The organism is Mesorhizobium sp. KR9-304, assembly GCF_040049215.1.
Taxonomy (GTDB): domain Bacteria; phylum Pseudomonadota; class Alphaproteobacteria; order Rhizobiales; family Rhizobiaceae; genus Mesorhizobium_K.
On record NZ_JBDZDN010000001.1, the window covers coordinates 1690482 to 1745562 of the forward strand.

Consider the following 55081-nt stretch of genomic DNA (forward strand, 5'->3'; position numbering starts at 1 on the left):
CTCACCGGCTGGATCGCCTGGTGGATGTGGGGTGTCGCTCACATCTATTTCCTGACGGCCTCAGGAACCGGCTGGCGGTATTGTTGAGCTGGCTATGGATATACGTGACGGGACAGCGCAGCGCCCGCCTGATCACGCAAGGCAACTCCGACAAGACATGAGTGGCCTGCCCGAGTAGGGCGCGCGCCCTTGAGTCTTCATTCGCCGGAACCGGGTGGCTTCCGCTTCAGCGTGCTCGGCTCGGTCGACATGCCCCCCATGAAACTTGCAGCGACGCTTATCCGGCAGTGCCTTGGCCTTGCATGGTTGGGGCCCTTCCGTGTTCTGGCTCCCGCAACGGTTCGGCTTCGAGATACGCCGCGCCCTGGAAGCTGCGGAGTTCGACTTCATCGCCGAGAACGGGCGGCGGTGCCGGCGTCCGCCTGGCTAAGCCGGGAGTATTGCCGCTTGTTCGTCGGACAAATGAAACTACGCTTCGCCTACAACTCCTTGATCCAGATGCGATCAGTCTCAAGATATGCGGAAGCGTACCCGACTGTCTTGGCCGTCAATCGTAGCGAGCCAATGCGTCTGGCGTCGATCGCGAATGTTACCCTTGAGCGTCTCAATCGCACAGGTATCGGCGACCATAGCTGGGATCAGTTCGGCGCCGGCAGGCCAGATCACTAGAGCCAGCTCTCGAACGCGAGCTAGGTCCGCTTCGCCGATCTGAACGATATCCGCAGTTGGCATTGCCATCGGCACTCGTCCTGTCCTTGTCCGGGAATGGTGACGTAGTTGGTAGTCTCGGTCAATTGCTGGCCGGCCTCACGTTTCCGACGCACTGTGGTGGAGACCTGCTTGCCGGAAGCACGCTTCTGTGTTGTGCTGCTGAGGCTCGGGGAGCAGCATGCAGTCAACGGGAGCCAAGCGATTTGAGCGACCGGTCATCATCCGCACTGGCGGAAGCGACCGGACGGTCGTCGATGTCAATTCCGCAGCCGAGATTCTCCTGAAGGCCTTTCCCCGAGAGACGGCAAGGCGAAAGGCTGCCATGGCCGCCTGTCTGCGCGTGATCCGCGGCGAGGCGCATTCGCCTGTCGCCAGACAGGCATTCGTCTCCGCCGCACTGGAAGTCGGAATCCTGGCGGGCGATTGAACCTCTTCGTTTTGCCTCTACTTGGTCCGGATGCGTCGACCAACGCGCGTCGCGATGGGCGGCGCGAATCACGCGAGCCAATCAGGAGGGGGTGCTTTTGCGTAAGTCCGGGAGGCTCGGCTTTCTCTGAAAGAGATTTTCAAAGGTGGCGAGGACAAGGCTCGCAAGACGTTGACCTGCCACTCTCGCCGAAGCTGGTATCGACAAGGACCTCGCCGATAGGGCGCGCGAAAAAGCCCGCCGCCGGGGATGAAACGGCAACGGGCTCTGCAGTAAAGCAACGACGAACACCGTTACGGTGCCACCATATGGTTAACCGTTGGTAAACGGCGTGAAGTGCGTCCTGGTCGGCGATACACTGTCGTCGGGCTTGTCGTCGCCCTCGCTGATCTCGCCGTCGTCGAACGCACCTGAGCACCATCCTACCTGTCCGCGCGACTCGCGCCTATCCGGGGAGGCGAGCCACACGCGAATCGAAACCGAAGCGACCGCTCCAAGTCATGCGCTGTCGACAATCCGCTTGGGCGCTTGAGGCGGGCCGGCGCCATCTTCGTCGAGGAGAACGGAGATGGCCCGGGCGTACGGCTAAGGAAGCGGCGATAAGTGCGTTCGTTTTGGACCGGCGTGGCGACATGGTGGCGACGCGGTACAGAAAGCAAACGGCCGCCCGAAGGCGGCCGGCTTAAATGCTTAATTTCGTTGAGAAATTTGGAGCGGGTGAAGCGATTCGAACGCTCGACCCCAACCTTGGCAAGGTTGTGCTCTACCCCTGAGCTACACCCGCTCGCGCGGCGTCTCAGCCGCAAGCCGCGCCTATATGGCCGAAGAGCCACGCGAATGCAACAGGGAATTCGCCAGCTTTGTACGAGCGCAGTTCGCGGCCTTGAAAGGCCTCGCTCAACGCCTTCAGACTTGTTTCGAAGCGCGATTTGCCTCTAAACGTGCCAGCGACCGATCATCCCAGGACCAGCTTGATGCCCAAGACTCCCGTCGAGCTTTTTGCCTTTCTCGAAAGTCTCGGCATCGAAGTCTCGACGGTTTCGCACCCGCCGCTCTTCACGGTGGCGGATTCGCAGGAACTGCGCGGCGAAATTCCGGGCGGTCACACCAAAAACCTCTTCCTGAAGGACAAGAAGGACAATTTTTTCCTCGTCACGGTCGGCGAGGAGGCCGAAGTCGACCTCAGGCAGATCCATCATCTCATCGGCGCATCGGGCCGCGTCTCGTTCGGCAAGCCGGAGGCGCTGATGGAGCATCTCGGCGTCATTCCGGGCGCGGTCACCGCCTTCGGCCTGATCAACGACGAGAAGTGCGCCGTGAAGTTCGTCCTCGACAGCGCCCTCATGGAACACGCTACCATCAACGCGCATCCGCTGACCAACGAGGCGACCACTTCGATCGCGGCCGGGGATCTGCTGCGTTTTGCACGGGCAACTGGCCACGAGCCCGCCATCTTGAAAGTCTCGGCCTGATCGCCACATGCTGGCCAAGACGGCTTTTCGCGCGAACGATGCTGACGTAGAAGGCGCGGGTAAGCACCGAAAGGGACGATATGAGCGACAAGGATAACCCGTTCGGAGGCGTGGGCGGCCAATATTCCACCAATGTCAGCTACGGATCCGCCGAGCCGGCGCGCACCAACGGCCCGGCCGCCGCGCCGGCGCCCATCAAGGACGTGACGACGGCGAACTTTGCCGCCGAAGTCATCCAGGAATCGCGCAAGCTGCCGGTGCTGGTCGATTTCTGGGCTCCGTGGTGCGGGCCCTGCAAGCAGCTGCAGCCGGCGCTGGAGAAGGTGGTGGCCGCCGCGGCAGGCGCGGTGAAGCTCGTCAAGATGAACATCGACGAGCATCCGGCGATCGCCGGTCAGCTCGGCATCCAGTCCATCCCGGCGGTCATCGCCTTCCGCAACGGCCAGCCGGTCGACGGCTTCATGGGAGCCATCCCCGAAAGCCAGATCCGCGATTTCATCCAGAAGCTCGTCGGCAAGAATGGCGCCCAGCCGCAGATCGCGGAGGCTCTGGCCGCGGCCAAGCAGGCGCGCGAGACGGGCGATCTCCAGGCCGCGGCCGACATCTTCGACGCCGTGCTGCAGGAGCAGCCTGACAATGTCGGGGCGATCGCCGGTCTCGCCGAACTGCTGTTCGAGGCCGGTGACGCCGCCGGCGCGGAAGAAGTGCTCGCCCGTGCGCCGGCCGACAAACAGGACGCCGCGGCGATCGCCTCCGTGAGGACGCGGATCAGGCTCGCCGCCGAGGCCGCCGGCCTCGGCGACCCGACTGTGTTCGAGAAAAGGCTCGCCGAGAACCCCGGGGATCATCAGGCGCGCTTCGACCTTGCTATGATCCAGAACGCGCAGGGCAAGCGACAGGAAGCGGCCGACAATCTTCTGGCCATCGTCAGAGCGGATCGCGGCTGGAACGAGGACGGTGCACGGGCTCAACTGCTGAAGTTCTTCGAAGCCTGGGGTCCGGCCGACGAGGCGACGCTTGCGGCGCGCAGGAAGCTTTCGTCGTTGCTGTTCTCGTAGCCGGGCTTGTTTCCTCGGCCGCTTGCCGGGTGCTTATCCTGCGGAAACAGCGTTCAGGGGTTGCGATCGCGGCGCGGCGCACCAGATTGTCTGAGGGGTGATCGGAGGATCCAGGTGCAGGCTGGAAATTTCAACTATCGGCGCGTGGCGGACCTGCCGTCCGTCATCCCGGTGTTTCCGTTTCCGGCCGCGCTGCTTCTGCCCGGCGGGCGCATGCCGCTCAACGTCTTCGAGCCCCGCTATCTGCAGATGATCGATGCGGCCATGGCCGGCGACCGGCTGATCGGCATGATCCAGCCCGGCTTCGACGGCGCGCTGCGCGACGACGGCGAACCGGAAATCGTCAATGTCGGCTGCATGGGCCGCATCACCTCGCTGACCGAAACCGGCGACGGGCGCTACATGATCGCGCTGCAGGGCGTGTGCCGTTTCCGCGTCGCCGAGGAATTGTCCGTGAAGACGCCGTTCAGGCAGTGCCGCGTGTCGCCTTTCGGCGCGGACCTGGACGAGGACCGTTCCGGTGGGGAGGTGGACCGTCAGGCGCTGCTCAAGGCATTTCGGTCCTATCTCGAAGCGAACGATCTCGACGCCGACTGGAACAATGTCAGCCGCGCCGACAACGCCATGCTGGTCAATGCGCTGTCCATGATGGCGCCCTACGGGCCTGCCGAGAAGCAGGCGCTGCTCGAGGCGCCCGATCTCAGGACGCGGGCGGAGACGCTGATCGCGCTGACGGAGATGGCGCTGGCGCGCGACAACGAGGATTTCGGGTCGAGCCTGCAGTGAGGGCGGCGTGGGGGCAAGTCGATGAGTGACGTTCAACGGGCATCCGGCATCGACGTGAAAATGCTGGAGCTGCTCGCCTGCCCGCTGACCAAGGGACCGCTGGTCTGGGACGCCGGGCGCGCCGAACTCGTCTCGAAGAGCGCCAGGCTCGCCTATCCGGTGCGCGACGGCATACCGGTGATGCTGCCTTCGGAGGCGCGCACTATCGATCCGGATGATGCCGTGTCGCGGCCCGAGACGCGTTAGGTTTCGGCGGACTTCCCGCCGGCCGGGCGGCTCATTGAAAATTCCGTCCCTTCGGCATGACGCCGCTTGCCCTGCGGGACAGCACCCCGGCATTCGCCTCGGCCTCTTCCAGCAAGGCCGAGAGCCAGGGCGTGATATCCTCGATCGTCTCGGCCACGATGTGCACGACATTCGATTCGGACTGCAGCCTGCCGGTCACGCGGACGACTTTCGAGCTCATGATGACAGGCAGCAGCCGTGCGAAATCCCTTTTCCAGACGATGACGTTGGCGACCGCCGCGTCGTCCTCCAGGGTCAGGAAGATCGCATTGCCCTTGCCGGGACGCTGGCGCACAAGCACGAGCCCCGCCACGGTGACGCGGCTCTTGTCCGGCACGCGCGGCAGCCGTTCGTTGGGCGTGACGCCGAGCCTGTCCAGCCGTGCGCGCAGGAAGGAGACCGGGTGCGCCTTGAGCGACAGGCCGAGTGAACGATAATCGTGGATGACATGCTCGCCTGAAGGCATGACCGGCAGCCTCGTCGCAGGCTCGTTGTCCCGCAACCCGATGCCGGGGCGGTTGAACAGCGGCATCGTCTCGGCGGCGGCCTTGCGGTCGAGCGCGCGGACCTGCCAGAGCGCGGCGCGGCGGTCGAGGCCGATGGAGCGGAAGGCGTCGGCCTGGGCGAGCTTTTCGATCTCGTCGACGCCGAGGCCGGAGCGAAGCCAGACGTCGCGCACGGATGCGTAGCCCTCGCCGCGCCGGGCGACGAGCAACTTCATACGAGCCTCCGACAGGCCCTTTATCTGGCGAAAACCCAGGCAGACCGCATGCGCGCTCCGGATGACGCCGCGCATTTCGGCGTGACGGTCGAGGATGCGGGCAGGATCGAACGCAGCATTCTCCAGCGTGCAGTCCCAGCTGGAAAGATTGACGTCGACCTCGCGGATCTCGATGCCGTGGTCGAGGGCGTCGCGCACGAGCTGGGCCGGCGCATAAAACCCCATGGGCTGCGAGTTCAGGATCGCCGCGCAGAAGACATCAGGATAAAAGGTTTTGAACCAGCAGGAGGCATAGACGAGCAGGGCGAAAGAAGCGGCGTGGCTTTCGGGAAAGCCGTATTCGCCGAAACCCTCGATCTGCTTGAAGCAGCGTGTCGCAAACTCTTCGGGATAACCCTTCCCGACCATCCCCCGGATCATCCTGTCGCGGTATTTGTGAATGGTCCCGTTGCGCCTGAAGGTGGCCATGGCGCGGCGAAGCTTGTCGGCCTCGCTTGGTGAAAACCCGCCGATATCGATGGCGATCTTCATCGCCTGTTCCTGAAAGAGCGGCACCCCTAGGGTGCGCTTCAGGATCGCCTCCAGTTCGGGTTTGAAATATTCGACCTTTTCCAATCCCATGCGCCGGCGCAGATAGGGATGAACCATGTCGCCCTGGATCGGGCCCGGCCGGACGATCGCCACCTCGATGACGAGGTCGTAGAATTTTCTCGGTTTCAGCCGCGGCAGCATGGACATCTGCGCGCGCGACTCGATCTGGAAGACGCCGAGCGTGTCGGCGCGGCAGATCATGTCGTAGACCTCCGGCCGCTCCTTGGGCATGGTCGAGAGGTCGACGACGGGCTCGCCTCTCTCGTTGCGGACGTCATAACGATCCTTCAGCAGACCGAAGGCGCGGCGCAGGCACGACAGCATGCCGAGCGCCAGGATGTCGACCTTGAGGATGCCGACCGCATCCAGATCGTCCTTGTCCCATTCGACCATCTTGCGTTCGAGCATCGCCGTCTTGACGATAGGCACGATTTCGTCGAGCCGGTCCTTGGTGATGACGAAGCCGCCGACATGCTGGGACAAATGGCGCGGGAAGCCGAGGATCTCGTTGGCGCGGTTCATCACATGACGCGAACGCGGATCGGCCCGGTCGAGGCCGCCGGCCCGGGCCTCGGTCTCGCCCAGACCCTCCGACGACCAGCCCCAGACCGAGCCCGACAGGGCGCTGCGTATGTCGTCCGACAGGCCCATCGCCTTGGCGACCTCGCGCAGCGCCGAGCGGCCGCGATAGCTGATGACCGCCGCGGCGAGCGCGGTGCGCTTCTGGCTGTATTTCTCGTAGATATAGGCGATGATCCGATCGCGTTTCTCATGCTCGAAATCGACGTCGATGTCGGGAGGCTCGTCGCGCTCGACCGAAACGAAGCGCTCGAACAGGACTTCGGCGTTTTCGGGGTCCACGTCGGTGATGCCGAGGCAGTAGCAGATCACCGAATTGGCGGCGGAGCCGCGCCCCTGGCAGAGAACGCCGATCTCCTTCGAATAGCGGACGATGTCGTGCACGGTGAGGAAGTAGCGTGCGTATTTCTTGAGGGCGACGATGCCGAGTTCGTGGCGCAGAAGCTGCGACACTTTCTCCGGAATGCCGTCGGGATATCTGACGGATGCGCCCTGCCATGCCAGTTTTTCCAGCGCAGTCTGCGGGTCGACGCCCTCCTCGGTCGTCTCCTCCGGATAATTGTGGCTGAGCTCGCTTAACGAGAATTCCAGTTCGCTGGCGAAACGGGCAGTTTCGGCCAGCGCCTGGGGATGGTTCCTGAACAGCCTTGTCATCTCGGCAGGCGGCTTCATGTGCCGTTCGCCATTCGCAGCCAGTTCGAACCCGGCTTCGGACACGGGCATGTTGAGCCGGATCGCGGTGAGCACATCCTGCAGCGGCCGCCGCTCGCAGGCATGGTAGAGCACGTCGTTGACCGCCATCAGTTTCATGCCGGCCGCAACCGCCAGAGCCGCCGCCCGCTCCAGCCTGAACCGGTCGTTGCCTGAATAGGCCGGCGCCGCGGCAAAGCGGATGTTCTTGCCGAAGCGGTCGGCGAGCTTGCGCAGGAGGATGAGCGTCTCGTCGTCGCCGGCCTCCGGATCGGGCAGGGCGGCGAGCGACATGCAGTCACCGAACTCCATGAGGTCGCCGAGGAAAAGAAGCGGCGCGCCCTTCTCGCTCTCCTCGCGCATGTTGGCCTGAGTGAGCATGCGGCAGAGATGCCCCCAGCCCTTGCGGTTCCGCGGATAGGCCAGAACATCCGGCGTACCGTCGCAAAAGACCAGCCGGCAACCGGGATGATAGGGAAGCTTGAACGGTTCGCCGTCCTCGGAGAGCCTTATGTGCTTCGACTGGCTCCAGGCGCGCACCACGCCGGCAACCGTGTTGCGGTCGGCAAGCCCGATGCCGGCATGGCCGAGCAAGGCGGCGGTGACGACCAGTTCCTCCGGCCTCGAGGCGCCGCGCAGGAAGGAGAAATTCGACTGGACGGCGAATTCCACATAGGCGGCGGCGCTCATGCCGAGATGCCCTGCAGGTACCAGCGCGGGCTCACCCCTTCAGCCTCGTAAAGGCCTTCGCGATAAAGCCAGTAACGGTGGCCGTCGGAATCCTCGACACGGAAATAGTCGCGGGTCGGCGCCTCCTTCTCCTCGCGCCACCATTCCGGCGCGATGCGCTCGGGACCTTCGGCGCGCGCCACGCGGTGCATGGCGCGCCGCCAGCGGAAATTGAGTGGCGGCCCTTCCGGAATTTCAGTCACCGGCACCTCGATCGGCTCCGGGCGGGAGAACAGCCTGAGCGGGCGTTCAGGCGCCCGGCGAGAGGGAGAAAAATCGATCTTCCTGCGTGGGATCGCCGGCATCTTCCTTTCCGTCGGCGAGCCGCCGGCCGGGGCAAGGGATGCGGCGCGTTCGGGCAGGTGGCTCTCGGCGAGCAGGGGCTCCAGCACTGCCCCGCGGCCGAGGCGCGCACGCACGCGGTCGGCGAAGAGCGCGATGTCTTCACCGCCGCCGCCGGCTTCGCCGCCGAGATCGGCCTGCGGCGTTTCGACAAGTGCGGTGGCGAAGGCCGAAAGGCGGACGAGATCGAAACCGTAGCCGGGATCGAGCGACGATTGGAGCGCGGCCAGCCGTTCATGAAACAGCCGGCCGATCAAGGCCGGCTCGCGCAGCGGCAGCGAGGCGCCGGCCGAGATGCGCGAGACGGCGCCGTCGACCCGGAAAAGCAGCAGTTCGAGCATGCGGGCGCCTTCGCCGCGCCGTTCGAGGTTGCATTTGAGCCTCGTTGCGAGCAGGAGGATCAGCCGTTCTATGTCCTCGACGAGCCCGATGGGTTCGGCGAGATGGCGTTCGACCGAGAGGGGCGGCACGGGCAGGCGCGGCGAGACGACCTCCTCGATCCCGCCCAGCGCCTGATCGAGCCGCAGAAGCAGCATTGCGCCGAAGCGGCGGGCAAGCGGCGCGCGCGGCCGCTCCGCGACCGATCCGACCGTCCGCAAGCCGACGCTTTCCAGGCTTGCGACCGTGACCGGCTCGAGTCTCAGCGAGGCGAGTGGAAGCCCCCTGAAAAAAGACGGTTCGTCTCCATCCTCGAGAATGGTCCGATCCGTCGAAAAGCGCGCCGCCGCCCAGGCGGCCCCGGGCGTGGAGGCAAGGCCGGCCCTGGCGCCGAAGCCCTGGTGCAGGAAGCGCACGACGATGTCGTGGAGCATCGCCTGCTCGCCGCCGAAGAGATGCGCGCAGCCGGTGATGTCGAGGAAAAGTCCATCGCTCCCGTCAAATGCCACGAGAGGCGTGTAGCGGTCGCACCAGTCGGCGAGCGCCTCGAGCAGCCGGCGGTCGGCCTGCGGGTCCGCCGCGACGATTTCGATCGAGGGATACATGGCGCGCGCGTCCGCAATGCCCATGCCGGGCTTCAGCCGGAGGCGTTCGGCCTCTTCATCCAAGGCGGCAATGCGCTGGGTGTTGTTCTCCTGGCGGCTGACGACCAGCGGCGGCCTGCCTTGCCGGGGAAGGGAACGCCAGGAGCGTCCCAGCCGCTGCCGCAGCAGGCGTTCCGTGCTCAGACGCGGGAACCACAGAGACAGGATTCTCCGCCGCTCTTTCCTGAAAGGCGCGTGCATGGTTGTTCCATTCCAGCGTGAAATGAGTGGGTGGGGAGGCTCGGTTCTTGCTGATCTCGATGCCGAAGCCCGGGGGTCCGATCGAGCGGGCGAGCGGCGTGCCCAGCACATGACGCAGCCCCGCCGGGGCGGACCGCACGATCAGCCTGAACGGAGCGGCGGTCGGTTCGGGCAAGGCCGCCTGGCGCAGCAGGAACAGCGGGTGGCCGGCATCGCGCGCGCGGTGATGCAGCCGTCGCGTTGCCGTCAGGTCGAGGCGTGCGGACCTGCCGCGCGTCTCCAGGAGGATGGCGGCGAAGCCGCTCAGCCCGGCTGCCTGCTCGGCGATCCACAGCACATCCGGGAGCTTGTCGGCCTGCGCGACCAGCAGGCGGGAGGACTCCACGCCATAAAGGAAGCATAGGCCCGGCGGGTAGGGGTAGCCCGCCTCGCGAAAACTTTCGGTCGTACCCGCCCAGAGGACAGGCGCGGGGGTCTTCTCGAGCAGAAGGCTGATCACGGCAAGGGTGAAGGCCGCCGCCGCGCCGGCGTCGCGCGTGCCCGGCGCGTGGATCTCCGTCAGCCCGGCACCTGGCAGGCCTCCGCCCAATGCGGCGTCGAAGCGTCGGGCGCCGGTGGCGAGAAACCCGCCCCCGGGATTCCCATAATGCGTCGCCAGACCGTGATGGCGCAGCAGATCGATATCCGCGGGCATCCCCTCGTCGAGCCGTTCGGCGAGGCGGCCTTCGATCCTGGCGATCTGATGGCGCAGGGACACAACGGTCCCTTGCGCCACGGCAAGCGAGGCCATGGCGGTTGTTCTTTCGAGTTATGTTCCTGTTATGTTCCAATAGATTCCAGAGCCGACCCGAAGAGTCAAGCAGGCGCCGGAGAGAATTTATTCCTCGCAGCGGTTCGGGTGCTTTTCCTTAATTCCCAAATCGCCTCGAAACCCGAAGCCCGAACGGCTATATGCACCGGCAAAGGAAGAAGAATGGCCCGCATCTACCAGACCCGATCATGGCACGACCAGCTGTCGCCCTCGATGGAGGAGATGGAACTCCTGGCCCTCGAGGCCTATGCGCACCTGCCGGAGCAGTTCCGGTCGCTGACCGGCGAGATCATCATCCAGCTGGCGGAATTCCCCACCGACGAGATCATGGACGATCTGTCGCTCGAGACCCCCTTCGACCTGCTCGGACTGTTCGAGGGCCGCGGCATCGCCGAGCGCTGGAACCCGCAGACCGGCGAGGGGCCGAACCGCGTCACGCTCTATCGCCGCGCCATTCTCGACTACTGGGCCGAGAATGACGAGACGCTCGGCTCGATCGTCACCCATGTGCTGATCCACGAGATCGGCCACCATTTCGGGCTGTCGGACGACGACATGGAGAAGATCGAGGAAAACGCGGATCAGTAGTCCGACAGCTTGATGTCCGGATCGTAGTCGACGCCATCGACATCCTTCACCACGGCCTGGCCGCAGCGCATGGCCTTCTTCCTGGCATCGAAGCTGTAGGTCGGCGAACCGTAGAGGTGCCAACCCTTGTTCAGCGCCGCCGTCACTTTGTGGCAGAAGGCGGAATCGTCGGACCCGCTGAGAAATCTGTAAAGCCGCATGGCAATTCTCTCCTAAAGCCGCCCCGATAATCGTCCCGCCCGCGCCAGCAGCCGCTCGGCCTGGGCGAGGTGCAGCCGCTCGATCATCCGGCCGCCGATCGAGATGACGCCTTTTTCCAGATTCTCCGGCAGCGCGAAGGCGGCTTTTATCGCTTCTGCCTCAGTGACCGCATTGGCCGAGGGCGAGAAGGCTTGCAAGGCCGGCTCGATCTGCGCGGGATGGATCAGTGTCTTGCCGTCGAAACCCATGGCGGCGCCTTCGGCGCATTCGCGCGCAAATGCGTCGAGGTCGCGGAAATCGTTGCTGACGCCGTCGAGCACATCCAGCCCACCGGCGCGGGCGGCCAGCACCATCTGCATCAGCCACGGCATGATGTAACGGCGGTCGGGCGCCGCAAGGACACCCGTGTCCTTGATCAGGTCGTTCGTTCCGGCAACGAAACAATCAAGCCGCGCCGCTCTGTCGCGTCCGAATTCCGCCAGCGCGCCAATGTTGAGCATCGCCTTTGGCGTCTCGACCATGATCCAGAGTTTCAGGGTCTCCGGCGCGTCCGTCCCGTCCAGGGCGTCGTCGAAATCGTGGATGTCACGCGGCGTGTCGACCTTGGGCAGCAGGATCGCGTCGGGCGCGCAGGCGATCGCGGCGGCGAGGTCCTCGCGACCCCATTCGCCGGCCGGCGGATTGATCCGGATGACGCATTCCGGCCCTTGCTTCGGCCGTGCCGCGAACCAGGCGCTCAGCCTCTCGCGCGCCGCGACCTTCGCCTCCGGCGCGACGGAGTCCTCGAGGTCGAAAATCACCGCGTCGCAGGCAAGCGACGGCAGCTTGGCGATTGCCTTCTCGTTGGATGCGGGCACGAAAAGCACCGCGCGGCGCGGACGGTAGGTTCTTTCGGGCATCGCGAATTCTCTGGCGTCTGGCCTTCTTGCCCGGCAATGCTGGCCCTTGCAAGGGCAGGGGCCGCGATGTTTCGCCCAGGCTATCAACGGAGCGCACATGGCTACATACGACGCGGTCATCATCGGCGGGGCAATCGTCGGCAGCTCGGTCGCCTATTATCTGCGCGAAGAGGGCTTTTCGGGCTCGATCGCGCTGATCGACCGCGACCCGCAATTCGCGCGTGCCGCAACCACGCTCTCCTGCGCTTCGATCCGCCAGCAGTTTTCCATCCCCGAAAACATCCGCCTGTCGCAGTTCACGCTCGGCCTGTTCCGGCGACTGAAGGAGGAATTCGGTCCCGACGCCGACATAGGCTTCCGCGAAAACGGCTATCTGATCCTGTCGAGCGACGAAGGCCTGCCCGTGCTCAAGGCCAACCATGTGGCGCAACAGGCCGAAGGCGCCGACATCGTCATCGAGGATGCCGAAACGCTCGTCCGCCGCTTTCCCTGGCTGTCGCCCGAAGGGATCGTGGCGGGCGCCTTCGGACGAAGCGGCGAAGGCTGGTTCGACGCGCATGCCTATCTGCAGATCTTCCGCAGGGCGCTCAGGACGAAGAATATCGACTTCGTCAACGCCGCCGTCACCGGCATCGAGCGGGAGGGAAATCGCGTTTCAGCGGTGCTGCTCGACAATGGCGAGCGGCTGGAATCGGGCGCCATCGTCAACGCGGCCGGCCCGAATGCCGGCAAGGTATCGGCGATGGCCGGCATCGCGCTGCCGGTCGAGCCGCGCAAACGCTCCGTCTTCGTCTTCGAGGCGCGCGACAAATTCTCCGACATGCCGCTGATCGTCGATCCGAGCGGCATCTATGTGCGGCCCGAGGGCGCGGTCTACATTACCGGCGGCGCGGAACAGGAGGAGGGCGAGGCGGCGGCCGATCCTGAAGATTTCGAGCCGGACTGGCCGCTTTTCGAAGAGACGATCTGGCCGGTGATCGCGACGCGCGTGCCGGCCTTCGAGGCGATCAAGGCAACCCGCGCCTGGGCCGGCCACTACGACTACAACACGCTCGACCAGAACGCCGTGATCGGCCCGCATTCGGACGTCCAGAACTTCATCTTCGCCAACGGCTTCTCTGGACACGGGCTGCAGCAGGCCCCGGCGGTGGGCCGCGCGATTGCAGAACTGATCGTGCATGGCGGCTACCGTACGATCGACTGCTCGGCCTTCGGCTACGAGCGCATCGCGGCGGGCCGGCCCTACCGCGAACTCAACGTTATCTGACTGTTTGCGCCGGGCTTTGATACGGCCCTTTGATTTGGGGCCGGCTTTGTGTAAAGCGACAGCCAAGGCGAATTGTGCCGGAAGACAGGTTTCGAGCCATGGAAAAATTCACCAAGCTGACGGGCGTCGCCGCGCCCCTGCCGATCGTCAATGTCGACACCGACATGATCATCCCGAAGGACTATCTGAAGACGATCAAGCGCACGGGTCTCAGCGTCGGGCTCTTCGCCGAGATGCGCTTCAACGAGGACGGCTCGGAAAACCCCGACTTCGTGCTCAACAAGCCAGCCTACCGCAAGGCGCAAATTCTTGTCGCCGGCGACAATTTCGGCTGCGGTTCGAGCCGCGAGCACGCGCCGTGGGCGCTGCTCGACTTCGGCGTACGCTGCGTGATTTCGACCAGCTTCGCCGACATCTTCTACAACAACTGCTTCAAGAACGGCATTCTGCCTGTCACGGTCAGCCCGGAGGACCTGGAGAAGCTGATGGACGACGCCTCGCGCGGCGCCAACGCCACCGTCACCGTCGATCTCGAAGCGAAGGAGATCCGCGGGCCGGACGGCGGCGTGATCACGTTCGACCTCGACGAATTCAAGCGTCACTGCCTGCTCAACGGCCTCGACGACATCGGCCTGACCATGGAGAAGGCGCCGGCCATCGCCAGCTACGAGCAGCGCGCGGCAGAAAACCGCCCCTGGGCCTGAACCGACGGACATGACATGCGCAAGCTGATCTCGACCGGCTCGCCCTTCGAGAAGACCGCCGGCTACAGCCGCGCGGTCGTGCAGGGCGACTGGTGTTTCGTCGCCGGCACCACCGGCTACGACTATGCCACCATGACCATGCCCGAGAGCGTGGAGGCGCAGACGAAGAACTGCCTCGCCACCATCGGCACGGCGCTTGCCGAGGGCGGCTTCGCCATGGCCGACGTGGTCCGGGCGCATTATTACATCACCGACCAGGCTTACGCCGACATCGTGTTCCCGATCCTCGGCGAGACATTCGGCGACATCCGCCCGGCCGCGACGATGATCGTCTGCGGACTGAACAAACCCGAGATGAAGATCGAGATCGAGGTCACGGCGCTCCGGCGCGGCGCCTGAACCCGCCGGCATGGCTCACGGCATCCATCACGTCACGCTGATCACCCGCAAGGTTCAGGCCAATGTCGACTTCTATGCCGGCTTTCTCGGCTTGCGGCTCGTCAAGCGCACGGCGGGCTACGAGGACGCCGACCAGCTCCACCTGATCTACGGCGACGCGACCGGCAGTCCCGGAACGCTCGTTACCTTCCTCGTCTGGGAAGACGGCGCGCCAGGCCGTGTCGGTCTCGGGCAAATCAGTGAGCTGTCGCTCGCCATCGACAAGGCAAGCATCGGCTTCTGGCTGACGCGCGCGCTGACAGCAGGCGTCCCGGTCGAAGGACCTGCCGAGGAGTTCGGCGAACCCGTGCTGCGCCTGAAGGACCCCGACGGGATCATCGTGAAACTGGTCGGGACGGAGAGCTTGCGGCCACCCGATCCCTGGACGGCGAAGGGAATCCCGCCGCGGGATGCCATCGGACCTGTCCGCGCCGTGACCATCCTCGCCGAGGACGCTGACCTCACCGCAAGCTTCCTCAAGCGCCATTTCGGTTACCGCGAGACGGCGCGTAACGATGCCACGAAACGACTTACGTCCCCGTCGGGCGATGCGATCGATCTCAGGCAGGCTGCCGGCTTCTGGACCAGCGCGCCCGGCACCGGCACCGTCGATCACGTCGCGTTGCGTGCCGCCGACATCGCGGAGGTCGAGGGGGTCGAGATGGAACTTTCGACATCCAACGCGTCAGCGACCAATGCGCATGACCGCAAATACTTCTATTCGCTCTATGTCCGAGAGCCGGGTGGCGTTCTGATCGAACTGGCGACGGACACGCCCGGCATGACGGTGGACGAACCTGCCGAAAGTCTTGGCGAAAAACTGTTCTTCCCACCGGGATTGTCGGAGCCCGAGACCGGCATTGCTGTCCGGCTGCCGCAGTTCGGCATGCCGGGCGAACCCCGGACGGTGTATCGCGACCTTCCTTTCGTTCATCGCCTCGTCGTTCCTGCGCGTCCCGACGGTTCGACGCTCGTCCTCCTGCACGGCTCCGCGGGCAACGAGACGAGCCTGCTTGCCTTCGGCCGTCGCATCGCACCGGACGCCACGCTGCTCTCGGTCAGGGGACGAAGCGTGGAGGAGGGCGCGCCGCGCTGGTTCCGCCGCTTGCCGGATGGTTTCGACCAGGCCGACATAAGGGCTGAAGGCGAAGCCTTCGCGGCGTTCATCGAGGGCGCGGTTCCCGCTTATGGGCTCGACCTCGAAAGGACGATCTTCGTCGGCCACTCGAACGGCGCGAACTTCATCGCCGCGTTCATGCTGCTTCATCCCGGCGTCGTCCGGCTCGCCGCGCTCCTGCGCCCGGCCCCGGTGCTCGATGCCGCTCCGACGCCGGATCTGCGGGGTGCCGACATCCTGGCCGTGACCGGGGCGCACGACGCTTTCCTCGATGATGGACAGGCGCTGGCGACCCTGCTCGGAAATCTCGGCGCACGCCTCAGGAGCGTTACGGTCGAGGCCGGCCACGATCTGGTCGAGGCGGATGCCGCCGCCTTTTCCGAGTGGCGGGCCCGCGCCGAGCTTTGACCCTTGCGCGCCCCCCGCCGGGCGTTTAGCAAGGCGTCGGTTTCCCGATCTTGCGACATGCAGAGGCGTTTCATGGCATCGAAAAAACTCTTCCTCCTTCCTGGCGACGGCATCGGGCCCGAGGCGATGGCGGAGGTGAAGAAGCTGATCGCCGCCATGAACGAGAAGTTCGGCAGCGGCTTCGTCACCGAGGAAGGTCTGGTCGGCGGCTGCGCCTACGACGCGCATGGCAAGGCGATTTCCGAAGACGACATGGGACGCGCACTGGCCGCTGACGCGGTGCTGTTCGGCGCGGTCGGCGGGCCGAAATGGGACGCGGTTCCCTATGACGTCAGGCCCGAAGCCGGGTTGCTTCGCCTGCGCAAGGATCTGGAACTCTTCGCCAATCTGCGCCCCGCGATTTGCTATCCCGCGCTCGCCGCATCCTCCTCGCTCAAGCAGGAGGTCGTCGAAGGCCTCGATATATTGATCGTGCGCGAGCTTACCGGCGGCGTCTATTTCGGCGAGCCGAAGCAGATCATCGACCTCGGCAACGGCCAGAAGCGCGGCATCGACACGCAGGTTTACGACACGTTCGAGATCGAACGCATATCGGCTGTCGCCTTCGAGCTGGCGCGCACGCGCAAGAACCACGTGACATCGATGGAAAAGCGCAACGTCATGAAGTCGGGCGTCCTGTGGAACGAGGTGGTGACGGCCACGCACAAGGCGAAATACGCCGACGTCAAGCTCGACCACATGCTGGCCGACGCCGGCGGCATGCAGCTGGTGCGCTGGCCCAAGCAGTTCGACGTCATCGTCACCGACAATCTGTTCGGCGACATGCTGTCCGACATCGCCGCCATGCTGACCGGCTCGATCGGTATGCTGCCATCGGCCTCGCTCGGAGCCCCCGATCCGAAGACCGGCAAGCGCAAGGCGCTCTACGAGCCGGTGCACGGCTCGGCGCCCGACATCGCGGGCCAGGGCATCGCCAACCCCATCGCCATGCTGGCGTCGTTCGGCATGTGCCTGCGCTATTCCTTCAACATGATCGAGGAAGCCGACCGGCTCGACGCGGCGATCGCCTCGGTGCTCGATTCCGGGCTGCGCACCAGGGACATCATGTCGGAGGGCATGACGGAAGTCAGCACGATCGCGATGGGCGATGCGGTCATCGCGAAGTTTCTGCTCTGACCGGGATCGGCCCTCCAAATCGATGAGGTCGGGCACGTTTGCCGCCCGTTGATCCGGCGGGCCACGGTCCGCTGGCTCTCCGAAATGTCGCTTTTGCCGCTACGCCGGACGCCACGCATGGGCAATCTCCAGGCATGAACGGCGTTTCCGAACAGACATCCCGGCAGACCGTTGGCGGACGCCCTTCTGTTCCGTCGAGGCCGCTCGTCGCCATCGCCTCGGTGATCGTCTCGATGGCGCTTATAGCAGTCGGCAACGGGCTGATGTTTGCCTACATCCCGGTGCGGCTCGGCGCGGACGGTTTTGCTCCGACCTGGGCCGGCGGGATATTGACCGGACTTTCGGCCGGCGGCATCGCCGGCTGCCTGCTCACCGGCGTTCTGGTGCGCCGGATCGGCCACGCCCGCGCCTACATGGTGCTGTCGGCCGTCATCGTGCTTTCCAATGCCGGCGTCGCGGCCAGCGCCCATCCGGTGCTGTGGATCGCGGCGCGCGCTCTCTACGGCTTCGCCATCTGCGCCATGTTCATCGTGGCGCAGAGCTGGCTGAACGACGCTGTCGGGAATTCGATACGCGGCAGGGTCATGGCGGTATTCTACGTCAGCTACATCGTCGGCATGGGGGCCGGTTCCGCTATAATGGGCGCGCTCGACATCGGCTCGGCGCAGGCGCCGCTTGTCGGCATCTTCTTCACCGCGCTTTCCATGCTGCCGATCGGCATGACCCGGCTGGCGCAGCCGCCGCCGCCGGAAGCCGCTTCAGTGGCGTTGAGACGTGCGTGGCAAATATCGCCGGTCGGCGTCGCCGGCATGCTCGCGGTCGGCGGACTGTCGATGATGATCGCGGGTTTCGCGCCGATTCACGCAACCGCGAAGGGCTTCACCCAGCAGGAGGTGGCGACCCTGATGTTCGCCATGCCGCTCGGCACGCTGCTCTTTCAGATTCCGTTCGGCTGGATTTCCGATCGCACCGACCGCCGCTACGTGCTGATCGCCGCATCCCTGCTCGTGGCGATAGCCGGCGTCGCCGCGGCACGCTTCGACGCGGCGGCCCTGACGGTCATCCTGGTCATCTATGTGGTCTGGAGCGGAGCGTCGGAATCCATCTATTCACTGTCCTCCGCGCACGCCAACGACCGCGCCACCAACAACGATCTCGTGGCGCTCTCCTCTTCGATGCTGTTTGCCTGGTCCGTATCGGGCTTTCTCATTCCCGCCCTCGGTACGGCGCTGACCGCCGCCTACGGCACGCAATCCTTCATCTACGTGGCGATCGTCATCGCCATCGCCTATGCGCTGTTCGTCGTCTGGCGCGTATTCCGGGCGCGGCCCGTTCCGTCCGACGAGACCGGCAGTTTCGCTCCGATGACGGCGCAGGCGCCGCTGCCGGTGGAGCTTGGCTTCGCCGCCGAAGACGGCGAGCGGCGGTGACCGTCAGGCATGGGCCGGAAGGGAGACGCCTTGCTCGGAAAAGCGAGTCGTCTTGAAACTGCAACGCAACTCTGCCTATCTATTGGGTGTCGCCTGATTTGTTTGGCGATTGGTTGTTCCCGTTCTGAAAGGAAAGACACTGAGAACAGCACTGCGGAAGAAGGCGGATATCATGCCTTCGCCGGCCGGGTTAAGCGGAATAGACGCTTCCTCCCGCGCCCTTGAAACTGTCCTTGCCAGTCTGGAAGACTCCAAGGCCGAAAATATTGTCCCAATCGACATTCAGGGTAAATCGAGCCTCGGTGACTACATGGTCGTCGCTTCGGGCCGCTCGCACCGCCATGTCGCCGCCGTCGCCGAACAGCTCCTCAAGGCGCTGAAGGATGCCGGTCTAGGCCAGGCGCGGGTCGAGGGCCTCTCGGGCGCCGACTGGGTGCTGATCGATTCGGGCGATATCATCGTCCATGTCTTCCGCCCCGAAATCCGCGAGTTCTACAACATCGAGAAGATGTGGCAGGCTCCGGACCTCGAGGAAGAGACGATCCACTAACGGACGTTAGCGGCGTCTCGGCCCGATAGCGCGACTCCGAAATCGGAATCTCCGGTAAGGTTCGTGCGCACAGAGAATCGTGGCCGGAGGACGGATGAAGATCTCGGTATTTGCCGTGGGCCGCATGAAGGCCGGCCCCGAGAAAGAGCTTGCCGACCGTTATTTCGAGCGCTTTTCGAAGAGCGGACCGGCTGTCGGGCTTGAGTTCTCGGGCCTCGTCGAAACTCCCGAAAGCCGCGCGCAGGGCCCCGCGGAGCGCAAGCGCGAAGAGGCCGACAGGTTGCGGCAGCACCTGGCCGCGGGTGTGGCGCTCATCCTGCTCGACGAGCGCGGCAAGAGTGTTTCCTCGCAGGATTTCGCCGGCCGGATCGCAGCGCTGCGCGATGGCGGCAGGCGCGCCCTCCTCATTGCGATCGGCGGACCCGACGGGCACGACGCCACGCTCCGCGAAACGGCCGAATTGGTGGTTTCCTTCGGCGCACAGACATGGCCGCATCAGATGGTGCGCATCATGCTTGCCGAGCAACTCTACCGCACCGTGACGATCCTGTCGGGACATCCGTATCACCGCGAATGAACGGCGCACGGGACGCCCGCTTCCGAATTCCGACAAAATGCGGAGTCACGGACTTGCCCAGGCTGACAGCGATGGTTGATGGTTCGTTAAGAAGCCGTCGATAGAGTCGCGGCTTCGGCGCGCGAAACGATGGGACGGATGGCTGCGGCAGCGAGCGGATTTGGAGCGAGATGGCGGCGCGGCATCGCCGCGACCTTCTTGCTCGCCGCCTTGTCATGCAACGCGGCTGCGCAAGAGGCAGCTTCGCTTCAGCCTGGCCCCGAGGAGAAGGTCGGCCAGTCCCTCGCCGAATATGAACGCGTGTCGCGCGAGATCAGCCTGACGGAGGAGCGCAAGGCGTCGCTGGCCGCCGAGATCGCCGAAGTCAAGAAGGACGCGGCCTCGATCACCGCGGCCTTGATCCAATCGGCCAAGACCGAACGCAAGCTCAGCCAGGATATCGAGGACATCACCGACCGCGTCGAAGCGCTGAAGACGCAGGAGGACGGCATCAAGCACGCGCTCGCAGGACGTCGCGAGGTGCTGGCCGAGGTGCTCGGCGCCCTGCAGCGCATGGGACTGAATCCTCCGCCCGCGATCCTGGTGACGCCGGAAGACGCGCTCGCCTCGGTGCGCAGCGCCATCGTGCTCGGCGCGGTCGTGCCCGGCCTGCGCAAGGAGACGGAGGCGCTGATTGCCGGCCTGACCGAGCTGTCGCGGATCGCCGCCTCGATCGCGGACGAGCGCACGCGGCTGACGGCGGTCTTTTCCGAGCAGCTTGCGGAGAAGAAGCGGCTCGAACTGCTCGTCGCCGAGAAGCAGAGCCTGCAGGCCGAGCGCGAGACCGCGCTGAGCGCGGAGCAGAAGCGCTCGGAAGAACTCGCCGGCAAGGCGAAGAACCTGAAGGACCTGGTCGCGGCGCTGGAGACGCAGGCAGCCGAAGCGGAGAAGGCGCGCCTCGCCGAGGCCGAGCGTCAGAAGCGCAACGAAGAACTCGCCGCGATGCCGGTGCCGGAGGCGAATCGGCTCGCCGCCGCGGCGCCGTTCCGGTCTCTCAAAGGCCAGCTTGTGCTACCGGTTGCCGGCAAGTTCGGCCGACGTTTCGGCGAAAAGGACGGTAACGGCGGCGTGATGCAGGGCGACACGGTTGCGACACAATCCGGCTCCATCGTCACAGCGCCGTCTGACGGGAGCGTTCTTTATGCGGGGCCATTCCGTTCTTATGGACAACTCTTGATCCTGAATGCGGGCGACGGCTATCATGTCGTCCTAGCCGGGATGAGCAGAATCAGCGTTATGTCGGGTCAGCCCGTTCTGGCGGGCGAACCGATCGGCGCGATGGGTGAGGCCAGGGTAGCGAGCGCTTCGGCCGAGACCCTTGGAAATATCCTGCCGGAACTCTACGTTGAGTTCCGCAAAGATGGGAAACCCGTCGATCCGGCTCCGTGGTGGGCGGACCGTCACTCTGGAAGGACAGGAAATGGTACGTAAATTGTCGCTTCTGTTCGCGGGCGCCCTGCTGGGCGCTTCGGCCATGAGCCTGGTCTACGGAGCGCCAAGTTCGACGGCCAACGCGGCAGGTTCGGAAACCTACAAGCAACTCGCCATCTTCGGCGACATCTTCGAGCGGGTGAGGGCCCAGTATGTGACGCCCCCCGACGAGAGCTCGCTCGTCGAGAACGCCATCAACGGCATGCTCACCTCGCTCGATCCGCATTCGTCCTACATGAACGCGGATGCCGCCAAGGACATGCGTGTCCAGACCAAGGGCGAGTTCGGCGGCCTGGGCATTGAAGTGACGATGGAGAACGAACTGGTCAAGGTGATCACGCCGATCGACGATACGCCGGCCGCCAAGGCGGGTGTGCGCGCCGGCGACTACATCGCCGAGATCGACGGCGAGGAAGTGCGCGGCCTCACCCTCAACGACGCCGTCGAGAAGATGCGCGGCCTCGTCAACACGCCGATCAAGCTGACCATCCTGCGCGAAGGCGCCGACAAGCCGATCGAGATCACCGTCGTGCGCGACATCATCAAGGTCAAGGCGGTGAAGTATCGCGTCGAGAACGACGTCGGCTACATGAAGATCACCTCCTTCACCGAGAAGACCTATGACGACCTCGAGGAGGCGATCAACAGGATCAAGGAGCAGGTGCCGGCCGACAGGCTGAAGGGCTACGTGCTCGACCTGCGCCTCAACCCGGGCGGCCTGCTCGACCAGGCGGTCAGCGTGTCGGACACGTTCCTCGACCGCGGCGAGATCGTCTCGACTCGCGGGCGCGATCCGAAGGACATCTCGCGCTTCGACTCGCGTCCCGGCGACGACATCGACGGCAAGCCGCTGATCGTGCTCGTCAACGGCGGGTCGGCCAGCGCATCCGAGATCGTCGCGGGAGCCCTGCAGGATCACCGCCGCGCCACGGTCGTCGGCACGACCTCGTTCGGCAAGGGTTCGGTGCAGACGATCATCCCGCTGTCGGAGAACGGCGCGCTCAGGCTTACGACGGCGCTCTATTACACGCCGGCCGGCAAGTCGATCCAGGGCAAGGGCATCACGCCCGACATCAAGGTCGAGCAGCCGTTGCCGGAGGATCTCGCGGGCCGTGACGTGACCCGCGGCGAATCCGACCTCAAGGGCCACATCAAGGGCGTCGAGGAGAGCGAGGAAGGCTCGGGCTCCGCGGCCTATGTGCCGCCGGACCCGAAGGACGACGTCCAGCTTACCTACGCGCTCGACCTCTTGCGCGGCGTGAAGACCGATCCGGCTTTCCCGCCCAATCCGGAAAAGGCCGTGATGAACCAGTAAGGGCGGTCCGTTTCGAACCGTCTGTATTTCGTGTGAATGCGTCGCTGCCGGGATCGCAAGGTTCCGGCAGTTTGATTCTTCCTAGGGACAGTTCTCCAACGGCAGGTCGGCCGCTTGACGCATATCGCCAAGGACATCGAACGCCCGCTCGGCCAGTCCGTCAGGACGCACGAGGCCTCTCGCGGTTTCTTGCCGCCCGCCCGCTCGCTTGCCCTCGGCATCGGCGTCGTTTGCATCGTTGCCGTTTCTGGCACGATTGCGCTGCGTGACAGGCCTTTCCGCAACCCTGCCTTGTCGGTGACCGCAACGCCGGAGGTGGCGGAAGCAAAGCCGGCCGCAGCGCCGGCGCCCGAGGCGGCCCCGGCGACATCCATGCCCCAGGCGGCGGAGAAAAAGGATGGGCCATCGATCATCCGCGTCAACCCCGACAATGCGGCCAAGGGCAATGGCGTCATCATCATCCGCGACCCGTCCGCGGTCGGCCAGAACCTCAGCATCGCGCATCTGCCCGACAGGGCGCTCATCGAGGAAAGCGAAAGCGGCCCGCTGCCGATCCGCGCCGCCGACGGCCGCCGCCCGATGGACGTCTATGCGAGGCCCTGGTCGGGGGCGCGCGGCGCGCGCGTTGCAATCGTCATCGGGGGACTTGCCGTGTCGCAGACCGGCACGCAGGAGGCGATCGAGAAACTGCCCGCGGAGGTGACGCTAGCCTTCGCTTCCCAGGGCAATTCCATCGACCGCTGGATGCAGGCGGCGCGCCGCAAGGGCCACGAGATCCTGATGCAGGCGCCGCTGGAGCCGTTCGACTATCCCAAGGTCGATCCCGGCCGCAACACGCTAACGGTTGCCGCGTCGCCTGAGGAGAACCTCGACAGGCTGCGCTGGACCCTGTCGCGGACGACCAATTATACCGGCGTCATGAACTACATGGGCGCACGCTTCGTGGCCGACGCCAATGCGATGGCGCCCGTCATGGCCGAACTCGGCAGGCGCGGCCTGCTTTATCTCGACGACGGTTCGACGGCGCGGAGCGCGGCGTCCGACCTAGCGTTGAAGGATCGCGTGCCCTTCGCTTCCGGGGACACGATCATCGACGCGGAGCGCGATCGCGGCGCCATATTGAAGAAGCTCGACCAGCTCGAGGCGACGGCCCGCGCGAAGGGTTTCGCGCTCGGCACGGGCTCGGCCTTCGACGCAACGGTCGACGCCGTTACATCCTGGATCGCGGAGGCCAAGAAGCGCGGCGTCGAGATCGTCCCGGTTTCAGCCGTCGCAATCGATCCGGAGAAAGGCTGAACGTGGCGAAGAAGAAGCCAGTCGATCCCGAAACGCTGCCCTACCGGCCCTGCGTCGGCATGATGGTGCTCAACCGTGAAGGCCTCGTCTGGGTGGGGCATCGCATTTCGGAACCCGATGGCGAGATGGCCGGCTCCCGGCAGCTCTGGCAGATGCCGCAGGGCGGTATCGACAAGGGAGAGGACCCGCTGCCGGCGGCGAAGCGCGAGCTCTACGAGGAAACCGGCATGGAAAGCCTCGACCTCGTCGCCGAGGCGCCCGGCTGGATCAACTACGATTTGCCGGCGCATCTCGTCGGCACCGTCTGGAAAGGCAAATACCGCGGTCAGACCCAGAAATGGTTTGTGTTCCGCTTCTTCGGCGATTCCCGCGAGATCCGCGTCAACCCGCCGCCCGGCGGCCACGAGGCTGAATTCGACCGCTGGGACTGGCGCAGGATGGACGACCTGTCCGGCCTTGTCGTGCCGTTCAAGAAGAAGGTCTATGACGAGGTCGTCGCGACTTTCCGGCACCTGGCGGATTGAGCGTCACACCATGCGGTCGGTCGATAACGAGACAATGCCGATGAAAACGGCTCCCGAGGTGCATTCGGCAATCATGGTCATTGTCGATGATCGGCGCATCGCGGCAGCGAAAAGCGACTATGACTGGAAAGTATGCGTGCGAGCGGTCGCGGCCGCCGCGGCGCTGATCCAGGGCGTTCCGGTCGCAGGAACGCCCCGCGAATATTGTGGCGCAGTGCTATCGGGGTTGCAGAAGCTCTTCGACGACTATTACGATGTCGACGGCGAGTACACGTCAGGAAGATCCGATATCGGAACGATCATCAGCCGGATCGAAAGCTTGGAGAAAAGCTTGCCCATCCTCGCAAGTTGAATGATACGCATGCGAGACCTACCGCAAGGCCCAACCCTCGAACAGGCCGGCGCCGTCCTCACCATCGATCTTGGCGCCATCCGCGGAAATTACCGGGCGCTGAGGGACAGGCTCGACTGCGCGACCTGCTCCGCCGTCGTCAAGGCGGACGGCTATGGGCTCGGCGCGGCGGAGGTCGCTTCCGCCCTTCGCACGGAAGGCTGCAAGGTCTTCTTCGTCGCTCATGCGGCCGAGGGAATTTCGCTTCGCCAGACGCTCGGCGGCGGGCCTGAAATCTATGTGCTCAACGGTGTCCATCCCGGCGCCGAGGACGATTGCGCGACAGCCGGGCTGACGGCCGTCGCAAACAGTACGGCGCAGCTTGCCGCCTGGCGGGCCGCCGCGCAGAGGCGAGCGCAGAGACTGTCGGTCGCCGTGCAGGTCGACAGCGGCATGTCGCGGCTTGGCATGGCGCCTGTGGAAATCGAAAACATCGATCGCACCGCTTTCGAGGGCCTCGACCTCAAGCTTGTGATGAGCCATCTGGCCTGCGCCGACGAGCCGGCCAATCCGGCGAACGAAATGCAGCGAGAGGCCTTCGACGCGCTGCGGCGCAAGCTTCCGCCGGCGCCGGCGTCGCTCGTCAATTCCTCTGGCATCTTCCTCGGCGGCGCATTCCATCATGATCTAGCCCGCCCCGGCGCCGCGCTCTATGGCGTGAACCCGACGCCGGGGGAGCGCAATCCGATGCTTCAGGTGGTGCGTCTGGAGGCGAAGGTCATCCAAACCCGGGACCTCGCTGCCGGCATAGGCGTCGGCTACGGATATTCTTTCCGGACCGAAATGCCGCTTCGGGCGGCAACCATCGCGCTCGGCTATGCCGACGGCTGGCCACGCCGCGCGTCCGCCGCGGCCTGGTACGGCGGCAAAAAGCTTCCCTTCGCCGGCCGCGTTTCGATGGACAGCATCGTTCTCGACGTTTCCGCGCTGGCCCCCGACGAATTGCAGCCAGGCGATCTCGTCGAGCTGATCGGAAGCCGCCAGACGGTCGACGACCTGGCCATGCTGTCCGGCACCATCGGCTATGAGATACTGACGGGTCTTGGCCGCCGCTTCCATCGCCGCTACGAAGGCAGTTGACCGCTTCGGGCCGCGGCGCAGGGGAAAATTGAAATGAAGGTGCTGGTGCTTGGGGCGGGGGTGATCGGCGTTACCACGGCCTACTACCTCAACGAGGCCGGCCACGAGGTCACCGTGCTCGACCGCCAGGTCGGCCCGGCCATGGAGACAAGCTTCGCGAACGCGGGCGAGATCTCGCCCGGCTACGCCTCCCCCTGGGCCGGACCGGGAATACCCGTCAAGGCGATCAAGTGGCTGCTGATGCGCCACGGTCCGCTGGCGGTGCGGCCGCGCATGGAAATGGCCATGTGGGTTTGGCTGGCGCGCATGCTGCGCAACTGCACGTCGAGCCGCTACGCCATCAACAAGGCGCGCATGGTGCCGCTCGCGGAATACAGCCGTGACTGCCTGCGTATCCTGCGCGAGCAGACCGGCATCGCCTATGACGAGCGCAGCCGCGGAACGCTGCAACTGTTCCGCACGCAAGCCCAGGTCGACGGCACCGGCGGCGACGTGGAGGTGCTGAAACAATTCGGCGTGCCGTTCGAGCTTCTCGATGCCGCCGGCTGCATCGAAGCCGAGCCGGCGCTGGCGCGCGTGCGCGAAAAGGTCAAGGGCGGGCTGAGGCTTCCCGGCGACGAGACGGGCGACTGCAAGCTGTTCACCGAGCGGCTGGCCGCAATCTGCAAGGAGCGCGGCGTCACATTCCGCTTCGGAGTGGAGACCGGAAAGCTGTGGCGCAACGACCCCGACACCGAAGTGGCGGGGATCGAAGTTGGCGGAAAGATCATCAAGGCCGATGCCTATGTGATGGCACTCGGCAGCTATTCGGCGCGCTGGATGCGCAAGCGCCACGTCCCCATCCCGGTCTATCCGATCAAAGGCTATTCGCTCACCTTTCCCGTCGCTAATGCAGATGCCGCCCCGGTCTCGACGGTGATGGACGAGAGCTACAAGGTTGCGATCACGCGGCTCGGCGACCGCATCCGGGTTGGCGGGACGGCCGAGGTTTCGGGCTATGACCTGACCTTGCACGAATCGCGCCGCGCCACGCTGGAACATTCGGTCGGCGACCTGTTTCCCGATGCCGGTCCGGTCAAGGAGGCGACGTTCTGGTGCGGACTGAGGCCGATGACGCCCGACGGCCCGCCCATCATCGGGCCGACCCGGTACAAAAACCTCTTCGTCAATACCGGTCACGGAACCCTGGGCTGGACCATGGCATGCGGCTCCGGAAAGGTGCTGGCCGACATCATGTCCGGCCGGCCACCCGACATCGATGCCAGCGAACTCGGCATGCAACGCTATCGTTGAGGCCGGGGACCATTTCACGTTCATGTGAAACCTATTGGCGCTTGGCGCGTTATCGATCCGACCCAACACGGAGAAACCACCATGGCCAATCCTGCTCGCGTACCGGATCCAAGGACGGATCCGCTTAATCCCGCGCCCCCGGCCGGGGCCGATCCCTTCACCCCCGGCGCCCGCAACCCCGCGAACTCGTCCGATCCGCGAGTCGTCAATCGCATCGAAACGCGCAGCGGCGGCAGCAGCGTGCTGATCGCGGCGATCGTGCTGGTGCTTGCGGTCATCGCCTATTTCGTCTTCGCGCCGGGTTCCGACAACGCCCCGGTCGAACCGGCGACAACCACAACCGAACCGGCAGCGCCCGCGCCTGACGCAACGGCTCCGGCGCCCGACGCAACGGCTCCGGCGGCCCCCGCCGATCCGGCGACGCCGGCACCTGACGCGACAGCGCCTGCTGCTCCCGCCGATCCGGCAGCCCCCGCGCCCGATGCAGCGGCTCCCGCTCCGGCGGAGCCGGCGCCGGCTCAGTAGGCGACACGCACCTCCCGGAAATGGCCCGCTTCGGCGGGCCATTTTTTTGCGGGCAGGCATGGTCACACAACCGGCATGCCTGGCCGATAGGATTCCGATAGTATGCCCGGGCATTGACAACGGGGACCTCCTCCTCCACCTCATGCCCGAAGCTTTCGAGACCAGAGGCGGCCGGTAATGACCGGGTATTTTTCGTCACCCTTCCCGCGCAGGCGGTCCGTCGGCGTCGACGTCGGCGGCGTCATGGTGGGCGGCGGCTGGCCCGTCGTCGTGCAGTCGATGACCAACACGGATACCGCCGACATCGACATGACGGTGGCTCAGGTCGCGGCCCTGCATCGCGCCGGCTCCGAGATCGTGCGCATCACCGTCGACCGCGACGAGGCCGCGGCGGCTGTTCCCCGCATCAGGGATCGCCTCGACCGGCTCGGCGTCGCGGTGCCGCTCGTGGGTGACTTCCACTATATCGGTCACCGGCTGCTTGCGGACCATCCGGGCTGCGCCGAGGCGCTGGCGAAATACCGCATCAATCCCGGCAATGTCGGCTTCAAGGAGAAGAAGGACCGGCAGTTCGCGGAGATCGTCGAGATGGCGATCCGCCACGGCAAGCCGGTGCGCATCGGCGTCAACTGGGGCTCGCTCGACCAGCAGCTGCTGACCCGGCTGATGGACGAGAACCGGAAGCGGGGTTCGCCGCTGACGGCTGTGCAGGTCATGCACGAGGCGATCGTGCAGTCGGCGCTGCTGTCGGCGGAAGCCGCCGAGCAGATCGGCCTGCCCCGCGACCGCATCATCCTCTCGGCCAAGGTCAGCGGCGTACAGGACCTGGTCGCCGTCTACACCGAACTCGCGCGGCGTTCCGATCACGCGCTGCATCTTGGCCTGACCGAGGCAGGCATGGGGTCGAAGGGCATCGTCGCCTCGTCGGCCGCCATGGGCATCCTGCTCCAGCAGGGCATCGGCGACACGATCCGCGTCTCGCTGACGCCCGAGCCCGGCGGCGACCGCACCCGCGAGGTGCAGGTGGCGCAGGAACTGCTTCAGACCATGGGCTTTCGCCAATTCGTGCCGATCGTCGCGGCCTGCCCCGGTTGCGGCCGCACCACGTCGACCGTGTTCCAGGAACTGGCGCAGAACATCCAGGAAGACATCCGCCGCAACATGCCCGTCTGGCGCGAAAAATATCCGGGCGTCGAGGTGCTTAAGGTCGCCGTGATGGGCTGCATCGTCAACGGACCTGGCGAATCCAAGCATGCCGATATCGGCATCTCGCTGCCTGGCACCGGCGAGACGCCGACCGCCCCCGTCTTCATCGACGGCAGGAAGGCCGCAACGCTGCGCGGTCCGGCAATCGCCGAGGATTTCCAGAAGATGGTCGCCGACTATATCGAGCAGCGTTTCGGGCGCGGCAGGGCGGCTGCGGAGTAGCCATGTCCGGGCTTCGGCAGGCGGCTCTTGCGCTGCTGTGCTCGGCGCTGGTTTGGTCTGCGAGGCCTGGCCCGGCGCTTGCCGATCCGCCGGGCCGTTCGCTGCCGGTCACCCTCGGCCGTATCTGCGCCATCGTCGAGCGCGAAGCCGACAGGAACGCCATCCCGCGCGATTTCTTTGCCCGGCTGATTTTCAAGGAAAGCCGTTTCGATCCCGCCGCCGTCAGCCCGGCGGGAGCCGAGGGCATCGCGCAGTTCATGCCGGGCACGGCTGCGATGCGCGGCCTCGACGACAGTTTCGACATCGACAAGGCGTTGCCGGCTTCGGCGAAATATCTCGGCGAGCTGAAGACCGGCTTCGGCAATCTCGGCCTCGCCGCCGCGGCCTACAATGCGGGGGAGGCGCGGGTGACGCGCTGGCTGGCCTCCGGCGGTTTCCTGCCGATCGAGACCGAGAACTACGTGCTCGACATCATGGGCGAGCCGGCGGACGTTTTCACCGACGCCAACTATGCCGGCACGGTGCAGCCGCTGCATCCCACGCTGAAGTTCGGCGAAGCCTGCCGCAAGCTGCCGGTGACCATGAGCGAGGTCGTCGCCATGTCCACCGTGCAGCTCAAGCCCTGGGGCGTGCAGGTCGCGGGCAACATGCGCCGCGCCGTCGCCATCCGCCAATGGCAGCGCGTCAAGGCGCGCTTCCCGGCGCTGCTTTCCGGGCATGAGCCTGCTGTGAGCCGGGTGCGCCCGGCATCCGGGCCGCGCCGCATCTACGCCGTGCGCATCGGCGCCGAATCACGCAAGGAGGCAGACGGCATCTGCGGCAAGCTGCGCCAGGCCGGCGGGTTCTGCGTGGTGCTGAAGAACAGGTAGACCCTTCCTGCTTGGCAGCGTCATGACAGTGGTGCTATCTTGTATTGACGCCGGAGAAATACGACCATGAACCTGCAGATCAGGGACCCGAGAGCTCATGAGCTCGGCAGACGGCTGGCCGAGAAACGCAAGGTCACCATGACGGATGCGGTGATCGATGCGCTGGAGGCAGAATTGCGCCGGGAAAGCGAAGACACTCCGCTGGCCGAAAGGCTGGCTGGCATCGCGAGGGACCTACGTTCCAAGGCGAAGCCGGGCGGCCGCGACATGAGCAAAGAGGAGATCGATGCCATGTGGGGCCATTCCTGATGTTCGTAGACACCTCGGTCGTGGTCGCGATCCTGTCCGGGTAAGCAGATTCAACTGAGCTTGCGCGGCGGATCGAGACGGCGCCGGGCAATATCACCTCGGCTCTGGTGGTTCTCGAGGCGGTCATGCGGCTTTCGACGAAGCTGGCAATAGCGCCGCTCGAAGTCGAAGCGGCGGTCGCCGCCTTCCTGGCCGAGGCGCGGATCGAGATCGTGCCGATCGGCAGTGCGGCCGCAGGGCTGGCCGTGAAAGCCTTCTCGGACTACGGCAAGGGACGCGGGCATCCCGCCCAGCACAACCTTGCCGATTGCCTGTCCTACGCCTGCGCGAAGGAACACAGCGTGCCGCTTCTCTACAAGGGCGACGACTTCTCCCGCACCGATCTGGGTTGAGGATCTGGGCTGAGACCGGCTACGCCGTCTTCGCCATCCCGGTTTCGCTGAGCCATGCGCCGATCTTGGCGCTCAGCCTGTCGGGCGAGACGGGCTTGGGCAGATAGTCGTCCATGCCGGCCTCGATGCACTTCTTGCTGTCGCCTTTCAGCGCATGCGCGGTGACGCCGATGATCGGCGTGTGGACGCCGCTGCCGGCCTCCGCGGCGCGGATCGCCTCGGTCGCCTCGTAGCCGTTGAGTTCGGGCATCGAAACGTCCATCAGGATCAGCTTCGGCTTGAGCGCGCGGTGCATCTCGACGGCCGTGCGGCCGTTTCCGGCGATACGATAGCTCAAGCCCAGCCCGGAGAGAATCTGGGCGAACACCAACTGGTTCACCTCATTGTCCTCGGCCACCAGGATGTCGAGCGGGACGCCGGCCTTCGCGGGAGCGGCCTCTTCCGCCGGCGGTGCCGCGGTGCGCAGGGCAGTTGGAGCAGGCAGCGCGTCGACCGGCTGGCGGACGAACTCGGCGCGGCCGGCCTGGCTGCGCGCCTTCTGGATCGCGGCAATCACGGTGCCCAGAAGCGCTGCCGAGCGCGCCGGCTTGGTCAGATGCGCGGCGATGCCGTAGTCGATCACCAGGCGAGCGAAATCGACCTGGTCGACCGAGGTCAGGAGAACGACCGGAATCTGCGCCGTCCGGATGTCAGAGCACATCGCCTTGGCGACATCCGCGCCACTCATGCCGGGCATCTGGTAGTCGAGGATGACGCAGTCGACGCCGGCGCCGAGCAGTGCTGCGCGGTCCAGGAAAGCGAGGCCGATCGCGCCGCTCTCGGCGGCTGCGCAGTCGAACCCCCAGCCGCGCAGCTGCTCGAGCAGGATCTCGCGGTTGACCGGATTGTCGTCGATCACCAGAACGCGCGCGCCGGTGACGTCGACCGGAACCGAAGCGTCCGGCGCGGCCGCTTCGTGCGCGGGCATGGGCGCACTGAACCAGAAAATCGAACCGCGGCCGACCTCGCTTTCGATGCCGATTCTGCCGCCCATGAGATCGACGAGCCGCGCGGCGATGGCAAGGCCAAGCCCCGTGCCCTCATGCCGGCGCGTCGAGGAGCCGTCGACCTGGGCAAATTTTTCGAACACATTGGGCAGCTTGTCCGCCGGGATGCCGATGCCCGTATCCTCGACCCGCACCTTGAGCTGGACGAAATTGTCGATGGTCTCGCCGGAGACATCGATCAGCACATGCCCCTTCTCGGTGAACTTGACCGCGTTGCCGAGCATGTTGGTGACGATCTGGCGGAAGCGTCCGACATCGCCGACGACGTAGGCCGGCAGGCGCGGATCGATGCGCACGATGAGTTCGAGGTTCTTCTCGGCCACCCGTGCCGACACCAGCGCCGCGACATCCTCCACCGCCTCGGCGAGCCGGAACGGCTCGGGATCGAGCGCCATCTGCCCGGCATTGATCTTCGAGAAGTCTAGGATGTCGTTGATGATCGTCAGCAGCGCGTTTCCCGACTTGGTGATGACGTCGGTGAAGGTTTTCTGGCGCGGGGTGAGTTCGGTCCTCGCCAGCAGCTCGGCCATGCCGAGCACCCCATTCATGGGAGTGCGGATCTCGTGGCTCATATTGGCGAGGAATTCGGACTTGGCGCGATCCGCCGCCTCGGCCTTGAACAGCGCCTGCGTGGCTTGCGAGAATGCCTGCCTTATCGCTTTCTCCATTGGCCGGAATACCCAGAGTGCGACGCCGACCAGCACGGCCAGAAGCACCGCGCTCGCCAACGCAAGCATTCTGCCGGTTGCCTCGTCGGCGGCGCGGCGTTCTGCCTCGAAGGCATCGTGGGCCCGCGTCAGCATGGGCTGGGCGAACAAATCAACCTGGTTGCGGATCTCGCGATATGTGGATGGGTCGAGTGCCTCGGCACTGGCGAACACGCCGAGATTGCGCAAGATGTCGCGCGCCGACCAGAACAGGTCGCCATTGACCGACGCCGACAGCAGCCGGCGCTCGGCCGCCGGCGACAGGCTCGGCCTGATCGACGCGACGCGATCGTCCAGTTGCTTGATCGCCAGGTTCAGCCGTTCGACATGGCCAAGCGCCGCGCCCGCGAGGTCCTTGCGGGTATCCGCGCGCCAGTTGCTGGTCGCCTGCGCGGCGAAGGCCTCGGCCTGACGCAAATCGCGAGTGAGGTCCGCGAATCCCGAGGCGACGCCGTCGACCTCATGGCGGAACGAATTGGAGCGGCCCATCGCAAAGATGATCGCGCCGCATGTCACTGCCAGGATAATCAGGCCCGACAGGTATCGGACCCGTATAGAACGGATGAAAGGAAGCTGACCGGACAAGCGCATTACCCCAAACATTTGCGCAGGAAGGATTGCCGGTATTATTTTGTATTTGAATTAAAATTTCCCGAATGACCGGGGAATTAGTCTACCGCCGCCGCGCCGCGACGAAGCTGGCCGCCGATTTCAGCGCCGCGGCGCCAGCGCCGTATGGCTGCAGCAGATCATGCGCCTGCGCGACGAGACCGCCGAGCTGCTTGCGCGCCCAATCGACGCCATGCAGCCTGACCAGCGTCGCCTTTCCCGCCGCCTCGTCCTTCCCGGTCGCCTTGCCCATCGTCGTCGTGTCGGAGGTCAGGTCGAGAAGGTCGTCGGCAAGCTGGAAAGCGAGGCCGATTGCCGAGCCGAATTCCGCCAGCCGCTCGCGATCGGCCATCGGCGCGCCGGCGACGATGGCGCCCGCCTCGCAGGCGAAGCGGATGAGCGCGCCGGTCTTCATCGCCTGCAGCGTGATGATGCCGGTCTCGTCCGGCGGCGTGCGTTGCGCCTCAAGGTCGAGCGCCTGGCCGCCAGCCATGCCGCCGATGCCGGAAGCTCGCGCCAGCGCCAGTACAAGTGTCGCGCGCCGGTCGGGCCCAAGCGCCGTCGCTTCGTCGGCGATGATATCGAAGGCGATCGTCAACAGACCGTCGCCGGCAAGGATGGCGGTCGCTTCGTCGTAGGCCCTGTGCACGGTTGGCTGGCCGCGCCTGAGATCGTCGTCGTCCATCGCCGGCAAATCGTCATGGATAAGCGAATAGCAATGCACGCATTCGAGCGCCGCGGCTGCGCGCAGTGCGGCGCTCTCGTCGGCGCCGAACAGTGCCGCACTTTCCAGCAGGAGGAAGGGGCGCAGCCGCTTGCCGCCGTTGAGCACGCCGTGCCGCATCGCCGCGAGCAGCCTTGCGGGGCGCGCTATCTCGCCGGGCTCGATGCGCTCGCCGATCAGCTGGCGCAGCAAATCCTCCACTGCGCGGGCGCGGATATCGAGGACGGTCTCGAATGTGTCAGCCGGGTTCATCAATCGACCGTTTACGGCAAAGCCATTCCGGGTCAAGCGAGGACGGCGACTGCTGCAGTGCCGTTGCGTCCTATTTGACGCACAAAGGTCGCCGCAAGGTCTGGTTCCGCGCACCGGGCTTGCCGGAATCCGATTCCGGCCTCGCGCCGATCGCGCGCGCCCGTGTTGCGTATCGGCCTGCGCAACATTATGCCAACATGACAAGCAGGATGGGTGCGTGAGCGAGGCGGATTCACAAGTCGAAGGGCCGGGCATGGCGTCGAAACGGACGGGTCGATCGCGCATTCCAGCGCGCGCCTGGTCGCGGCCATGGCTGCGGCGAACGATCAAGGTCGCCGCCGTTCTCGTATTCCTCCCGGTTGTGCTCACCATTCTCTACCTGCCGCCCTTCGTGCATCCCATCTCGACCCTGATGATGAAGGACATCGTCACGTTCCAGGGCTACGACCGTCGCTGGGCTCCGATCGGCGACATCGCACCGGTGCTCGTTCACTCGGTGATCATGTCGGAGGACGGCCAGTTCTGCTCGCATCGCGGCATCGACCTCGCCGAGCTCAAGGTGGTGATTGACGACGCAATCGCGGGCGAGCAGACGCGAGGCGCGTCGACCATCACCATGCAGACCGTGAAGAACCTTTATCTCTGGCACCGCCCCTTCGGCACGCTGCGTAAACTCGTCGAGATGCCGCTTGCGGTGTATGCCGATCTGGTCATGCCGAAGAAACGGATCATGGAGATCTACCTCAACATCGCCGAATGGGGCCCGAACATCTATGGCATCGAAGCGGCCGCCCAACATCATTTCGGCCGTTCGGCGAAGAACCTGACGAGACGGCAGGCCGCGCTGCTTGCGGTGACGCTGCCCAACCCGATCGGCCGCAATCCGGCGAAGCCGGGTCCGGGGCTGCGCCGGCTCGCCAGCCTCATCGAGGCGCGCGCCGCGCGGGCCGGCGGCTATGTCGACTGTATCGAATAGCCGCACCGGCGACCGCATCCGCAAAAAAATCGTCCCGGCACTGGTCAAAACGGCGTTGCCCGTGTATGGACACGCCACTTTCTGAAGCTATCGGCCCGCAGCGTGGCCCTTTCGCGAGGGCTGCCGGGGCTTTTTACGGATTACTGGAGCACTTCCATGGCTGTGCCAAAAAGAAAAACCTCGCCGTCCAAGCGCGGCATGCGCCGCTCGGCAGACGCGCTGAAGGCCCCGACCTATGTCGAGGACAAGAACTCCGGCGAAATGCGCCGGCCGCATCACATCGACCTGAAGACCGGCATGTACCGCGGCCGCCAGGTGCTGACGCCGAAGGAAGGCTGAGCCTTCCAAGTCGATCAGAAACGCCGGCGAAAGCCGGGGTCGAATAAACAAAAACCCCCTGGCGTACGGCGCCGGGGGTTTTTGTTTATCAGGTCGATGAGAGGGCCGATCAGCCCTGCGGCTGCGGTTCCATGCCACCTTCGGGTTCCGGGCCCTTCTTGCGCTTGCCCGACGCGCCGGCCTTCGGAACGGCCGAGCCGCGCGACGGCGGCGTATCGTCGCCGAGATCGCGCGACGGCTTCTGGCCGGCGATCAGCTGCTTGATCTCCTCGCCGGAGAGCGTCTCGTATTCGAGCAGCCCCTCGGCGAGCGCGATCCATTCCTTCTTCTTCTTGGTGATGATCGCGCGCGCGGCCGAATAGGCCTCGTCGATCAGCCGGCGCACTTCGGCGTCGATGATCTGCGCGGTCTCTTCCGAGACGTTCTGCGTGCGCGCCACCGAGTGGCCGAGGAACACCTCTTCCTGGTTCTCGCCATAGGCAACGTTGCCGAGCTTGTCGGAGAAACCCCAGCGCGTCACCATCGCGCGTGCGAGCTTCGTCGCCTGATCGATGTCGGACGAGGCGCCGGAGGTGATGTTCTCCTTGCCGAACTTGGTTTCCTCGGCGACGCGGCCACCCATCATGATGGCAAGCCTGGAGACCATCCATTTGTAGCTCATCGAATAGCGGTCGCCTTCGGGAAGCTGCATGACCATGCCGAGCGCACGGCCGCGCGGTATGATCGTCGCCTTGTGCAGGGGGTCGGCGACGGCCACGTTAAGCGCGACGATGGCGTGGCCGGCCTCGTGATAGGCGGTGAGTTCCTTCTCGGCCTGCGTCATGGCGGTCGAGCGGCGCTCGGCGCCCATCATGATCTTGTCCTTGGCATCCTCGAACTCGGCCATGGTGACGAGGCGCTTGTTGCGCCGCGCGGCCATCAGCGCCGCCTCGTTGACGAGGTTCATCAGGTCGGCGCCCGAGAAGCCGGGAGTGCCGCGCGCCAGCACCTTGAGGTCGACATTCGGCGCCAGCGGCACGTTGCGCACATGCACCTTGAGAATCTTCTCGCGGCCGGTGATGTCGGGGTTGGGCACGACGACCTGGCGGTCGAAGCGGCCCGGACGCAGCAGTGCGGGGTCGAGCACGTCGGGACGGTTGGTCGCGGCGATCAGGATGACGCCCTCATTCGCCTCGAAGCCGTCCATCTCGACGAGCAACTGGTTGAGCGTCTGCTCGCGCTCGTCGTTGCCGCCGCCCAGGCCCGCGCCGCGGTGGCGGCCCACCGCGTCGATCTCGTCGATGAAGATGATGCAGGGCGCGTTCTTCTTGGCCTGGTCGAACATGTCGCGGACGCGCGAGGCGCCGACGCCGACGAACATCTCGACGAAATCCGAGCCCGAGATGGTGAAGAACGGCACGTTCGCCTCGCCGGCGATGGCGCGCGCCAGCAGCGTCTTGCCGGTGCCGGGAGGACCGACCAGCAGTACGCCGCGCGGGATCTTGCCGCCGAGCCGCTGGAACTTCTGCGGATCGCGCAGGAATTCTACGATCTCCTCAAGGTCCTCCTTGGCCTCGTCGACGCCCGCCACGTCCTGGAAAGTGACGCGGCCATGCGCCTCGGTCAAAAGCTTCGCCTTCGACTTGCCGAATCCCATGGCGCGGCCGGAGCCCGACTGCATCTGGCGCATGAAGAAGATCCACACGCCGAGGATCAGGATCATCGGCAGCCAGCCGAGCAGCATGGAAAAGATCGAGGTCGAGCCGTCCGTCTCGGGACGCGCGTTGATGGTGACGTTCTTCTCCTCGAGCCGGGTCACCAGATTGGCGTCGCCGGGCGAATAGGTCGAAAAGCCGCTCGACGTGTCGCCGTAGGTGCCGCTGATGCGGTCGCCGGCGATCGTCACCGACTTGACGCGGCCAGCGTCGAGAGCGGTGAGGAATTCCGAATAGGCGATCTCGCTGGTGGCGCCGCGCTGCTGGGGCGCCTGGAACAGGTTGAACAGGGCGATCAGGAGGACGGCGATGATCGCCCAGAGCGCCAGATTGCGATAATTCGGATTCATCAATTTTCCCGTCAGCGCCCCAAACGGACGCCCATCAGAGGTGGTATTCCGTGGCCCTAACATAGGGACCACACCCAACATTGCCAAGCGCGACAGCCTGTCTCGGTTAAGCTTTACTCCCAATGTGTTCCCGAAAAGGCGGCGCTGGTATCTGAGGCGCCCCGATGAGCCGGTTCACGGCCTCGGCGAGGTCGAGGTCGAACGAGGGCAGGAAACGCGCGTAGGGAGCCGCGACGGGGACAAGGCAAATACCATCGGGCGGATCCGTCCGAACAGGGCCGGAAGCGGAGGACTGGAAGATCGGCTGGCCTGCCCATGCCGCCCGGGCAAGGCTACGCGGCAGCCGAGCGTCGGGTGCGCCGGGGATCTCCGCAGCTGCGGATTGCCGCGCCGCGATGTGCAATTGGCCGGCGTGCTTTTCGACCCGAAGCCGAAAACGCCCGTCCCAGATGGCGCCGTCCTCGACAGGAACGGGTCCCGGCAGGCCACGCGTCTCGCGCGCCAGCCATACCCCATCGCCGCGAGCCGCGACCAATGTTCGTGACAGCGTGCCGCGAAACGGCGGCTTCGCGAGGCGCTCCAGCACGGCCTCGATCCGCTCCGCAGGCGGCAGAAACTCGCTGCCGCCCACCGTCGCCAGGAGCACGCGCAACGCGTGAAGGGCGGCCGGCCTGTCGCGGTAGCGCGCAAAGGACGGATCGAGATGCAGAAGCCCGGGGGCCGCAAGACGCGCCAGGGCGGTGAGGAGAACGGCGCCGCGGTTGGCGAGGTCGGCGCGATCGCGGCCCCGTCGCCTGGCGAGTGCGAGGAGGGAGGCGATTTCACCACCGGGCTGAGCGGGTCTGTCGAATATTCCCTCGAACAGTGTGCCGGCATAAACGACCGTCGTCGTCAGGTCCGGCGTGTCGTCCTTGAGCCGGGCCCGGACGCGAGGGCGCTCGAACCGCGCATCGGCGTTGGTCGCATCCTCGGCCCAGGGGACGCCCTGCGAGATCAGATGGTTGCGCAGCACGGCCCGTCGTTCGCCGAGGAACGGCCGCAGCAGCCAGATGGTCCCATCATAAAGCGTCGCCGGAGCCATGCCCGAAAGCCCGAGGCCGTCGCCGCGCGCCTTGCGCATGAAGACCGTCTCGGCCTGATCGTTGACCGTATGGCCGGTGAAGACGATGTCGGTGCCGGCCTCGCGCGCGGCCTGCGCCAGCAGGCGGTAACGCGCCTCGCGCGCGGCAGCCGGGATGCCGCTCGACGGCTTGGCCTCCGACCAGCGCAGGGTCCGGTGCTCGATTTCCTTGCCTGCGCAGAGCCGCGCCACCGCCTCGGCCTCGGCGGCGGACGACGAGCGCAAGCCATGATCGACGGTGACGGCGACGAGGCGGGTGTTCGGGGCATGGCGCAGCAGGTGTTCGCGTAGCAGCAGAAGCAACGCGGTGGAATCGCTGCCGCCGGAAACGGCCGCGACTATGTTGGGGCGCGAGGAGAGGTCGAATTGCGAGAATAGGGAAAGCAGCGCGGACGGCGGCTTCAGCACGCGGCCAGGGCCTGTTCCTGCTTGACGCGTTCTTTCAGCGCGCCGGAAATATCCGGGTAGCGCTTGCCGATTTCCGAGAAGGTCGCGCAGGCTACGTCGCGCTGATCGAGCCCGACAAGCGACACGCCGAGCTTCAACAGCATGTCGGGCGCCTTCTTGGACGAGGGGTATTGCTTGTTGGCCGACAGGAATGTCTCGGCCGCGTCACGGTACTTCTTCTGCCCAAGAAGAGCCTCGCCGAGCCAGAAATTCGCATCAGCCGCCTTCGCGTCGGACGGAAAGCGCGCAATGTGGTCGCGAAAACCCTCTTCCGCCGTGCCGTAGTCGCCGGACAGAATGAACTCGTAGGAATTGCGGTAGAGCTCTTCCGGGTCGTCGGTCGCGGGCAGCGCCGCCATCCTGGGTTCGGCCGGCGCCTCGCCCGCCGCCGGATTGGGGATTGCCTGCCGCACGGGCGGCTGGCCGGTGACGGGATCCGTGGCGTTCGGCACGGACTGCGTGGTCTGGTCGGCGACGCTGCCGCCCGTCACATTGCCCTTGTCGTCGAAGGTGATGGTGCCGAATTCTTTCGGCGGGGCGCCGAGGCCTTCAGCGCCGCCGGCGCCCGACGGAACGTCCGCCGGGTCGCCCGTGCGGTTGTCGACCAGCACTTCCGGCTCCATCGGAACGCCGGGCGCTTCTTCTTCCTCCTGCGCGGCCGCGGCCTGGCCGACATCGGCTGGCGGCGAGGCAGCAGGATCGGCGGGCGCCGAGGCAACATTGTCTTGGGACGGAGCCTTGGTGCCGGCCGGCGCGCCGGCGTCGGTCTTCTTCTGCTCCAACTCCTGGAAGCGGAACTCGTTATCCTCCTGCATCTTGCGCATCTGTTCCTGCATCTGCAGGATCTGGAAGTTCAGCTCCTCGATGGTGCCGGAAAGCGCGCGGACCTGCTCTTCAAGCGCGGTGATGCGCGGATCGCCGGCCTGCGCGAGTTCGACGGTGCCCGCGGGCTTTTCCTTGCCGCCGAAGAGTTTTGGCAGGCCGAGCTTGGACAGCGACAGGCCGGTCTCGGCCGTATCGGGTTTGAGTGCATCCAGGAGCCCGACGCGGTCGTCCGCTTGGACGGTCGCGCCGGACACAAGCAGGATTGCGAGCGTGCCGCTCAGGATCGATCGAAAATACATGGGCGTCTCAACGAATGGGAGGAACGTTCATGCGCAGCTGCGCATCTCGGCTTTTAGAGCAAGACGAGACTTCGGCCAAATTTTGTTTGCATGCCCCGAAAGTGAAAAAGGCGGCCATTTCGGCCGCCTTTTGACACGAGTGTGACCGATTGGCCTCAACTGCCGGCGCCGCCCAGGGTCGTCACCGCGCGGCGGTTCTGCGACCAGCAGGAGATGTCGTCGCACACCGCGACCGGCCGTTCCTTGCCGTAGGAGATCGTCTTCATGCGATTGGCCGCCACGCCACGGGCGGTAAGATAGTCCCGCGTTGCGGCGGCGCGGCGCGCGCCGAGCGCAATGTTGTACTCACGGGTCCCGCGTTCGTCGGCGTGGCCTTCGATGACGATGGCGTACTGCTTGTACTGGTTGAGCCACTGCGCCTGGCGCGCGAGGATGCCCTGTGCGTCGGCGCGGATCACCGAGCTGTCGGTGTCGAAGAAGATGCGGTCGCCGACATTGACGGTAAAGTCCTGGGCCGAGCCGGGGGTCGCCGCACCGCCGGCGAGACCGAGGTCCGCCGCATTGTTCGGCGTCTTCTTGTTGGCGCAGCCCGCGATCGCGAGCGTCAGGAACAGCGCCACGATCAGCGGATTTCTTGTTATTGCTGCGATGCGGCGCATGCCGGCCTCTCCTTCGCATTCGAGTGATTTCGTTGATCAACCAGTAACCACATCGCGGTTAACCGGCGTTCAAGAAACATGGTTAATTTTGTCTGGCTCTCGCCCGTCCGCGATCAGCCAGCCATTGTTTCCAGCATGCCCGTGTTCCCTTGGCGGAAATGCGGCGCGAACACGGCGCGTTGATGGCCGCGCCGCCGATGGTTAAAATTCGATCTATTCCAGCAGCGGCGACCAGGCCGGATCGGACGCGAAGTTCTGCGTCGGGATCGCCTGTTCGTTGCGGCCGGTCAAATCGATCGAATGAAGCCTAGGCCCGCCCGACCCCGCCGCCTCGCGGAAGAACATCAGAACGCGGCCGTTGGGCGCCCAGGTCGGGCCCTCCTGCTGGAACCCCGACGACAGGATGCGTTCGCCCGATCCGTCGATCTTCATGACGCCGATCTGGAATTCGCCCCCGGACTGCTTGGTGAAGGCGATGAGGTCGCCGCGCGGCGACCAGACCGGCGTCGAATAGCTGCCGCCGCCGAACGAGATGCGCGTCTGGCCGGAGCCGTCGGCGCCCATCACGTAGATTTGGGGTTGGCCGCCGCGGTCGGACGTGAACACCACCCGGCTGCCATCAGGCGAATAGGACGGCGAGGTGTCGATGGAGTTGGAATCGGTGAGACGCGTCGTCGTGCGGCTTCTCAGATCCATGGCGAAGACGTTGGAGTTGCCGTCCTCGCGCAGCAGGCTCATGATCACCTTCTGGCCGTCCGGCGAGAAGCGCGGCGCAAACGTCATGCCCGGGAAGTTGCCGACGAGTTCGCGCTGGCCGGTCTCGATCTGCAGCAGATAGACGCGCGGCTCGCCACCCTCGTAGGACATATAGGTGATTTCCTGGCGGGTCGGCGAGAAGCGCGGCGTCAGCACGATGGCGCGGCCGTCCGAAAGGTAGCGGATGCCGGCGCCGTCCTGGTCCATGATGGCCAGCCGCTTCTTGCGGTCGTTCTTGGGGCCGGATTCGTCGATGAACACGACTCGCGTGTCGAAATAGCCCTTCTCGCCGGTCAGGCGCTCGTAGATCGCATCGGCGATGATATGGGCGACGCGGCGGGAATTTGCCTTGTTGGCGAAGAACTGCTCGCCGATCAGCTGCTCGCCGGCGAACGTATCCCACAGGCGGAACTCCGCGCGCAGACGCCCGTCGCCCTCCTGGGTGACGCGGCCTGTGACCAGGGCCTGCGCGTTGATGACCTTCCAGTCCTCGAAACGCGGCGCGGCGTCCGGGTTCGATATCTTCTCGATGAAGGCGCCCTTGTCGATCGGCGCGAACAGGCCGGAGCGCTGCAAGTCGGCGGCGATGACGCCGGTGATCTCGGCGCCCAGCGCGTCGCTCGACAGGAAGTCGGTGATGGCGATCGGCAAAGGCTCGATATTGCCTTTGTTGACGTCGATCTCGACCAGCGCGCGCGCCGGCAGCGTGGCGGCGATGCTCAGGCTTGCGGCAATTGCGGCGGCGGTCAGGATCGCTCGGAAGAATCGTTTCATGCGGGGGAACCTCTTTGGCTAAAGTCCATGGGGACGTCGCGTCAGAACATTTCGCTTGGGTCGAAATTGACGATGACATCCGCCCAGGCTTCGTATTTTTCGGCGGGGAGATTGTAGGGGGCGCAGCGCGACACGGCGCGGCGCGCCGCCTCGGCCGCGGCGCGTTCGACGCCGGCGCTGCCGCCGCCGCTGATGATTTGCGGGCTGCCCTCCAGCGCGCCGGTACGGTCGAGCTTGAACTTGACGGATACGCGCAGGTCGCCGGCATCGGCCGCACCCGCGGGGATGTTCCAGCAACGCTGCACCTGGCCGCGCAGGGCATCCATCTCGCTTTGCGAAAGTTTCTCGCCGCTGGTCGTCCTGTCGCCGCCGAGCGAGGCCGTCTCGGTCGAGCGCTTGGCGCCGCCGCCGGACGCCTTCTCCTTGTTGAGGAGCGCTGCCACCTCGTCGGCGTCGAATTCCTTTTCCTCGGATTTCGGCTTGGCGGCCGCCTGCTTGACCGGCTTCTCGGCTTCCTTGCGGTCCGGCGTCTTGGCGGTCTGCGCCTGCGGCGGCTTCGGCTTCGCCTCGGGCGCCGGCGCCTCGGTCGGCAATTCGATCGCGTCGGCCTCAGTTTCGTTGGCGGCGATCGCCTCGCTTACCGGATCGGGCTTCACTTCCTGCTTCGGCTCCGGGTTCGGCATCACCTCGGTCGCGGGCGCGGCGGTCTTGGGCTCAGGCTCGGCGACCGGATCGGCTTGCTCGACCGGCTTGGGCTCGGGCTTGGGCGCCTCCTTGGGCATGGCCGCGGCCTCGACCTGCTTTTCCGTGACCTCGGGCGTCGCCTTCTTGTCGGTGTCGACCTTGTTCTCGCCGGCTTTTTCGGCGTCGGGCACCGTATCGGTCTTTTCGGTTGGCTTGGGCGTCGGCTTCTCGTTGACGGCCGCCTTCTTGTCGCCCTGCTGGATCTGGGTAATCGATTCCACCGGCACCAGGTCGACCGGAAGCGACTCCATGTCGAGAACCTCGAACGGCTTGGGCGCCGACAGCGAGATCAGCCCGAAGCCGAGCAGCGCCGCATGCAGCATTACCGATGTCGTCAGGCCGGTCTTCATGGGCGGGACGCGACCCTTCCGTTTCTCGTCGTCGCTATCAGCTTGCCGGTCATGCTTCAGGTGTCGTCCTGATCCTGCAGCGTGACGAGGCCGATCTTGGTGTAGCCGGCGGCCTGGATGCGGGCCATGACCTGCATCACAATGCCGTAATTCGTCGTCTTGTCGCCGCGCACGTAGATGCGCTCCTCATAGCCGGTAGTGGCGATGGCGCTGAGCTTGGCGACCACCTCGTCGAGCGGTATCTCCGTCTCCTGCAGATAGATCTGGCCATTCTCGTTGACGGATATGGTGATCGGCTGCGTTTCCGGGTTCATCGCGTTGGCCCGCGTCTCGGGCAGGTCTATCGGCACGCCGACGGTCAACAGCGGCGCGGCGACCATGAAAATGATCAACAGCACCAGCATGACGTCGACGAACGGCGTCACGTTGATCTCCGATATCAGGCCGTGATGGCGGCCGCGCCGCCTGTGGCCGCGCCCGCCCCGTCCGCCTGTCGATCCTACAGACATGCCCATGGTCTATTCCTCAAGCCTTCTGCGCGACTTTTTCATCAATTTGCCGCGAGAGTATGGCCGAGAACTCGTCCGCGAAGCCCTCCATCCGCATCGCGATCTTGCCGGCATCCGATGACAGCTTGTTGTAGGCGATGACGGCGGGGATGGCGGCGAGCAGGCCGATCGCGGTGGCCAGCAGCGCCTCGGCGATGCCCGGAGCGACGACGGCGAGGTTGGTCGACTTCGACCCGGCGATGGCCTGGAAGGATGTCATGATGCCCACCACCGTGCCGAACAGGCCGATGAAGGGAGCGGCCGAGCCAATGGTGGCGAGGAAGCCCAGCCTGCCTTCGAGCCGCTCCATCTCACGGGTCAGCGCAAGGTCCATCGCCTTGTCGATTCGCGTCTGCAGCCCGAGCGGCGACTTGGCGCCCTTCTCGAAGCTCTTCTTCCATTCGCGCATGGCGGCGACGAAGATCGAACCCATGCCGGCCGTCTTGCGTTCGGACAGGGTCTTGTAGAGCTCCTCGAGCGACTGGCCAGACCAGAAGACCTGCTCGAAGCGGTTGAGCGCGCTGCGCATACGGGCATAGGAGATAAGCTTGTCGACGACGATGGCCCAGGTCCAGATCGAGGCGGCGAGCAGGCCGATCATCACCAGTTTCACGACCCAGCCTGCCTGGGCGAACAGGTGCCACACGGACAATTGAACGCCGGGCTCGGCGAGAGGGAGATTTTCCATACAGAGGTCCTTAAGATTTCCGGGCGTGGCTGGCGGCTGGCCCTGGCGCATGTATCCGTTGGTCCGTTCGCGCGATGCTTCCGGAAACGCCCCAAAATGCGCCGTTCGCGGCCTTTTCAGGACAAATGTTGGTGAAAGGAAGGCGCGCGGATTTCAGTGCAATCCTCACCGACTTCTTCATGGACTGTTATGGTTAAGGATGGGTTAGGACGTATGGCCGCAGGCTGCGGCGGGCCATCTCACGCGCCAGCGGGCAGGAAGGCGGCGATCCACTCGGCGGGAAAACGCTTCGGCCTGCCATCTTCGCCGACGATCGCGGCTTCGACCCTGGCCGTCACCAGCAAGGTGTCGCCGCGCTTCAGCTCCTGCGCCATGAAGATGCGCGCGCCGGAGATTTTCTCGGTGCGCGTGTCGATGGTCAGCACGTCGTCCATGCGGGCGGGCTTGCGAAAATCGATCTCCATGCGCCTGACGACCCATACGATCTTCTCGCCGCGCATGCCCTCGGCCAGTTCCGTGTGGCGAACGCCCGCGAGCCGCAGATAGTCCGAGCGGCCGCGCTCGAAGAACTCCAGGTAGCGCGCGTGATAGACGAGGCCGGAGAAATCGGTGTCGGCGTAATAGACGCGCGCAAGCAGCCGATGGCCGAACGGTGTCAGTTCGCCAGAGAGGCCGGCGGCAAGGGCTTGCTCCTCGCTCACCTCAATCCTCTTCCTGGAACAGGTTGATCTGCCGCTGCGCCAGATCCTTCGGCGCCTCCAGCCCGAGATGGCGCCAGGCATTGGCCGTGATCATGCGGCCGCGCGGCGTGCGCTGGATGAATCCCTGCTGGATCAGGAACGGCTCGATGATGTCCTCGATCGCATCGCGCGGCTCCGACAGTCCCGCCGCGATCGTCTCGATGCCGACCGGACCGCCGCCGAAATTATTCGCGATCATCGACAGATAGCGCCGATCGAGCTGGTCGAGGCCGAGCGCGTCGACTTCGAGCCGCAGCAGCGCCTCGTCGGCGACTTTTCGCGACACGTGGTCGACGCCGGCGACTGAGGCGAAGTCACGAACGCGCCTGAGCAGCCGGCCGGCGATGCGCGGCGTGCCGCGCGCCCGCCTTGCGATCTCAAGGGCGCCGTCGTCGCCGAGCGGCAGGCCAAGGATGCGGGCGCCGCGGCGCACGATCTGCTCCAGCTCCTCGACCGTGTAGAAGTTCAGCCGGACCGGAATGCCGAAGCGGTCGCGCAGCGGGTTGGTGAGCAGGCCGAGCCGCGTCGTCGCCGCGACCAGCGTGAATTTGGCCAGGTCGATCTTGACCGAGCGCGCCGCCGGCCCCTCGCCGATGATGAGGTCGAGCTGATAGTCCTCCATCGCCGGATAGAGGATCTCCTCGACCGCCGGATTGAGCCGGTGGATTTCGTCGATGAAGAGAACGTCGCGGTCTTCCAGATTGGTCAGCAGCGCCGCCAGGTCGCCGGCCTTGGCGATGACCGGCCCCGAGGTCGAGCGGAAGTTGACGCCGAGCTCGCGCGCCATGATCTGCGCCAGCGTCGTCTTGCCGAGCCCCGGCGGCCCGACGAAGAGCACATGGTCGAGCGCCTCGCCCCGGCCCTTGGCGGCCTCGACGAAGACCTTCAGATTGGCGCGCGCGGCAGCTTGGCCGATGAACTCGTCGAGCGTCTGCGGCCGCAGCGTCTGGTCCACGTCCTCGCCGCGCTTTTCAGATGAAATGAGACGCGGGGCGAGGCTCACGCGAGCAGTTCCATGCCCGCAACGGATCTTGCCGCGCCTTCATCGAAGGTGAAGGTGCGGGCCGCTCCAAGTTCACGGTTCCGCAACGCGATGATCATGTCGGCGAAATCCGCACTCCCTCCCTCATAGGTCGCCAGGGCCTTGCCTACAACTTCCAGCGATTCGAACTCGATAAACTCGACGCCGAGAAGGTCGCGCATGACTGCCGCAAGCCTCGCCTGGGGAAGTTTGTATCGCGACCGCAAAACCCAGAAAAACTCCATCAGCACAGGCAGATTGACAAATCCACGCTCGTCTTCCCCGAGACCTTTCAACAAGCGCTGCGCCGCTCTCGACTGGACCGGGTCATCGTTCAAGGTCGCACGCAGCAGAATATTGGTGTCGAGACCGATCAAACGCCCGACCTGCCATGGCCTATCTTGCGACCCTCGACATGGTCGCTGACGCCCTCGCCTATAGCGCGATCGTAATCGTCCGTCGTTGTGCCCGGTATCGCATACTCGGCCAACGCGCCGAACAAGATGTCCACCGGGCGGTTGCGCGGGATGATCAGATATCCTTGTTCTATCTCGATAAAAGCAATGCGATCGCCCGTATGGAGCCCGAGCTTTTCACGGACTTCCGCGGGGATCGTTGTCTGCCCCTTGCTTGATATCCTTGCTTCTATGCCCATTGTAAGAGTTTACCCGGTTCTCCTTACATTCTAAGAGAATGCATAGGGATGTGCAATGGATAACCGTTAGCGCGCCAGTTCCTTCAACCCCAGGCGGATCAGCTTCGGCGAATCCGCGTCTTCTCCGGCCGATTTCATCGCCGCGGCAATGGCGTTGGCGGCGATGTCGCGCGAGTAGCCGAGATTGACCAGGGCGGAGACCGCGTCCGCGATGGGCGCCGGCGCGACGCCCTCGCCCAGTTCCTGCTTCAATCCGATCATACCCGACGCTGTACCCGCATAGGCCGGAGCCTTGTTCTTCAGCTCGGTCACGATGCGCTCGGCGACCTTCTTGCCGACGCCGGGCGCCCGGCTGACCGTCGCAATGTCGCGCAGCGCAATCGCGTTGGCGAGATCGGCAGGAGCCAGCGTCGACAGGATCGCCAGCGCCACCTTGGCCCCGACACCCGGAACGTTATTCTGCAGTAGCCGGAACCACTCGCGCTCCAGCGGCGACTGGAATCCGTAGAGTCGGATCATGTCCTCGCGAACATAGGTTTCGATGAAGAGCGTCACCGCTTCGCCCGGCCCGGGAAGCTGGGCAAGCGTGCGGGCAGAACAATGGGCGACATAACCGACGCCATGCACGTCGACCATGCAATGGTCCTCGCCGATCTCGTCGAGCGTGCCCTTCAGCTTGCCGATCATGCCCCCATCCTCAAGCGGCGGCCCATCAAGCGATCGCCCTGGCCAGCCGCGCCGCCGGGCTTTGCATGTGGTGGGCGTGGCAGATGGCGATCGCCAGCGCGTCGGCGGCATGCTCGCTGTCGAAAACCGCCTTCGGCATCAGCACCTTCACCATCATGTGGATCTGCTGCTTCTCGCAATGGCCGACGCCGACCACCGCCTTCTTGACCGCGTTTGGCGCATATTCGGCGACATCCAGCCCCGCCAGCGCCGGCACCAGCATGGCGATGCCGCGCGCCTGGCCGAGCTTCAGCGTCGCCACCGCGTCCTTGTTGACGAAGGTCTGCTCGACAGCAGCCTCGGCGGGTGCCTGGCGCTCAAGCACTTCGCGCAACCCGTCATGCAATTGCCTCAGCCGCACGGCGAGCGTCGCCTTGTCGTCGGACTTCACCGTGCCGGCGGCGATGAAGCGCAGCGAATTGCCTGATGTTTCCACCACGCCCCAGCCGGTCCGCCTCAATCCTGGGTCTATGCCGATGATGCGAATCGCCTGTTGCATTGCGGAACTCTATCGTTCCGCGGAGGCGATGCCACACAATTGTGAACAAAGCAGAAACAGTTGCGCCGGGTGGCGCGCGTTTTCAGGGGATATCCGCCCCGAAGGACGCCGCTGCGGGAAGATCAGCCGCGCGCGAAGGCGGTGTTCAGAAGCGTGATCTGGTCCGAGACCGGGTTCGGGCTGCGCGTGCCCGGCAGCTGAACGACCGTGTTCTTACCGTAGATCTCGTCGTCCATCCGCCGCACCAGCGCCTGCAGGCTGAGCGAGCGGTTGACGAGGTCCACGAAAGGCTTGGGAAGATCGGCCCAGCCGCTCGCCTCGGCATGAGCCGACGCCGTGTCGAGCCGCACCTTGGCCTTCTCGATGGCGACCTGGTCGCGGCTCATCTCTCCGGAATTGGCGGCGCGCTGAAGGAGCAGCCACGAGGCGACCTGCATCAGCCGCGTGGTGAGCCGCATCGATTCGGCCGCATAGAGCGTGGCCGCCAGTCGCGACAGCTTCTTGGCCTCGGCGCGCCCTTCGCCGTCGAGATATTCGGCGGCGTGCTCGACCAGCGACATGCCCTCATTGTAGAGCGGCTTGAACGACGGCGAGAACACACGACGCTCCGCGAGCTTGATCGTCTTGCCTTCCGTGGAGGGCTCGCTCATTTCCCATACGCCCCTGAACTGTCTTTTTCGCACGGGCTTGCGGCAAACCCAGTGCCGACTCGCCGTGTTTTTCCGCAACCCTACGACGAGCACGTTGAAAATGCGCTGCGAAGCCATGCAACGCAAGCGTATGTTTAATAAAAGGTTAATGACGGAGGCCGGAACGTTGCGGGGCGCAGCACCGGCACGGCGGCCCGCGGCAAAAAAAGAGCCGCGAAAGGCGGCTCTCAGGAGTTTAACAGGGAGGCGTCAAACGAAGTGGCTCCAGCCACTCGGTAAGAATCCAGATCACTGGATGCACACAGTAAACGCCTGTAAAGCTTAACCGACAGTTAACGGGCCGCCGGAAATCAGCGAAAAATGTTACCGGTTCGCCGTCACGCCGTTGGCCACGCCGGCCCCTGCAGGCCGCCACAGGGCGGACAGCGCGATCCAGGCAAAAAGCAGCGTCGCCGCGAAGAAGACGAGCGACGCGGTGCCCAGCACCGGCTCGACCGACAGGTTGCCGCCATAGAGCATGTAGAGCGTAGCCATCATAACGACGCTGCTGATCGCCGAAAGCCAGAAGTGGACGACGGCAAGGCGCGAATTCCGCGCCGCCGGCACCAGATGGTAGAAGAAGGCGAAGACGGAGGACATGACCCAGCCGAGCACCATGATGTGAGCGTGGGTCGGCATCTGCGCGTGATCATGGCTCATGGCCATCGAGAGGCCGAGGGTCATTCCGATGATCGAATAGATGACGGCCAGAGTGAAGAAATTGCGCGCTACGCCCTGCATGGTGCCTCCTTGAGATTTGACAGGTGCCTGAATCAGCGTCGTTCTGCGGCCGATGCGTTTCAGGACCATGTCGCCGCGAACGGCTCGCGATTCCCGGACGATACGCAAGCCGCCGCATGCCGCCCATGATGGGCTGGAAACCTTGCCCGTGGATGAAGGGGAAACGCCAGCAAGCCGGCGCTTCAGCCCGTCTTCGCCAGATCGCGCAGCTTGAACTTCTGGATCTTGCCGGTCGAGGTTTTCGGGATCTCGGCAAAGATCACCGCCTTCGGCACCTTGAAGCGCGCCAGCAGCGAGCGGCAATGCGCGATGATCTCCTCCTCGGTGGCCGCAGCACCCGGCTTCAGCTCGACATAGGCGACGGGCACTTCGCCCCACTTCTCGTCCTGCCTGGCGACGACGCCGCAGGATTGGACGGCCTTGTGCTTGTAGAGCGCGTCCTCGACCTCGATCGAGGAAATGTTCTCGCCGCCCGAGATGATGATGTCCTTCGACCGGTCCTTCAGCTGGATGTATCCGTCCGGATGCATCACGCCGAGATCGCCCGAGTGGAACCAGCCGCCGGCGAAAGCCTCTTCGGTGGCCTTCTTGTTTTTCAGGTACCCCTTCATGACGATGTTGCCGCGGAACATGACCTCGCCGATCGTCTCGCCGTCCGCCGGCGTCTCCTTCATCGTTTCCGGATCCATCACGGTCAGGCCCTCGAGCGGCGCGTAACGCACGCCTTGCCGCGCCTTCTTCGTCGACTTGGCGTCCCGTTCCAGCGCGTCCCACGCGTTGTGCCATTCGTTGACGACAGCCGGGCCGTAGGTCTCGGTCAGGCCGTAGAGATGGGTCACCGCGAAGCCGGCGTCGGCCATGCCGGCGAGCACCGCCTCCGGCGGCGGCGCGGCGGCCGTGTTGAAACTCACGATCTGCGAGAACTCGCGCTTGTCCTCGGGCTTGGCATTGATCAGCGTCGACATGACGATTGGGGCACCGCAGAGGTGGGTGACGCCCTGGTCCGCGATCGCGTCGTACATCGGTTTCGGCCTGACCCAGCGCAGGCAGATATGGGTCCCGGCATGGACGGCCAGCGTCCACGGAAAGCACCAGCCGTTGCAATGGAACATCGGCAGCGTCCAGAGATAGACCGCGTGCTTGGCCATGCCGGCATGAATGGTGTTGGCATAGGCCATCAGCGCCGCGCCACGATGATGGTAGACGACGCCCTTTGGGTTGCCGGTCGTGCCCGACGTGTAGTTCAAGGACAGCGCATCCCATTCGTCGTCGGGCATTGACCAGGCGAAATCCGGGTCACCGCCGGCGACGAATTCCTCATAGTCGAGCGTGCCAATCCGTTCGCCTTTCGGATAGGGCGCGTCGGCGGCATAGTACGGATCGTCGTAGTCGATCACCAGCGGCCTGGCCTTGGCCAGCGCCAGCGCTTCCTTCATGACGCCGGAAAACTCGCGGTCGACGATCACCACCTTCGCTTCGGCGTGGTCGAGCTGGAAGGCGATGATGGCCGCATCCAGCCTGGTGTTCACCGAATGCAGCACCGCCTTGACCATCGGCACGCCAAAATGCGCCTCCAGCATCGGCGGCGTATTGGACAGCATCGCCGTCACCGTATCGCCCTTGCCGATGCCGCGCTTGGCCAGCGCCGAGGCAAGCTGAAGAGAGCGGCGCCAGAAATCGCGGTAGCTGGTGCGCTGGCCGCTATGCACGATGGCGAGATGATCCGGATATGTCTTCGCCGCGCGTTCGAGATAGGTAATCGGCGTCAGCGGCTGAAAATTCGCCGGCTGCCGGTCGAGATCCTGTTCGTAGGGATTGCTCATGAATCCTCCCCCCCAAATCCGTTCGGTCCAGTTTGCCGGCCGTTCAACGGAACACGTCCAGCGCGCCATCGTAAATCAGCTTCACGGCTATGATGGCAACTGTACAATAGGTGAAGGGATAAAACACTTCCGGCCGCATCCTTCTGACCAGCCAGGCGCCGGCCAGCGTGGCCAGCGGTGCGACCGGCATCAGCACGGCGGACGCGGTCAGGTTGGTGGCGTCGAACTGCCCGAGCAGGAAATAGGGCACCAGCTTGATCGCGTTGGTGATGGCGAAAAAGATCACGCTCGTGCCGGTGAACACTTTGGGGTCCATCCTGAGCGGCAGCGCATAGACCTGGAAGGGCGGGCCGCCGACATGGGCGACGAAGCTGGTGAAGCCCGCGACCAGCCCCCAGAAAGATCCCGCGACGCGGCTCGGCTTGGCCGCGTGGTTGGCGCCGTGGCGGGCCAGCTGGTAGAGCCAGCGCCCCACGAACACGATGGCGATGGCGCCGACGATGAAGCGCACCATGGCGGCCGTCACCATCGCCGCCGTCAGCCAGCCTATGCCGATCCCGATCAGCGAACCCGGCAGCATGACGGCCAGAGTGGCGCGGTCGTAGACGCCGCGCCAGGTCCACAGCGACACGATATCCATCAGCACCAGGATCGGCAGCAGGATCGCCGCCGCCTGCACCGGGCTCATCACCAGCGCCATCAATGGCACGCCGACAAAACCGACAGCACCCCCGAATCCGCCCTTGGAAAGGCCGACGAGAGTGACGGCCGGCAGCGCGGCCGCGTAGAACCAGGGGTTGGCGAGGAGATCGTACATTGTGGGACGCTGAAGGAAGACGCGGTGCCATAGCTCGAAATCCGCCGCGAGGCGAACGGATTATGGTCCCGGCCGGGAAATCCGCCTTCTGTTCAATTCGCCGGCCTTCGTCTATGCCGCATTCCAACCAAACTCGCCCTGCATAGGCGACGAAGCCGGAAAGCCGAACATGAACGCAAAATCGCCGCCCAATCGCTGCCGCATCGTGCTGATCTCGCCCGCTGGCGAGACCGCGGACAGCTTTTCGGCGAAGTTGTCCGCAGCCATCGCCGGCGGCGACATCGCCTCGGTCATCCTGCCAGCGAACGGCATGGACGAAGCCACCTACCAGGCTTTTGCCGAACGTATCGTTCCGATCGCCCAGGCAGCCGGCATAGCTGCGATCATCGCGGAAGACACGCGCATTGCCGGCCGTGTCAAGGCCGACGGAATCCATATCGACGGCGGCAAGGCGGCGCTTGCCGAGGCGGTCGCAAGCTTCCAGGCAAAAATGGCGGTCGGCGCCGGTGGGGCAAAAACCCGCGACGATGCGCTTGAGCTGGGCGAGGAACGGCCCGATTACCTCTTCTTCGGCCGTTTCGGCTACGATAACCGGCCGGAGGCGCACCAGCGCAATCTCTCGCTCGGGAGCTGGTGGGCGGAAATGATCGAAATACCGGTGATCGTGATGGCGGGATCCGACCTTGCTTCCGTCGAGACGGTGGCCGCGACCGGCGCGGATTTCGTCGCCCTGTCGAGCGCGGTGTTTGGCGAAGGCATCGACGCAAGGGCCGCCGTTCAGCGCGCCAACGCGATCCTGGACGAAACCGCGCCGAGCTTCGAACCGGCCAAATGACGACGGCGCGGCGGCTTCTCTTGATCGTGCCGGCGCTGCTCGCCGTCCTGCCGGCATATGCGGCGGGCGAGGTCGCGCCTGCCAAGGATGCCGCCGGCGCGACGGACGAGACCGTCGACCAGGAGCGCTTCGGCGGTCCGCCGGCCGACGCCGCCTACGGGGCTTTCCAGCGCGGCCTCTACATGACAGCGCTCAACCTCGCCATGCCGCGCGCGGAAGCTGGCGATTCGGCCGCGCAGACGCTGGTCGCGGAGATTCTTTCGCGGGGGCTCGGCGTAGCGCGCGACGAGGCCAAGGCCGCGAAATGGTACCAGCTCGCCGCCGAACAGGGCGTGCCGGAGGCGCAGTTCCAATATGCGCTGCTGCTTCTCGACGGGCGTTTCGTGACGAAGGACCCCCAAGGGGCCTATGCGCTGATGCAGGCGGCGGCCGAGGCGGGAAACCGGCTGGCGCAGTTCAACTTCGCCCAACTCCTCATCGACCGCGAGCGGGGCGCGGCCGGCCTGACCAAGGCTGTATCCTATTATCAGCGCGCGGCCGACGCGGGCCTTGCCGACGCGCAATATGCCATGTCGCAGGTCTACGCCAACGGCGCCGGCGGCAAGAAACGCGACGAGGCCGAGGCGCGCCGCTGGCTGCTCGCCGCCGCTCGGCAGAATTTCGACACCGCGCAGGTCGACCTCGCCACCTGGCTGATCGAAGGCCGCGGCGGTCCGCGCGACCTCAAGGCCGGTTTCGGCTGGATGAAGCGCGCCGCCGACAGCGGCAACGTCGCCGCGCAGAACAGGGTCGCGAAGCTCTATATGGGCGGCATCGGCACCGAACCGAACGCGATAGACGCCGCCGCCTGGTATTTCCTCGCCCGCCGCCAGGGCCTGACCGATCCCGAGATGGAGGATTTCCTGCGCGGCCTGACCGAGGACGAGCAGAAACAGGCGCTCGCCCGGGCGAACCGTCTGCGCTAGGGCCTCTCCGGCCGCCTTCCTCATCTGCCTCGCCGTCTTGCCTCAGTGGACGTTTTGTGTTCATGGAGGCGCCGAAACGCCGGCCAGGCGCAAATTTCTCCGGAACACTGTAGAACAATGGCCAAGATAAACGGCAACGAAATCCGTCCCGGCACGGTCATCGAGCACCAGGGCGGCCTGTGGGCAGCGGTCAGGACCAACACGGTCAAGCCCGGCAAGGGCGGCGCCTACAACCAGGTCGAGCTGAAAAACCTCATCAACGGCACCAAGCTCAACGAACGCTTCCGCTCCGCCGAGACGGTCGAGCAGATCCGCCTCGACCTGAAGGATTTCTCCTTCCTCTACGAGCAGGGCGACGCGCTGATCTTCATGGATACCGAGACCTACGAGCAGCTTGAGCTGCAGAAGGAGTTCGTCGGCGACCGCGCCGCTTTCCTGCAGGACGGCATGATGGTCACCGTCCAGCTCTACGGCGAGAAGCCGATCGGCATCTCGCTGCCCGATCAGGTCACGCTCGCCATCACCGAGGCCGATCCGGTCGTCAAGGGCCAGACAGCAGCGTCGTCCTACAAGCCGGCTGTTCTCGAGAACGGCATCCGCGTCCTGGTGCCGCCGTTCATCGGATCCGGCGAGCGCATCATCGTCGACACCAACGAACTCACCTACGTCCGCCGCGCGGACTGAACCGGCGGCAGCGACAAATGGCACGCTCAGCACTCCTCAACGTCATGGTCCAGGCCGCCATGAAGGCCGGCCGCTCGCTGTCGCGCGACTTCGGCGAGGTGCAGAACCTGCAGGTCTCGCTGAAGGGTCCGGGCGACTATGTCAGCCAGGCCGACCGCAAGGCCGAGGAGATCATCCATGCCGAGCTGGCCCGCTCCCGCCCTGGCTACGCATTCCTTATGGAGGAGCGTGGCGCTATCGCCGGCGAGGACGACCAGCACCGCTGGATCGTCGACCCGCTCGACGGCACCACCAACTTCCTGCACGG

Annotated in this window: 57 protein-coding genes, 1 tRNA gene and 1 pseudogene (2 of these 59 only partly in view); 33 read left to right on the forward strand and 26 right to left on the reverse strand. The window is 65.2% G+C overall.

Going from position 1 to position 55081, the window contains the following annotated elements:
- Together ABLE71_RS08085 and ABLE71_RS08090 are read left to right on the forward strand one after the other, a co-directional pair.
- Positions 1-161 (forward strand): annotated as a pseudogene (locus tag ABLE71_RS08085) (NAD(P)/FAD-dependent oxidoreductase); its annotated part reaches 114 nt to the left of the window's first position; the annotation flags it as partial.
- A gap of 728 nt (positions 162-889) precedes the next feature.
- Positions 890-1138, forward strand: a complete 249-nt coding sequence (locus ABLE71_RS08090) for a DUF982 domain-containing protein (RefSeq protein ID WP_348782827.1) — start codon at positions 890-892, stop codon at positions 1136-1138.
- A gap of 709 nt (positions 1139-1847) precedes the next feature.
- Here ABLE71_RS08090 and ABLE71_RS08095 read toward each other — a convergent pair.
- A tRNA-Gly gene (locus ABLE71_RS08095) sits at positions 1848-1922 on the reverse strand.
- A 190-nt stretch (positions 1923-2112) separates the two neighbouring features.
- Between ABLE71_RS08095 and ABLE71_RS08100 the strand changes: the two genes are divergently transcribed.
- The 4 genes from ABLE71_RS08100 to ABLE71_RS08115 all read left to right on the forward strand — a co-directional run bounded on the left by ABLE71_RS08100 (position 2113) and on the right by ABLE71_RS08115 (position 4700).
- Positions 2113-2610, forward strand: coding sequence for a prolyl-tRNA synthetase associated domain-containing protein (locus tag ABLE71_RS08100; RefSeq protein ID WP_348782828.1), 498 nt, complete (start codon positions 2113-2115; stop codon positions 2608-2610).
- Positions 2611-2690: 80 nt separating this feature from the next.
- Positions 2691-3668, forward strand: coding sequence for a thioredoxin (gene trxA, locus ABLE71_RS08105; RefSeq protein ID WP_348782829.1), 978 nt, complete (start codon positions 2691-2693; stop codon positions 3666-3668).
- 114 nt (positions 3669-3782) lie between these two features.
- The gene (locus tag ABLE71_RS08110) at positions 3783-4454 is read left to right on the forward strand and encodes an LON peptidase substrate-binding domain-containing protein (RefSeq protein ID WP_348782830.1); all 672 of its coding nucleotides are present in this window, start codon (positions 3783-3785) and stop codon (positions 4452-4454) included.
- 21 nt (positions 4455-4475) lie between these two features.
- Entirely contained in the window at positions 4476-4700 is a 225-nt protein-coding gene (locus ABLE71_RS08115; RefSeq protein ID WP_348782831.1) for a Trm112 family protein, read from the forward strand.
- 31 nt (positions 4701-4731) lie between these two features.
- Here ABLE71_RS08115 and ABLE71_RS08120 read toward each other — a convergent pair whose 3' ends face one another.
- Genes ABLE71_RS08120 through ABLE71_RS08130 form a run of 3 tightly spaced genes read right to left on the reverse strand, consistent with a single transcriptional unit; the run spans position 4732 to position 10404 of the window.
- Complete coding sequence (locus ABLE71_RS08120) at positions 4732-8010, reverse strand: error-prone DNA polymerase (RefSeq protein ID WP_348782832.1); 3279 nt, start codon at positions 8008-8010, stop codon at positions 4732-4734.
- Positions 8007-9437, reverse strand: coding sequence for a DNA polymerase Y family protein (locus ABLE71_RS08125; protein ID WP_348782833.1), 1431 nt, complete (start codon positions 9435-9437; stop codon positions 8007-8009). The genes ABLE71_RS08120 and ABLE71_RS08125 overlap by 4 nt, the downstream gene beginning before the upstream one ends.
- The gene (locus ABLE71_RS08130; RefSeq protein ID WP_348782834.1) at positions 9430-10404 is read right to left on the reverse strand and encodes a hypothetical protein; all 975 of its coding nucleotides are present in this window, start codon (positions 10402-10404) and stop codon (positions 9430-9432) included. The genes ABLE71_RS08125 and ABLE71_RS08130 overlap by 8 nt, the downstream gene beginning before the upstream one ends.
- Before the next feature lie 183 nt (positions 10405-10587).
- Here ABLE71_RS08130 and ABLE71_RS08135 point away from each other — a divergent pair, with 183 nt between their 5' ends.
- Positions 10588-11013: a metallopeptidase family protein gene (locus tag ABLE71_RS08135; RefSeq protein ID WP_348782835.1), complete on the forward strand. Its 426-nt coding sequence runs from the start codon at positions 10588-10590 to the stop codon at positions 11011-11013.
- Here the strand turns inward: ABLE71_RS08135 and ABLE71_RS08140 are convergent.
- The gene (locus ABLE71_RS08140) at positions 11007-11213 is read right to left on the reverse strand and encodes a DUF1737 domain-containing protein (protein WP_348782836.1); all 207 of its coding nucleotides are present in this window, start codon (positions 11211-11213) and stop codon (positions 11007-11009) included. The two genes, ABLE71_RS08135 and ABLE71_RS08140, sit on opposite strands and share 7 nt — an antisense overlap.
- A 12-nt stretch (positions 11214-11225) precedes the next feature.
- Positions 11226-12113: a CoA ester lyase gene (locus ABLE71_RS08145; RefSeq protein WP_348782837.1), complete on the reverse strand. Its 888-nt coding sequence runs from the start codon at positions 12111-12113 to the stop codon at positions 11226-11228.
- A 97-nt stretch (positions 12114-12210) separates the two neighbouring features.
- Here ABLE71_RS08145 and ABLE71_RS08150 point away from each other — a divergent pair, with 97 nt between their 5' ends.
- From ABLE71_RS08150 to ABLE71_RS08245, 20 genes are all read left to right on the forward strand, one after another.
- Positions 12211-13380, forward strand: a complete 1170-nt coding sequence (locus ABLE71_RS08150) for an FAD-binding oxidoreductase (protein WP_348782838.1) — start codon at positions 12211-12213, stop codon at positions 13378-13380.
- A gap of 98 nt (positions 13381-13478) precedes the next feature.
- Positions 13479-14084: a 3-isopropylmalate dehydratase small subunit gene (gene leuD, locus ABLE71_RS08155; protein WP_348782839.1), complete on the forward strand. Its 606-nt coding sequence runs from the start codon at positions 13479-13481 to the stop codon at positions 14082-14084.
- Positions 14085-14099: 15 nt separating this feature from the next.
- Positions 14100-14483, forward strand: coding sequence for a RidA family protein (locus ABLE71_RS08160; protein ID WP_348782840.1), 384 nt, complete (start codon positions 14100-14102; stop codon positions 14481-14483).
- A 10-nt stretch (positions 14484-14493) separates the two neighbouring features.
- Positions 14494-16047 (forward strand): VOC family protein, encoded by a 1554-nt coding sequence (locus ABLE71_RS08165; RefSeq protein WP_348782841.1) that lies wholly within the window; start codon positions 14494-14496, stop codon positions 16045-16047.
- Between the two features lie 72 nt (positions 16048-16119).
- Positions 16120-17223, forward strand: a complete 1104-nt coding sequence (gene leuB, locus ABLE71_RS08170; RefSeq protein ID WP_348782842.1) for a 3-isopropylmalate dehydrogenase — start codon at positions 16120-16122, stop codon at positions 17221-17223.
- Between the two features lie 134 nt (positions 17224-17357).
- Positions 17358-18653, forward strand: a complete 1296-nt coding sequence (locus ABLE71_RS08175) for an MFS transporter (protein WP_348782843.1) — start codon at positions 17358-17360, stop codon at positions 18651-18653.
- A gap of 172 nt (positions 18654-18825) precedes the next feature.
- On the forward strand, positions 18826-19203 hold the full coding sequence (gene rsfS / locus ABLE71_RS08180) for a ribosome silencing factor (protein WP_348782844.1): 378 nt from the start codon (positions 18826-18828) through the stop codon (positions 19201-19203).
- A 94-nt stretch (positions 19204-19297) separates the two neighbouring features.
- Positions 19298-19780 carry a 23S rRNA (pseudouridine(1915)-N(3))-methyltransferase RlmH gene (gene rlmH / locus ABLE71_RS08185; protein ID WP_348782845.1) on the forward strand — a complete coding sequence of 161 codons (483 nt, stop codon included), beginning with the start codon at positions 19298-19300 and terminating at the stop codon, positions 19778-19780.
- Positions 19781-19918: 138 nt separating this feature from the next.
- The gene (locus ABLE71_RS08190) at positions 19919-21250 is read left to right on the forward strand and encodes a murein hydrolase activator EnvC (RefSeq protein ID WP_348782846.1); all 1332 of its coding nucleotides are present in this window, start codon (positions 19919-19921) and stop codon (positions 21248-21250) included.
- Positions 21240-22565, forward strand: coding sequence for a S41 family peptidase (locus ABLE71_RS08195; protein WP_348782847.1), 1326 nt, complete (start codon positions 21240-21242; stop codon positions 22563-22565). The genes ABLE71_RS08190 and ABLE71_RS08195 overlap by 11 nt, the downstream gene beginning before the upstream one ends.
- 114 nt (positions 22566-22679) lie before the next feature.
- Entirely contained in the window at positions 22680-23861 is a 1182-nt protein-coding gene (locus tag ABLE71_RS08200) for a divergent polysaccharide deacetylase family protein (RefSeq protein WP_348782848.1), read from the forward strand.
- 2 nt (positions 23862-23863) lie between these two features.
- Positions 23864-24385 carry an RNA pyrophosphohydrolase gene (locus ABLE71_RS08205; RefSeq protein ID WP_348782849.1) on the forward strand — a complete coding sequence of 174 codons (522 nt, stop codon included), beginning with the start codon at positions 23864-23866 and terminating at the stop codon, positions 24383-24385.
- Between the two features lie 40 nt (positions 24386-24425).
- Entirely contained in the window at positions 24426-24737 is a 312-nt protein-coding gene (locus tag ABLE71_RS08210) for a hypothetical protein (RefSeq protein ID WP_348782850.1), read from the forward strand.
- On the forward strand, positions 24738-25856 hold the full coding sequence (alr, locus tag ABLE71_RS08215) for an alanine racemase (protein ID WP_348782851.1): 1119 nt from the start codon (positions 24738-24740) through the stop codon (positions 25854-25856). It abuts the gene before it with no gap.
- A gap of 33 nt (positions 25857-25889) precedes the next feature.
- Entirely contained in the window at positions 25890-27149 is a 1260-nt protein-coding gene (locus ABLE71_RS08220) for a D-amino acid dehydrogenase (RefSeq protein ID WP_348782852.1), read from the forward strand.
- An 81-nt stretch (positions 27150-27230) separates the two neighbouring features.
- On the forward strand, positions 27231-27674 hold the full coding sequence (locus ABLE71_RS08225; protein WP_348782853.1) for a hypothetical protein: 444 nt from the start codon (positions 27231-27233) through the stop codon (positions 27672-27674).
- 177 nt (positions 27675-27851) lie between these two features.
- Positions 27852-29102 carry a flavodoxin-dependent (E)-4-hydroxy-3-methylbut-2-enyl-diphosphate synthase gene (gene ispG, locus ABLE71_RS08230; RefSeq protein WP_348782854.1) on the forward strand — a complete coding sequence of 417 codons (1251 nt, stop codon included), beginning with the start codon at positions 27852-27854 and terminating at the stop codon, positions 29100-29102.
- A gap of 2 nt (positions 29103-29104) precedes the next feature.
- Positions 29105-29971: a lytic transglycosylase domain-containing protein gene (locus ABLE71_RS08235; RefSeq protein WP_348782855.1), complete on the forward strand. Its 867-nt coding sequence runs from the start codon at positions 29105-29107 to the stop codon at positions 29969-29971.
- 66 nt (positions 29972-30037) lie between these two features.
- Positions 30038-30280 carry a type II toxin-antitoxin system VapB family antitoxin gene (locus tag ABLE71_RS08240; RefSeq protein ID WP_348782856.1) on the forward strand — a complete coding sequence of 81 codons (243 nt, stop codon included), beginning with the start codon at positions 30038-30040 and terminating at the stop codon, positions 30278-30280.
- A 71-nt stretch (positions 30281-30351) separates the two neighbouring features.
- The gene (locus ABLE71_RS08245; protein ID WP_348783696.1) at positions 30352-30672 is read left to right on the forward strand and encodes a type II toxin-antitoxin system VapC family toxin; all 321 of its coding nucleotides are present in this window, start codon (positions 30352-30354) and stop codon (positions 30670-30672) included.
- A 19-nt stretch (positions 30673-30691) separates the two neighbouring features.
- On the opposite strand, the gene ABLE71_RS08250 is transcribed toward ABLE71_RS08245, so the two are convergent.
- A complete protein-coding gene (locus ABLE71_RS08250; protein WP_348782857.1) occupies positions 30692-33028 on the reverse strand; it encodes a response regulator in 2337 nt (778 codons plus the stop codon).
- 70 nt (positions 33029-33098) lie between these two features.
- Positions 33099-34010, reverse strand: coding sequence for a polyprenyl synthetase family protein (locus ABLE71_RS08255; RefSeq protein ID WP_348782858.1), 912 nt, complete (start codon positions 34008-34010; stop codon positions 33099-33101).
- 253 nt (positions 34011-34263) lie between these two features.
- Between ABLE71_RS08255 and ABLE71_RS08260 the strand changes: the two genes are divergently transcribed.
- Together ABLE71_RS08260 and rpmF are read left to right on the forward strand one after the other, a co-directional pair.
- Positions 34264-34986 carry a transglycosylase domain-containing protein gene (locus ABLE71_RS08260; protein ID WP_348783697.1) on the forward strand — a complete coding sequence of 241 codons (723 nt, stop codon included), beginning with the start codon at positions 34264-34266 and terminating at the stop codon, positions 34984-34986.
- Positions 34987-35142: 156 nt separating this feature from the next.
- Positions 35143-35325 carry a 50S ribosomal protein L32 gene (rpmF, locus tag ABLE71_RS08265; protein WP_008873867.1) on the forward strand — a complete coding sequence of 61 codons (183 nt, stop codon included), beginning with the start codon at positions 35143-35145 and terminating at the stop codon, positions 35323-35325.
- Positions 35326-35434: 109 nt separating this feature from the next.
- On the opposite strand, the gene ftsH is transcribed toward rpmF, so the two are convergent.
- The 18 genes from ftsH to ABLE71_RS08355 all read right to left on the reverse strand — a co-directional run bounded on the left by ftsH (position 35435) and on the right by ABLE71_RS08355 (position 52290).
- Positions 35435-37369, reverse strand: a complete 1935-nt coding sequence (gene ftsH, locus ABLE71_RS08270) for an ATP-dependent zinc metalloprotease FtsH (RefSeq protein ID WP_348782859.1) — start codon at positions 37367-37369, stop codon at positions 35435-35437.
- Positions 37370-37475: 106 nt separating this feature from the next.
- Entirely contained in the window at positions 37476-38897 is a 1422-nt protein-coding gene (gene tilS / locus ABLE71_RS08275) for a tRNA lysidine(34) synthetase TilS (protein WP_348782860.1), read from the reverse strand.
- A complete protein-coding gene (gene ybgF, locus ABLE71_RS08280) occupies positions 38891-40060 on the reverse strand; it encodes a tol-pal system protein YbgF (RefSeq protein WP_348782861.1) in 1170 nt (389 codons plus the stop codon). The genes tilS and ybgF overlap by 7 nt, the downstream gene beginning before the upstream one ends.
- A 155-nt stretch (positions 40061-40215) precedes the next feature.
- Positions 40216-40719, reverse strand: coding sequence for a peptidoglycan-associated lipoprotein Pal (pal, locus tag ABLE71_RS08285; protein WP_348782862.1), 504 nt, complete (start codon positions 40717-40719; stop codon positions 40216-40218).
- A gap of 213 nt (positions 40720-40932) precedes the next feature.
- Positions 40933-42249: a Tol-Pal system beta propeller repeat protein TolB gene (gene tolB / locus ABLE71_RS08290; protein ID WP_348782863.1), complete on the reverse strand. Its 1317-nt coding sequence runs from the start codon at positions 42247-42249 to the stop codon at positions 40933-40935.
- 41 nt (positions 42250-42290) lie between these two features.
- Positions 42291-43343, reverse strand: a complete 1053-nt coding sequence (locus tag ABLE71_RS08295; RefSeq protein ID WP_348782864.1) for a hypothetical protein — start codon at positions 43341-43343, stop codon at positions 42291-42293.
- Positions 43344-43399: 56 nt separating this feature from the next.
- Positions 43400-43858, reverse strand: coding sequence for a protein TolR (gene tolR, locus ABLE71_RS08300; RefSeq protein WP_348782865.1), 459 nt, complete (start codon positions 43856-43858; stop codon positions 43400-43402).
- 10 nt (positions 43859-43868) lie between these two features.
- Positions 43869-44579, reverse strand: coding sequence for a protein TolQ (gene tolQ / locus ABLE71_RS08305; protein WP_348782866.1), 711 nt, complete (start codon positions 44577-44579; stop codon positions 43869-43871).
- 239 nt (positions 44580-44818) lie between these two features.
- On the reverse strand, positions 44819-45280 hold the full coding sequence (ybgC, locus tag ABLE71_RS08310) for a tol-pal system-associated acyl-CoA thioesterase (protein WP_348782867.1): 462 nt from the start codon (positions 45278-45280) through the stop codon (positions 44819-44821).
- A gap of 1 nt (position 45281) precedes the next feature.
- Complete coding sequence (gene ruvB / locus ABLE71_RS08315; RefSeq protein WP_348782868.1) at positions 45282-46322, reverse strand: Holliday junction branch migration DNA helicase RuvB; 1041 nt, start codon at positions 46320-46322, stop codon at positions 45282-45284.
- The gene (locus ABLE71_RS08320; protein WP_348782869.1) at positions 46319-46717 is read right to left on the reverse strand and encodes a type II toxin-antitoxin system VapC family toxin; all 399 of its coding nucleotides are present in this window, start codon (positions 46715-46717) and stop codon (positions 46319-46321) included. Before ABLE71_RS08320 ends, ruvB begins: the two co-directional genes overlap by 4 nt.
- Complete coding sequence (locus ABLE71_RS08325) at positions 46714-46995, reverse strand: AbrB/MazE/SpoVT family DNA-binding domain-containing protein (RefSeq protein WP_348782870.1); 282 nt, start codon at positions 46993-46995, stop codon at positions 46714-46716. The genes ABLE71_RS08320 and ABLE71_RS08325 overlap by 4 nt, the downstream gene beginning before the upstream one ends.
- 66 nt (positions 46996-47061) lie before the next feature.
- Complete coding sequence (gene ruvA, locus ABLE71_RS08330; RefSeq protein ID WP_348782871.1) at positions 47062-47682, reverse strand: Holliday junction branch migration protein RuvA; 621 nt, start codon at positions 47680-47682, stop codon at positions 47062-47064.
- A gap of 25 nt (positions 47683-47707) precedes the next feature.
- Positions 47708-48220 (reverse strand): crossover junction endodeoxyribonuclease RuvC, encoded by a 513-nt coding sequence (gene ruvC, locus ABLE71_RS08335; protein WP_348782872.1) that lies wholly within the window; start codon positions 48218-48220, stop codon positions 47708-47710.
- Between the two features lie 122 nt (positions 48221-48342).
- A complete protein-coding gene (locus tag ABLE71_RS08340) occupies positions 48343-48870 on the reverse strand; it encodes a DUF1465 family protein (RefSeq protein ID WP_348782873.1) in 528 nt (175 codons plus the stop codon).
- Positions 48871-49233: 363 nt separating this feature from the next.
- The gene (locus ABLE71_RS08345; RefSeq protein WP_348782874.1) at positions 49234-49650 is read right to left on the reverse strand and encodes a hypothetical protein; all 417 of its coding nucleotides are present in this window, start codon (positions 49648-49650) and stop codon (positions 49234-49236) included.
- 182 nt (positions 49651-49832) lie between these two features.
- Positions 49833-51473, reverse strand: coding sequence for an acyl-CoA synthetase (locus ABLE71_RS08350; protein WP_348782875.1), 1641 nt, complete (start codon positions 51471-51473; stop codon positions 49833-49835).
- A 43-nt stretch (positions 51474-51516) separates the two neighbouring features.
- Positions 51517-52290, reverse strand: a complete 774-nt coding sequence (locus ABLE71_RS08355; RefSeq protein WP_348782876.1) for a sulfite exporter TauE/SafE family protein — start codon at positions 52288-52290, stop codon at positions 51517-51519.
- A gap of 169 nt (positions 52291-52459) precedes the next feature.
- Between ABLE71_RS08355 and ABLE71_RS08360 the strand changes: the two genes are divergently transcribed.
- The 4 genes from ABLE71_RS08360 to ABLE71_RS08375 all read left to right on the forward strand — a co-directional run.
- Positions 52460-53125, forward strand: coding sequence for a thiamine phosphate synthase (locus tag ABLE71_RS08360; RefSeq protein ID WP_348782877.1), 666 nt, complete (start codon positions 52460-52462; stop codon positions 53123-53125).
- Positions 53122-54090 (forward strand): tetratricopeptide repeat protein, encoded by a 969-nt coding sequence (locus ABLE71_RS08365; RefSeq protein ID WP_348782878.1) that lies wholly within the window; start codon positions 53122-53124, stop codon positions 54088-54090. Before ABLE71_RS08360 ends, ABLE71_RS08365 begins: the two co-directional genes overlap by 4 nt.
- Before the next feature lie 117 nt (positions 54091-54207).
- Positions 54208-54774 (forward strand): elongation factor P, encoded by a 567-nt coding sequence (gene efp / locus ABLE71_RS08370; RefSeq protein ID WP_348782879.1) that lies wholly within the window; start codon positions 54208-54210, stop codon positions 54772-54774.
- A gap of 17 nt (positions 54775-54791) precedes the next feature.
- A protein-coding gene (locus ABLE71_RS08375) for an inositol monophosphatase family protein (protein ID WP_348782880.1) crosses the window boundary here: on the forward strand, positions 54792-55081 show its 5' end (the start). It continues 511 nt past the right edge of the window; only the first 290 of its 801 coding nucleotides appear in the window; its start codon is at positions 54792-54794; its stop codon lies off the right edge, out of view.

Bases quoted from the DNA above. Each gene is read 5' to 3' on its own strand.
- ABLE71_RS08090 (WP_348782827.1), top strand. From the start codon at position 890: ATGCAGTCAACGGGAGCCAAGCGATTTGAGCGACCGGTCATCATCCGC.
- ABLE71_RS08100 (WP_348782828.1), top strand. From the start codon at position 2,113: ATGCCCAAGACTCCCGTCGAGCTTTTTGCCTTTCTCGAAAGTCTCGGC.
- trxA (WP_348782829.1), top strand. From the start codon at position 2,691: ATGAGCGACAAGGATAACCCGTTCGGAGGCGTGGGCGGCCAATATTCC.
- ABLE71_RS08115 (WP_348782831.1), top strand. From the start codon at position 4,476: ATGAGTGACGTTCAACGGGCATCCGGCATCGACGTGAAAATGCTGGAG.
- ABLE71_RS08120 (WP_348782832.1), bottom strand. From the start codon at position 8,010: ATGAGCGCCGCCGCCTATGTGGAATTCGCCGTCCAGTCGAATTTCTCC.
- ABLE71_RS08130 (WP_348782834.1), bottom strand. From the start codon at position 10,404: ATGGCCTCGCTTGCCGTGGCGCAAGGGACCGTTGTGTCCCTGCGCCAT.
- ABLE71_RS08135 (WP_348782835.1), top strand. From the start codon at position 10,588: ATGGCCCGCATCTACCAGACCCGATCATGGCACGACCAGCTGTCGCCC.
- ABLE71_RS08140 (WP_348782836.1), bottom strand. From the start codon at position 11,213: ATGCGGCTTTACAGATTTCTCAGCGGGTCCGACGATTCCGCCTTCTGC.
- ABLE71_RS08145 (WP_348782837.1), bottom strand. From the start codon at position 12,113: ATGCCCGAAAGAACCTACCGTCCGCGCCGCGCGGTGCTTTTCGTGCCC.
- ABLE71_RS08150 (WP_348782838.1), top strand. From the start codon at position 12,211: ATGGCTACATACGACGCGGTCATCATCGGCGGGGCAATCGTCGGCAGC.
- leuD (WP_348782839.1), top strand. From the start codon at position 13,479: ATGGAAAAATTCACCAAGCTGACGGGCGTCGCCGCGCCCCTGCCGATC.
- ABLE71_RS08160 (WP_348782840.1), top strand. From the start codon at position 14,100: ATGCGCAAGCTGATCTCGACCGGCTCGCCCTTCGAGAAGACCGCCGGC.
- ABLE71_RS08165 (WP_348782841.1), top strand. From the start codon at position 14,494: ATGGCTCACGGCATCCATCACGTCACGCTGATCACCCGCAAGGTTCAG.
- leuB (WP_348782842.1), top strand. From the start codon at position 16,120: ATGGCATCGAAAAAACTCTTCCTCCTTCCTGGCGACGGCATCGGGCCC.
- ABLE71_RS08175 (WP_348782843.1), top strand. From the start codon at position 17,358: ATGAACGGCGTTTCCGAACAGACATCCCGGCAGACCGTTGGCGGACGC.
- rsfS (WP_348782844.1), top strand. From the start codon at position 18,826: ATGCCTTCGCCGGCCGGGTTAAGCGGAATAGACGCTTCCTCCCGCGCC.
- rlmH (WP_348782845.1), top strand. From the start codon at position 19,298: ATGAAGATCTCGGTATTTGCCGTGGGCCGCATGAAGGCCGGCCCCGAG.
- ABLE71_RS08190 (WP_348782846.1), top strand. From the start codon at position 19,919: ATGGCTGCGGCAGCGAGCGGATTTGGAGCGAGATGGCGGCGCGGCATC.
- ABLE71_RS08195 (WP_348782847.1), top strand. From the start codon at position 21,240: ATGGTACGTAAATTGTCGCTTCTGTTCGCGGGCGCCCTGCTGGGCGCT.
- ABLE71_RS08210 (WP_348782850.1), top strand. From the start codon at position 24,426: ATGAAAACGGCTCCCGAGGTGCATTCGGCAATCATGGTCATTGTCGAT.
- alr (WP_348782851.1), top strand. From the start codon at position 24,738: ATGATACGCATGCGAGACCTACCGCAAGGCCCAACCCTCGAACAGGCC.
- ABLE71_RS08220 (WP_348782852.1), top strand. From the start codon at position 25,890: ATGAAGGTGCTGGTGCTTGGGGCGGGGGTGATCGGCGTTACCACGGCC.
- ABLE71_RS08225 (WP_348782853.1), top strand. From the start codon at position 27,231: ATGGCCAATCCTGCTCGCGTACCGGATCCAAGGACGGATCCGCTTAAT.
- ispG (WP_348782854.1), top strand. From the start codon at position 27,852: ATGACCGGGTATTTTTCGTCACCCTTCCCGCGCAGGCGGTCCGTCGGC.
- ABLE71_RS08235 (WP_348782855.1), top strand. From the start codon at position 29,105: ATGTCCGGGCTTCGGCAGGCGGCTCTTGCGCTGCTGTGCTCGGCGCTG.
- ABLE71_RS08240 (WP_348782856.1), top strand. From the start codon at position 30,038: ATGAACCTGCAGATCAGGGACCCGAGAGCTCATGAGCTCGGCAGACGG.
- ABLE71_RS08250 (WP_348782857.1), bottom strand. From the start codon at position 33,028: ATGTTTGGGGTAATGCGCTTGTCCGGTCAGCTTCCTTTCATCCGTTCT.
- ABLE71_RS08255 (WP_348782858.1), bottom strand. From the start codon at position 34,010: ATGAACCCGGCTGACACATTCGAGACCGTCCTCGATATCCGCGCCCGC.
- ABLE71_RS08260 (WP_348783697.1), top strand. From the start codon at position 34,264: ATGGCGTCGAAACGGACGGGTCGATCGCGCATTCCAGCGCGCGCCTGG.
- rpmF (WP_008873867.1), top strand. From the start codon at position 35,143: ATGGCTGTGCCAAAAAGAAAAACCTCGCCGTCCAAGCGCGGCATGCGC.
- ftsH (WP_348782859.1), bottom strand. From the start codon at position 37,369: ATGAATCCGAATTATCGCAATCTGGCGCTCTGGGCGATCATCGCCGTC.
- ybgF (WP_348782861.1), bottom strand. From the start codon at position 40,060: ATGTATTTTCGATCGATCCTGAGCGGCACGCTCGCAATCCTGCTTGTG.
- pal (WP_348782862.1), bottom strand. From the start codon at position 40,719: ATGCGCCGCATCGCAGCAATAACAAGAAATCCGCTGATCGTGGCGCTG.
- tolB (WP_348782863.1), bottom strand. From the start codon at position 42,249: ATGAAACGATTCTTCCGAGCGATCCTGACCGCCGCCGCAATTGCCGCA.
- ABLE71_RS08295 (WP_348782864.1), bottom strand. From the start codon at position 43,343: ATGAAGACCGGCCTGACGACATCGGTAATGCTGCATGCGGCGCTGCTC.
- tolR (WP_348782865.1), bottom strand. From the start codon at position 43,858: ATGGGCATGTCTGTAGGATCGACAGGCGGACGGGGCGGGCGCGGCCAC.
- tolQ (WP_348782866.1), bottom strand. From the start codon at position 44,579: ATGGAAAATCTCCCTCTCGCCGAGCCCGGCGTTCAATTGTCCGTGTGG.
- ABLE71_RS08325 (WP_348782870.1), bottom strand. From the start codon at position 46,995: ATGGGCATAGAAGCAAGGATATCAAGCAAGGGGCAGACAACGATCCCC.
- ruvA (WP_348782871.1), bottom strand. From the start codon at position 47,682: ATGATCGGCAAGCTGAAGGGCACGCTCGACGAGATCGGCGAGGACCAT.
- ruvC (WP_348782872.1), bottom strand. From the start codon at position 48,220: ATGCAACAGGCGATTCGCATCATCGGCATAGACCCAGGATTGAGGCGG.
- ABLE71_RS08340 (WP_348782873.1), bottom strand. From the start codon at position 48,870: ATGAGCGAGCCCTCCACGGAAGGCAAGACGATCAAGCTCGCGGAGCGT.
- ABLE71_RS08345 (WP_348782874.1), bottom strand. From the start codon at position 49,650: ATGCAGGGCGTAGCGCGCAATTTCTTCACTCTGGCCGTCATCTATTCG.
- ABLE71_RS08350 (WP_348782875.1), bottom strand. From the start codon at position 51,473: ATGAGCAATCCCTACGAACAGGATCTCGACCGGCAGCCGGCGAATTTT.
- ABLE71_RS08355 (WP_348782876.1), bottom strand. From the start codon at position 52,290: ATGTACGATCTCCTCGCCAACCCCTGGTTCTACGCGGCCGCGCTGCCG.
- ABLE71_RS08360 (WP_348782877.1), top strand. From the start codon at position 52,460: ATGAACGCAAAATCGCCGCCCAATCGCTGCCGCATCGTGCTGATCTCG.
- ABLE71_RS08365 (WP_348782878.1), top strand. From the start codon at position 53,122: ATGACGACGGCGCGGCGGCTTCTCTTGATCGTGCCGGCGCTGCTCGCC.
- efp (WP_348782879.1), top strand. From the start codon at position 54,208: ATGGCCAAGATAAACGGCAACGAAATCCGTCCCGGCACGGTCATCGAG.